At 46.7% G+C, this 46036-nt stretch carries 47 protein-coding genes; 12 read left to right on the forward strand and 35 right to left on the reverse strand.

All coding sequences use genetic code 11. The features are described from left to right. The 30 genes from IID12_00935 to IID12_01080 all read right to left on the reverse strand — a co-directional run. The coding region (locus IID12_00935) for an FAD-binding oxidoreductase (protein ID MCH8287657.1) at window positions 1-1342 on the reverse strand (1342 nt) is incomplete at its 3' end. Continuing rightward, on the reverse strand, window positions 1339-2544 hold the full coding sequence (locus IID12_00940; GenBank protein ID MCH8287658.1) for a molybdopterin molybdotransferase MoeA: 1206 nt from the start codon (window positions 2542-2544) through the stop codon (window positions 1339-1341). The genes IID12_00940 and IID12_00935, both read right to left, overlap by 4 nt. Continuing rightward, window positions 2544-3050 carry a molybdenum cofactor biosynthesis protein MoaB gene (locus tag IID12_00945; GenBank protein MCH8287659.1) on the reverse strand — a complete coding sequence of 169 codons (507 nt, stop codon included), beginning with the start codon at window positions 3048-3050 and terminating at the stop codon, window positions 2544-2546. The genes IID12_00940 and IID12_00945 overlap by 1 nt, the downstream gene beginning before the upstream one ends. A 397-nt stretch (window positions 3051-3447) precedes the next feature. Continuing rightward, a complete protein-coding gene (gene cobO, locus IID12_00950; protein MCH8287660.1) occupies window positions 3448-3999 on the reverse strand; it encodes a cob(I)yrinic acid a,c-diamide adenosyltransferase in 552 nt (183 codons plus the stop codon). Between the two features lie 6 nt (window positions 4000-4005). Beyond that, window positions 4006-5451, reverse strand: a complete 1446-nt coding sequence (locus IID12_00955; protein MCH8287661.1) for an NADH-quinone oxidoreductase subunit N — start codon at window positions 5449-5451, stop codon at window positions 4006-4008. Between the two features lie 4 nt (window positions 5452-5455). Then, window positions 5456-6031 (reverse strand): hypothetical protein, encoded by a 576-nt coding sequence (locus tag IID12_00960; GenBank protein MCH8287662.1) that lies wholly within the window; start codon window positions 6029-6031, stop codon window positions 5456-5458. An 11-nt stretch (window positions 6032-6042) separates the two neighbouring features. Continuing rightward, window positions 6043-7422 carry a sodium:proton antiporter gene (locus IID12_00965; protein ID MCH8287663.1) on the reverse strand — a complete coding sequence of 460 codons (1380 nt, stop codon included), beginning with the start codon at window positions 7420-7422 and terminating at the stop codon, window positions 6043-6045. Between the two features lie 79 nt (window positions 7423-7501). Continuing rightward, window positions 7502-9046, reverse strand: a complete 1545-nt coding sequence (locus tag IID12_00970; protein ID MCH8287664.1) for an NADH-quinone oxidoreductase subunit M — start codon at window positions 9044-9046, stop codon at window positions 7502-7504. Between the two features lie 3 nt (window positions 9047-9049). Continuing rightward, window positions 9050-10960, reverse strand: coding sequence for an NADH-quinone oxidoreductase subunit L (nuoL, locus tag IID12_00975; GenBank protein ID MCH8287665.1), 1911 nt, complete (start codon window positions 10958-10960; stop codon window positions 9050-9052). Between the two features lie 5 nt (window positions 10961-10965). Beyond that, window positions 10966-11268 carry an NADH-quinone oxidoreductase subunit NuoK gene (nuoK, locus tag IID12_00980; GenBank protein ID MCH8287666.1) on the reverse strand — a complete coding sequence of 101 codons (303 nt, stop codon included), beginning with the start codon at window positions 11266-11268 and terminating at the stop codon, window positions 10966-10968. After that, window positions 11268-11771 (reverse strand): NADH-quinone oxidoreductase subunit J, encoded by a 504-nt coding sequence (locus IID12_00985; protein ID MCH8287667.1) that lies wholly within the window; start codon window positions 11769-11771, stop codon window positions 11268-11270. Before IID12_00985 ends, nuoK (IID12_00980) begins: the two co-directional genes overlap by 1 nt. Before the next feature lie 18 nt (window positions 11772-11789). Next, the gene (nuoH, locus tag IID12_00990; protein ID MCH8287668.1) at window positions 11790-12815 is read right to left on the reverse strand and encodes an NADH-quinone oxidoreductase subunit NuoH; all 1026 of its coding nucleotides are present in this window, start codon (window positions 12813-12815) and stop codon (window positions 11790-11792) included. Further along, the gene (locus IID12_00995) at window positions 12806-14446 is read right to left on the reverse strand and encodes a molybdopterin-dependent oxidoreductase (GenBank protein ID MCH8287669.1); all 1641 of its coding nucleotides are present in this window, start codon (window positions 14444-14446) and stop codon (window positions 12806-12808) included. Before IID12_00995 ends, nuoH (IID12_00990) begins: the two co-directional genes overlap by 10 nt. Before the next feature lie 12 nt (window positions 14447-14458). Further along, window positions 14459-15754 (reverse strand): NADH-quinone oxidoreductase subunit NuoF, encoded by a 1296-nt coding sequence (gene nuoF, locus IID12_01000; protein MCH8287670.1) that lies wholly within the window; start codon window positions 15752-15754, stop codon window positions 14459-14461. Continuing rightward, on the reverse strand, window positions 15751-16224 hold the full coding sequence (nuoE, locus tag IID12_01005) for an NADH-quinone oxidoreductase subunit NuoE (protein MCH8287671.1): 474 nt from the start codon (window positions 16222-16224) through the stop codon (window positions 15751-15753). Before nuoE ends, nuoF begins: the two co-directional genes overlap by 4 nt. After that, window positions 16224-17423, reverse strand: coding sequence for an NADH-quinone oxidoreductase subunit D (locus IID12_01010; GenBank protein ID MCH8287672.1), 1200 nt, complete (start codon window positions 17421-17423; stop codon window positions 16224-16226). The genes nuoE and IID12_01010 overlap by 1 nt, the downstream gene beginning before the upstream one ends. Then, on the reverse strand, window positions 17424-17948 hold the full coding sequence (locus IID12_01015; protein ID MCH8287673.1) for an NADH-quinone oxidoreductase subunit C: 525 nt from the start codon (window positions 17946-17948) through the stop codon (window positions 17424-17426). A 1-nt stretch (window position 17949) separates the two neighbouring features. After that, entirely contained in the window at window positions 17950-18315 is a 366-nt protein-coding gene (gene ndhC, locus IID12_01020; protein MCH8287674.1) for an NADH-quinone oxidoreductase subunit A, read from the reverse strand. Further along, window positions 18315-18767 carry an acyl-CoA thioesterase gene (locus IID12_01025; protein MCH8287675.1) on the reverse strand — a complete coding sequence of 151 codons (453 nt, stop codon included), beginning with the start codon at window positions 18765-18767 and terminating at the stop codon, window positions 18315-18317. The genes ndhC and IID12_01025 overlap by 1 nt, the downstream gene beginning before the upstream one ends. Before the next feature lie 218 nt (window positions 18768-18985). Further along, window positions 18986-20473: an NADH-quinone oxidoreductase subunit N gene (locus tag IID12_01030; protein ID MCH8287676.1), complete on the reverse strand. Its 1488-nt coding sequence runs from the start codon at window positions 20471-20473 to the stop codon at window positions 18986-18988. Between the two features lie 15 nt (window positions 20474-20488). Beyond that, a complete protein-coding gene (locus tag IID12_01035; protein ID MCH8287677.1) occupies window positions 20489-21991 on the reverse strand; it encodes an NADH-quinone oxidoreductase subunit M in 1503 nt (500 codons plus the stop codon). 18 nt (window positions 21992-22009) lie between these two features. Further along, a complete protein-coding gene (nuoL, locus tag IID12_01040; protein MCH8287678.1) occupies window positions 22010-24049 on the reverse strand; it encodes an NADH-quinone oxidoreductase subunit L in 2040 nt (679 codons plus the stop codon). Then, the gene (gene nuoK, locus IID12_01045) at window positions 24050-24361 is read right to left on the reverse strand and encodes an NADH-quinone oxidoreductase subunit NuoK (GenBank protein ID MCH8287679.1); all 312 of its coding nucleotides are present in this window, start codon (window positions 24359-24361) and stop codon (window positions 24050-24052) included. Beyond that, a complete protein-coding gene (locus tag IID12_01050) occupies window positions 24358-24852 on the reverse strand; it encodes an NADH-quinone oxidoreductase subunit J (protein ID MCH8287680.1) in 495 nt (164 codons plus the stop codon). The genes nuoK (IID12_01045) and IID12_01050 overlap by 4 nt, the downstream gene beginning before the upstream one ends. A gap of 9 nt (window positions 24853-24861) precedes the next feature. Next, window positions 24862-25446, reverse strand: a complete 585-nt coding sequence (locus tag IID12_01055) for an NADH-quinone oxidoreductase subunit I (protein MCH8287681.1) — start codon at window positions 25444-25446, stop codon at window positions 24862-24864. Further along, the gene (gene nuoH / locus IID12_01060; protein ID MCH8287682.1) at window positions 25443-26480 is read right to left on the reverse strand and encodes an NADH-quinone oxidoreductase subunit NuoH; all 1038 of its coding nucleotides are present in this window, start codon (window positions 26478-26480) and stop codon (window positions 25443-25445) included. Before nuoH (IID12_01060) ends, IID12_01055 begins: the two co-directional genes overlap by 4 nt. Window positions 26481-26502: 22 nt before the next feature. Beyond that, window positions 26503-27624, reverse strand: coding sequence for an NADH-quinone oxidoreductase subunit D (locus tag IID12_01065; protein MCH8287683.1), 1122 nt, complete (start codon window positions 27622-27624; stop codon window positions 26503-26505). A gap of 3 nt (window positions 27625-27627) precedes the next feature. After that, complete coding sequence (locus IID12_01070; GenBank protein ID MCH8287684.1) at window positions 27628-28119, reverse strand: NADH-quinone oxidoreductase subunit C; 492 nt, start codon at window positions 28117-28119, stop codon at window positions 27628-27630. A gap of 1 nt (window position 28120) precedes the next feature. Further along, on the reverse strand, window positions 28121-28612 hold the full coding sequence (locus IID12_01075) for an NADH-quinone oxidoreductase subunit B (protein ID MCH8287685.1): 492 nt from the start codon (window positions 28610-28612) through the stop codon (window positions 28121-28123). A gap of 18 nt (window positions 28613-28630) precedes the next feature. Further along, window positions 28631-29086: an NADH-quinone oxidoreductase subunit A gene (locus IID12_01080; GenBank protein MCH8287686.1), complete on the reverse strand. Its 456-nt coding sequence runs from the start codon at window positions 29084-29086 to the stop codon at window positions 28631-28633. Window positions 29087-29278: 192 nt separating this feature from the next. Here IID12_01080 and IID12_01085 point away from each other — a divergent pair, with 192 nt between their 5' ends. After that, the gene (locus tag IID12_01085) at window positions 29279-30190 is read left to right on the forward strand and encodes a proline dehydrogenase family protein (protein MCH8287687.1); all 912 of its coding nucleotides are present in this window, start codon (window positions 29279-29281) and stop codon (window positions 30188-30190) included. On the opposite strand, the gene IID12_01090 is transcribed toward IID12_01085, so the two are convergent. After that, window positions 30187-31287, reverse strand: coding sequence for a protein DA1 (locus IID12_01090; GenBank protein MCH8287688.1), 1101 nt, complete (start codon window positions 31285-31287; stop codon window positions 30187-30189). The two genes, IID12_01085 and IID12_01090, sit on opposite strands and share 4 nt — an antisense overlap. A 282-nt stretch (window positions 31288-31569) precedes the next feature. On the opposite strand from IID12_01090, the gene IID12_01095 reads away from it, so the two are divergent. The 9 genes from IID12_01095 to IID12_01135 all read left to right on the forward strand — a co-directional run bounded on the left by IID12_01095 (window position 31570) and on the right by IID12_01135 (window position 39083). Further along, window positions 31570-32502: an ABC transporter ATP-binding protein gene (locus IID12_01095; GenBank protein MCH8287689.1), complete on the forward strand. Its 933-nt coding sequence runs from the start codon at window positions 31570-31572 to the stop codon at window positions 32500-32502. A gap of 146 nt (window positions 32503-32648) precedes the next feature. Further along, window positions 32649-33254 carry an ABC transporter permease gene (locus tag IID12_01100; protein MCH8287690.1) on the forward strand — a complete coding sequence of 202 codons (606 nt, stop codon included), beginning with the start codon at window positions 32649-32651 and terminating at the stop codon, window positions 33252-33254. A gap of 26 nt (window positions 33255-33280) precedes the next feature. Next, window positions 33281-34012 (forward strand): SDR family oxidoreductase, encoded by a 732-nt coding sequence (locus IID12_01105; protein MCH8287691.1) that lies wholly within the window; start codon window positions 33281-33283, stop codon window positions 34010-34012. After that, window positions 34009-34563: a DNA-3-methyladenine glycosylase gene (locus IID12_01110; protein MCH8287692.1), complete on the forward strand. Its 555-nt coding sequence runs from the start codon at window positions 34009-34011 to the stop codon at window positions 34561-34563. Before IID12_01105 ends, IID12_01110 begins: the two co-directional genes overlap by 4 nt. A gap of 2 nt (window positions 34564-34565) precedes the next feature. Beyond that, a complete protein-coding gene (locus IID12_01115; GenBank protein ID MCH8287693.1) occupies window positions 34566-34754 on the forward strand; it encodes a hypothetical protein in 189 nt (62 codons plus the stop codon). Window positions 34755-35058: 304 nt separating this feature from the next. Then, on the forward strand, window positions 35059-36393 hold the full coding sequence (locus tag IID12_01120; protein MCH8287694.1) for a citrate (Si)-synthase, eukaryotic: 1335 nt from the start codon (window positions 35059-35061) through the stop codon (window positions 36391-36393). A gap of 167 nt (window positions 36394-36560) precedes the next feature. Continuing rightward, window positions 36561-37292 (forward strand): DNA alkylation repair protein, encoded by a 732-nt coding sequence (locus IID12_01125; GenBank protein MCH8287695.1) that lies wholly within the window; start codon window positions 36561-36563, stop codon window positions 37290-37292. Continuing rightward, window positions 37285-37602: a hypothetical protein gene (locus tag IID12_01130; GenBank protein ID MCH8287696.1), complete on the forward strand. Its 318-nt coding sequence runs from the start codon at window positions 37285-37287 to the stop codon at window positions 37600-37602. Before IID12_01125 ends, IID12_01130 begins: the two co-directional genes overlap by 8 nt. Window positions 37603-37652: 50 nt before the next feature. Continuing rightward, window positions 37653-39083 (forward strand): sodium:solute symporter family protein, encoded by a 1431-nt coding sequence (locus IID12_01135; protein MCH8287697.1) that lies wholly within the window; start codon window positions 37653-37655, stop codon window positions 39081-39083. 2 nt (window positions 39084-39085) lie between these two features. On the opposite strand, the gene IID12_01140 is transcribed toward IID12_01135, so the two are convergent. The 3 genes from IID12_01140 to IID12_01150 form a co-directional block, all read right to left on the reverse strand. Then, the gene (locus IID12_01140) at window positions 39086-39571 is read right to left on the reverse strand and encodes a flavin reductase (GenBank protein ID MCH8287698.1); all 486 of its coding nucleotides are present in this window, start codon (window positions 39569-39571) and stop codon (window positions 39086-39088) included. A gap of 163 nt (window positions 39572-39734) precedes the next feature. Beyond that, the gene (locus IID12_01145; protein ID MCH8287699.1) at window positions 39735-40250 is read right to left on the reverse strand and encodes a CBS domain-containing protein; all 516 of its coding nucleotides are present in this window, start codon (window positions 40248-40250) and stop codon (window positions 39735-39737) included. A gap of 28 nt (window positions 40251-40278) precedes the next feature. Continuing rightward, window positions 40279-40758 carry a CBS domain-containing protein gene (locus IID12_01150; GenBank protein ID MCH8287700.1) on the reverse strand — a complete coding sequence of 160 codons (480 nt, stop codon included), beginning with the start codon at window positions 40756-40758 and terminating at the stop codon, window positions 40279-40281. Between the two features lie 446 nt (window positions 40759-41204). Here IID12_01150 and typA point away from each other — a divergent pair, with 446 nt between their 5' ends. Together typA and IID12_01160 are read left to right on the forward strand one after the other, a co-directional pair. Next, complete coding sequence (gene typA, locus IID12_01155; protein ID MCH8287701.1) at window positions 41205-43007, forward strand: translational GTPase TypA; 1803 nt, start codon at window positions 41205-41207, stop codon at window positions 43005-43007. 331 nt (window positions 43008-43338) lie between these two features. Further along, entirely contained in the window at window positions 43339-45108 is a 1770-nt protein-coding gene (locus IID12_01160; protein ID MCH8287702.1) for a hypothetical protein, read from the forward strand. 231 nt (window positions 45109-45339) lie between these two features. Here the strand turns inward: IID12_01160 and IID12_01165 are convergent, their stop codons facing one another. Then, window positions 45340-45882: a hypothetical protein gene (locus IID12_01165; protein ID MCH8287703.1), complete on the reverse strand. Its 543-nt coding sequence runs from the start codon at window positions 45880-45882 to the stop codon at window positions 45340-45342. Window positions 45883-46036 lie beyond the last annotated feature (154 nt).

The following is a 46036-nucleotide window of genomic DNA, read 5'->3' on the forward strand; positions in this document are numbered from 1 at the left end:
CGTCAGCCTTATCTCTTAAATCGAGCATCGGACGGATATGAAGATTCCCATTGCCCGCATGACCGAACGCCGTGCCGGCGACTCCTTCCGATTGGAATATCTCCGTTATCTTCTTCAGATAATCACCTACCTGAGAGTAATGCACCGTGCCGTCTTCAACGAAAGGAACCGGTTTTTGGCTGCCCTTGATCTTGTTCAGAATTCCCACCGCCGCTTTCCGCATCGACCAGAGTCGCTCCATTTCCTGACTTTCAACCGAAGGTTTTACCGATAATGCAGGCTTTCCTCTGCCGGAAACAACCGACTCCGCATCGTCAAGTTGAGTACGGACTTCCTCATCGGATTCGCCGAAAAACTCAGCGAATAGAATAAATTTTGCCTCCGGGTGAATTATGTCCGCTAATTGGGGATTTGCTTTTAGCGAAAGCTCTACGAGCTTGTCGTCTATCATGTCGAGTGCGGCGGGTGACTGTTCCATGAGTCTGTTCACAGACTCTCCGGCATCTTCAAGAGTAGAGCATGACACAAGCGCAAAACCCTTAAAATCGGGCAGCCGAGTCAGCTTTAATTTCGCTTCTGTGATCATTCCGAGCGTCCCCTCCGAACCGACTATCAGTTTACTCAGATCGATGCTTCCGTCTTTTAATACTTCATAAACGTTATAACCGGAGGAGTTCTTATTCACGTTGGGCGCTGAGGAATTTATCAGGTCTTTACTATCATTAAGGAGAGTATAAACTTCTTTAAAATATTTTGAATCCGGTTCGTCCAATCCGGCGAGCTCTGCAACATTAGTCTCAGTCGAATTAATCACATTCCCTCCCGCGGTGACCACCTTAAGCGACTCAATCCAATCCTTTGTTGCTCCGTAAGTCAAGGTATGCGGACCTGCGGCGTTCGTTCCCAGCATACCACCGATAGAACAGAAGTCGCCGCTTGAGGGATCAGGCGCAAAATGAAGATTCCTTTCACGCAGCGCCTTATTCAGATTTCCGTAGATAAGTCCGGGTTGGACGGTAGCCACATCTCCATCAATGCTCAAAATTCTATTCATATACTTGGTAAAGTCGAGTATGATACCTGTCCCGAGCGCGGCACCTGCGAGACCTGAACCCGCTCCCCGCGCGGTTATCGGTACTCCGGTCTGAGCTGAATAAGAAGCCACCTTACGCACATCTTCCTCGTTGCGTGGAATCACTATAACTAACGGAGTTAGCTCATAGATGCACGCCGCGGTACTGTAGAGCTGCCGGGAAATGTCGCTCGATAAGACGTCGCCTTCGACTATAGAGCGCAGGTCGCTGGCTACCTTCTCGTTTTCCGTGAATGCCGCCCGGCTCAAAGGAGCGTTACCTTTACTTTCTCCCCCTGCCTTATTTCTGTTATGCCGTGCGGCAATTCGACGTAACCGTCGGCTTTTGACATGCTCGTTATTACCGACGAACTTTTGAAGACCGGAATAGCAGTTCCCTTGTCAATCCTGACAGTTACGATTTGATGTAACTCTTTTTTGGAGATCAGTGTTTCGCCTAACTCCGCTTCGATAGTGGTGCTGTGCAGTTCTCCGTCAATTCGCGATATCTTCCTTAACATGGGCGCTAAGATTACAGCCGCGACAGTCAGACACGACGTAGGATAGCCGGGCATTCCGAGTATCAGTTTTCCGTTTACTCTTCCAAGAAGAGTCGGTTTTCCCGGCTTTACCGTGATGCCGTGAAATATAACTTCGCCTAAATTACGAACCGCATCCACTATCAGGTCTCTTTCACCGACGCTTGACCCGCCGGTGAATGCGATAATATCGGCATCGGAAGAGTTGATAGAGTTCTCGATGCTCTCGACGCTGTCCCGGACGATCGGCAGCTTCACTGCCTCTCCACCCCCTTTGTCCACAATCGCGGAAAGAGTATAAGAATTTGTATCGTAAACCTGTCCTTCTCCCAACTCCTTCCCCACTTCAGCAATTTCGTCACCGCTTACGGCTATCGCCACTTTCGGTTTCCGGTAGCATTCGAGAGTCCCGATCCCAATCGAAGCCGCAGCGCCAAGATGAGCGCTGTGCAAGATTACGCCTTCGTTTAAAACAACTTCTCCTTCTTTTATATCCTCTCCGGCAAGCCCGAGTGATGCGCCCCGTTCGACCGGTTTATTCAAGATTATTGAGCCTGCCTGTTCTTCCACTACCTCGAACGGAATAACCGCATCTGCTCCCTCGGGTAGCATTCCACCTGTGGCGATCTTCACAGATTCCCCTGTGGTCACTACGATTTTCGAGGTATCACCCGCAAAAATTTCTCCTGTGATCCGTAACGACACTTTCAATTCTTCGGAGGCAGCCGATGTATCATCTGAGTTGAGGGCGTATCCGTCCATAGCGGCTCGCGTGTATCCCGGTACGTTCATAGGAGATGTCACTTCCTTTGCAAGAATCCTTCCGAGTGCGCTTTCAAGATCAACTTCTTCAGTTTTTTCAGTAGGTATAGAGGACTCCAAAGCGAGATCCAACGCTTTATGAAAGGGCATCAGGCTTTTAAACTCGCGCATCAGCGGGTCACTTCCCAGACGAGATGTCCGAGGTCGGGGAGGATCAGTTTTTCCATGCCGAGCTTTACCGCATTCAGCGATCCGGGAAGACAAAAAATAAGCGTATTCCCGACGACCCCTCCAGCCGCCCGGCTGAGCATCGCCCGGGAGCCGATCTCTTCATAGCTCAGACTCCTGAACAGTTCCCCGAACCCCTCCATCGTCTTGTCCATCAACGGCTTCAGCGTCTGGATCGTGTTGTCACGGGAAGCTATTCCCGTGCCTCCGGTAGTGATGATCAAATGTAATTCTCCGGTACCCGCGAATTCCGATACGAGTTTTTTTATCTCCTCAGCCTCGTCTCTGATTATCCGCCGCTCCTGCACTTTATGTCCCGCCGCATTGAGCGCCTCAGCTATGAACTTACCCCCGTCGTCCGTTTCTTCGGTTCGCGTATCCGATATTGTTAAAACAGCACAGTTTAGTGATTCGGGACCCTTCTGTTCGTGATGCTTATAGGCAGTCATGAGAGTGTAATATACTGGATATCCCATAAAAACGGCAATTGATTTTGTAACAGGTAGATAGCAATTATCAATAAGTTGAGAGGTTGTATGCAAACCGTTAAAACGGTTGTATGGATGTGTTTTACGAATTGCTATCCCCCGATTAAAATCGGGGGTTCATGATACCCTAAGACTAATAATCTCAACATCTTATTAACCCCTTGATTGATCGAGGGGATGCAGATGAGTCACACTTAAGAAAACTGTTTCAACAGTTTTTTTATTGGGAATCCATTTTCGCACAGCCATAAATGGCTGGGTTATTAGGATGGAAAATTTAGTTGGCGTCAGCTATCACCTATATTCGCTTGTTTTTTGGGGGGAAGTGAAATATAATCTTCATAGTGCTGTACATTCCTTAGTAATCAAACCCCTTTTGGGCGAGGGTTCCCGATTGGTAAGGATGTTTAATTTCTTTCATCTCCGTTACCAGGTCGCAAATTTCTATCAGCTCATCGGGCGCGCCCCTGCCCGTAACTATCAGATGCAGCCAAGGCGGTCTCTGCTTTAATAACTCGATAGCGTCATCTACCGCTATCAGTCCGGTCTGAATCGCAACGTTGAACTCATCGAGTATTACCATATCGAAGTCGTTTGAGGTTATTTTCTTGCGTGAAAATTCAAGCGCCTCCGCTGCCGCATTCTTATGTTCCTCTTCCGGTAGTTTATCGTCCACTATTTTGTAAAAACCTAATCCCTTACGGTGAAATTCAACCTTCGGTTCGAGCTGTTTTATTCCTTCCATCTCTCCGTATTTCCATGAACCTTTAACAAATTGAATGACGCAGATTTTCCAACCGTATCCGACGGCACGCAGTATCGTACCGAAAGCCGCTGTGGTTTTTCCCTTTCCCTCACCGGTATAGCAGGCTAAGATTCCATTACGTTTATCTCTATCAGGCGCTTTCATCATAGATCAAAAGAGGGTTGTAACCGCATTCTTCGCTATTTCTATGAACCGACCCGGGATAACGCCGAGATAGACTAACCCTAAAGCGCAAATTCCCAATGCAGCCCGAACACTGAAACTTACAACCACCGGTTCAACATCTCTCTCCCCTTCTTTCATATACATATGTATTATGACCCTCAGATAGTAATAAACGGAAGCGAGGCTGTTAAGTACGGCGATGATAATCAGCCAGATAAAACCTTCATTCACGGCAGAGTAGAACAGATAAAATTTACCGGTAAACCCGGCTGTCAGCGGGAATCCCGCGAGTGCGAACATGAAGAGAGCCATAGTCAGAGCGATTACAGGATTCCTTTTCGCCATCCCGGAGTAATCTTCGAACTCCAGCCGGGTTTCCCCTTTTCCCTCAATGAGTTGTACTACGGTGAAAGCGCCGATATTCATAAAAAGATAACCCAGCAGATAAAACAACGTTCCTCCGGTTGCCGAAACCGAAGCTGCGGTGATTCCCACCATTATGTAACCGGCGTGCGCTATCGAAGAGTAGGCGAGCATCCGCTTCAGGTTATTTTGTTGCATCGCCAGCACGTTTCCAACTGTCATTGTTAACACGGTCAAAATCCAGAACAGCGGGGTCCAGTCTATTTCGTCAAGCGGAAATCCATATATCACTATTCGGAGCATCGCCGCAAACGCCGCTGCTTTTGTCGTTGTTGCCATAAATCCCGTTACAGGAGTGGGCGCGCCCTGATATACGTCAGGCGACCACATATGAAACGGAACGATCGCCACTTTAAATCCGATGCCCACGAGTAGAAGACTCATACCGACCAATAAAAATGGAAGACCTGAAGGTGAACCCGCTGCTCTTATTTCAATCAGATTCGTTGTCCCGTACGATCCGTATATGAAGGCAATTCCGTAAAGCAGAAATCCCGATGAGAACGCGCCGAGCAGAAGGTACTTGAGCGCCGCTTCGTTCGAGAAGAGCCGTTCCCTGAAAAAACCCACAAGAATATATAATGAGATCGAAAGAAGCTCCAATCCGAGAAAGATGATGATCAAATCAACTCCCTTCGCCATAAAGAGCATTCCCACCGAAGCAAACAGGAGAAGTGAATAATATTCTCCCCTGTGCCACTCCCTGTTGACTAAATATTCTTTCCCCAGAACGACCGTCAGTGCGCCTCCGATCAATACAGTCCCCGCGATGAATTGACTGAACAAATCTGATCGTACCATTCCCCCGAAACCATCTGAAGCTCCACCTCCCATGCTTATCACTAAATAAAATGCGAGCGCAAAAAAGGCGAACGCCGTCCATTGGTGGATAGCCTTGCGTTCTTTAAGGTAGATCTCCATGAACAGCATCAGTATACCTCCCACGGCGAGCACTATCTCGGGAAGGATAACTTCAAAATCGGACGGATTCAGCTGAAATTCAATCAAGGACCTATTCCCATCCCAACTCTATCTTTCCGAGGTCAACCAGCGGCTCATTACCGCATCTCGTGTACAGCTCGAGAATATTGAGAAGATCACCGCTTGCACTGCCTTTTGCATGAATGACATAATCATGCTCGGGAGCATACGCTTCCGCTCCCTTCGCTTCAGGATGCAATATCTCTTTCGGTTTGTAATCGTCGGAGAGAACAACTCCCTCCGGAAGGTTTTCGAATATCGCCTTCAGCATATTACCGTAATTTTCGGCGTAAGCGCTGTATTTAAACTTAAATGAAGCTGAGGTCACACTCCTCCTGGACACGATCTTCAGACGAAGTTTCTCACTCTCTTTGTCCAAAACCCCCTCAAGTAAACTCAGAGCTGTCTCATCCAAAATAACATGGGTATGCGTAGTAGGCGTGTCGAAGAACACTTTTACTTTCTCAGCAAAAGTACTTTTACTGATATTTTGCTCGTTATTGAACAGGATGCGCGAACCTGATTTCGCTCCTATTAATAACCCCCTGACAAACCCTTTTACAAAATTTTCATGTCCCTCAATTATCAACTCGGTGAGTTTTGACATCTTACCTCCTCCTAAAAAAATATCAGTGATACAAGAATAAAAATAGGCATTAAAATCAAAATCGAATATTTAAACATATAACCGAAAAAACTCGGCATCGGGATGCCTGATTCTTCTGCGATAGACCTGACCATAAAATTGGGAGCGTTTCCTATATAGCTGAGTGCGCCCATAAATACGGCTCCTGTCGATATCGCCTTGAGATAGATTTCCTTTTCTGCTATCAGTAGCCCGACGGCGGTGGCTTCCGGTATTCCCGCAAAAAAGTTTCCGAGCGCCGTATTGAAAAACGTCAGATATGTGGGAGCGTTGTCAAGGAAACTCGACAATATTCCCGTCACCCAGAAGAAATCCCGCGGCGTCTTTACCGATTCTATCAGCCAGGCGAGATTGCCGTTTGCACCCGCTTTCAATATCAAAAGAGCCGGGATTATAGTCATAAATATCCCGGCGAACAGGTAAGCCACTTCCTTGATCGGAAACCAACTGAACTCATTATCTCCGCGAATCTTAGCGGAAGTAAACTTTATTGAGAGTAAGCCCATCAGAACGATCATACCGTCTCTCAACAGGTTCTGCGCTTCCAAGTGCACTCCACTGACGGTGAAAGACGTACCTTTCCACAACCCGCTTTGAAGTACGGCGAGTATTATTCCGCCTAAGAATAAAAAGTTTATCAGCCCTTCGACTCGCAGCGGCTCGGGGGAAGTCGATACCTCTTCCGGTTTTTTCTCCTTCTTGTAGTAGTATGAGTCGAACAGATAAAATATCAGAAGCAGGATCACGACCACAAACATCATATGCGGTAATAATTTAAGCGTCCAGAAAAACGGTACTGAGTGAAGGAATCCCAAAAACAACGGCGGATCGCCGAGCGGAGTCAGTGAACCTCCGACGTTGCTGACGAGAAAGATAAAAAAGATCACGAGATGCACCTGGTGTTTTCTCCAGCTGTTCGCCCGAAGCAAAGGTCGGATTAGAAGCATAGATGCTCCGGTTGTTCCGATCCATGACGCTATCAGAGTACCGACTATCAGGATGACGGTGTTTACCGCCGGTGAACCCTGAAGCTTCCCGCGAATGAGTATGCCTCCTGATGCGACGTATAACCCCCACAGCAAGATTATAAACGGTATATAATCTATCAGATAAATGTGAGATATTTCGTAGAGCGCATCTCCTTCGTAGACGTAAAGGAACGGAACGGCAAAAAGGAACGCCCACATCGCGGCAATCTTCGGAAAATGTTCATGCCAGAAGTGGGGAACGAGAAGCGGAAATAGCGCAATTGAAAGCAGGATACCTACAAAGGGAATCATGCTCCAGAGCGGAAGTGAACTTCCCAGTTCGGCGTGCTCTCCCCCGCTTGATGCAAAAGATAAAACCGGCATGAACAGGATAATTAAAACGACGGTGGGCACATATCTATTAAAAAAATTATTTATCAAATCCTTCACCATATTTTTTAAATTAATTTCTCTCGGGGCTGACCGGAGTTACGTCAGGTGAGATCTCCAAATTATTCCCGTTACCATTTTTCTGGACGATGCTCAACAACCTTGTTACAGAGGGTTCGATTCTCTCAAGGACGGGTTTTGGATAGACTCCGAGAATGACAATCAGCACTATCATTGGAACTATCACCCATTTCTCCCTCGAGCTAAGATCCGATAACGTCGAGTTCTTTTCGCTCGTCACCTTTCCGAACATAACCCGCTGATACATCCATAATAGATAAACGGCAGCCAGTATCACACCTGTAGCGGCAAACACCGTGAAAAAAATGCTATATTTGAATGCCCCAACCAATATCAGAAATTCTCCTACAAACCCGTTCAATCCGGGAAGTCCGAGACTGCTTAGAACCACAATTAAAAATGCAGCGGCGTAAAACGGCATCACTTTCGCCATTCCGCCATAGTCGGAGATCAGACGGGAGTGCCGCCGCTCATAAATAAATCCTACGAGGATAAAAAGCGCTCCGGTGCTCAATCCGTGATTGATCATATGCAATATCGCCCCCTGAACTCCCTGCTGGTTCAGGACAAATATCCCCAGAACGACGAATCCCATGTGCGACACGCTCGAATACGCAACGAGCTTCTTCATGTCCGGCTGGACCATAGCGACCAGCGCCCCGTATATTATGCCGCCGAAAACCGCTAATGTCAGGATGTAGGGTACCATATCTATCGTCGCATCCGGAAACAGAGGAAGACAAAATCTCAGCAGTCCGTATCCTCCCATCTTCAGAAGTACACCCGCAAGTATTACGCTCGCGGCTGTCGGCGCTTCAACGTGGGCATCCGGCAGCCATGTATGAAACGGGAAGAGCGGCACCTTAATGGCGAACGATAAAGCAAAGGCGAGGAAGAGCCAGAACTGGAGATTATACGGAATGTCCAATTGGTACAACATCAGGAGGTCGGTAGTCGGCTTGCCGAGTTGGTCGCCGCTTATATGATATAATACAAATATCCCCACGAGCATTAGCAGGCTGCCGAACATAGTGTAAATTATGAACTTAACAGCCGCATATATTCTATTTTCGCCTCCCCAGATGCCGATGAGGAAATACATCGGTATCAGCATCACCTCCCAAAAAACGTAAAAAAGAAATAAATCCAGTGATACAAACACACCGATAATACCTATTTCAAGGGTGAGCATGCTTATTAAAAAACCCTTAAGACTCTGTGTGATCGAGTTCCATGAAGAAAGAAGCGCTATAGGAGTGAGCAGAGTGGTTATCATTATCAGAAACAAGCTTATCCCATCGATACCTACTTTGTAGGATATGCCCCATGCCGGAATCCACGCCGTCTGTTCAACAAACTGCATTCCGGACGGACCTATCTCGAATCGGAAAAACATGACTATGGAGGCAATTAGCGTGGCGACCGAAAACAGCATCGCTGTAACTTTCAGAAGCGTATTATCGTTCTTGGGAAGCGCTAAGAGGATAATTACGCCTGCAAAGGGTATCAGAAGATGTAATGAGAGTAAACCGGTCATCCCCTACCTTAATATGAAGTAACCTATCATTAGTAGCCCGCCTATAAATATTGACAGCGCATAGTTCTGAACGAGCCCCGATTGAGTTTTCCTTAGATACCTGCCGCCGATAATCAGTAATTTGCCTGACGAGTTAACTAACCCGTCAATCACGATCACGTCAAAGCTTCTCCAGAGCCACCGAGCAACTTTTACGGTTGTGCGCACGAACAGAAAATCGTACAGCTCATCCACGTAATACTTATTATTCAGCAATTTGTAGATACGCTGGAATTTACCCGCCAACTTCCGGGGAAGCTCCGGGCTTTTTACGTAAAAGATGTAGGCTATAGTTATTCCCGCAACAGCGATCAGCACCGAGACCGCCATGAGGATATACTCTTCCATCGTGCTGTGTGCGACACCGCCTGCCGACGGCAGCTGAGCGAGATTCGCCTCCAAAAAATGGTGAAGTTTGTTACTGCCACCGAGCAGAGCGGGCACACCGATGTAACCGCCCGCAACCGATAACAGCGCTAAGATCATGAGAGGGATGGTCATGACACCCGGAGATTCATGCGGGTGCGTTCCCTCTTTCCATCTCGACTCGCCGAAAAATGTAAGGAATATCAACCGGAAGATATAAAACGCCGTCAACCCCGCAGCCGCAGCGCCGATTATCCAGAGCCAGAAGCCGCCGGCAGGGGAGCTGTACGCCTGCCACAATATCTCGTCCTTGCTGAAAAAACCGGACAACCCGGGAATTCCCGAAAGGGCGAGCGCTCCTGCTAAAAAAGTGATGTACGTTTTCGGAATCTCCTTCCTCAATCCGCCCATATGGTTCATGTTCTGTTCGTTCGAGAGAGCATGCATGACGGAGCCGGCGGCGAGAAACATCAGACCCTTGAAAAAAGCATGAGTAAGCAGATGGAACATTCCCGCAGTGAACGCGCCCACTCCTAATGCTAAAAACATGTAGCCGAGCTGGCTGATAGTTGAATACGCAAGAACCTTTTTTATGTCATTTTGCGTGAGAGCGATGGAAGCGGCATAGATTGCGGTGAGCGCGCCGACAACGGCGATCAGAGTCATTGACGCCGGAGCTAATACATAGAGAAAACTACTGCGCGCCACCATGTAAACGCCGGCAGTAACCATCGTTGCTGCATGAATGAGCGCGCTCACCGGAGTCGGACCTGCCATAGCGTCGGGCAGCCAGACGTACAACGGTATCTGCGCTGATTTACCCACCGCACCCATGAACAACAAAAGCGTTATCGCAGTGATAACCCCGTCGCCTGTCTCATAACCCCCCAGCTGAGAAAAGATCTCGCTGAACGTGAAACTACCGAAGGTGGTGAACAGAAGCAGAATTCCTATCAGAAAACCGAAATCCCCTATCCTGTTGACGATGAACGCCTTTTTCCCGGCGCTTGCGTTCGCCTCATCCTCATACCAGAATCCTATCAACAAATATGAACAGAGACCCACACCCTCCCATCCGAGAAACATCAAGACGTAATTATCCGCTAAAACAAGGTTGAGCATCATGAACGTAAAGAGGTTCATATACGCAAAAAATCTCGCAAAACCCTTGTCGCCGCTCATGTATCCGATAGAATATACGTGAATGAGAAATGCCACTCCGGTGACCATAACCGCCATTAATAGAGAAAGCGAATCTATCTGATAGCTGAAGCTCAATTGCAAATCACCAACGGGAATCCATGTGAAGAGCAGGGCATGAAACTCCGCGCCCTCCTGGTGTAGATTCAAGTACTTGACGAGTAAAACGACCGAAGTGACGAATGATAAGAATATAACGGCTGAGCCCACAATCCCGACTCCTCTAACTCCCAATCGCTTTCCGTATAAGCCGTTCAGCAGGAACCCGATAAGCGGGAACAGAGGTATCCACCACACTAAATCAGTGATTGTCTCTACCATTTCAGTAAATTCATCTCGTCGATATTTATCGATTCCTTGTTCCTGTACACCGCTACTATTATCGCCAATCCGACGGCTACTTCGGCGGCTGCGAGCGTCATAACGAAGAAAACGATCAACTGTCCGTCGACGTTATTCAGATATCTCGAAAATGCTATCAGCGTCAAATTAACAGCGTTGAGCATCAACTCGATCGACATGAATACCACTATAACATTTCTTCTCACAAGCACACCGACCACGCCGATAGAAAACAGGAGCGCACCCAACACTAACGAATATTCTAACGGTATCATCAGCGTAAAGTCCTTTTAGCCAAAAGCACGGCTCCGACAAGCGCTACAAGCAGCAGTAGTGACGCTATCTCGAACGGCAGCAAATAGTCTGTGAACAACGATAAACCGATACTTTTCGTCCCTCCAAGCTCTCCGACGCTTTCAGCGCCGTTTTGAAAGAAACTCACCGAGTCGGAAATGAGCGTAGCCATCATCCCGGCAAAGGTCATCGACAGAAACGAGATCAGTAATATTCGGGGATTGGAAATTGATAGAAACTTCGCCTCGCGTTCGAGGTTCAACAGCATGATGACGAATAAGAACAGAACCATTATGGCTCCTGCATAAACTATGATCTGTACAACGGCGAGGAAGTATGCTTCGAGCAGCAGGAAAATTCCTGCGAGACAAAAGAGCGTAACAACAAGAAAAAGAGCGCTGTAAATAGGATTCCGGCTGATTACTACCATCAGCGCCGAAGCTACCGCCAGAAAAGCCAATATGAAGAACAACGTCGTTGTCATGCTCTTCTCTCCCTCAACTCAGCGCACATACGTAATCCATGCGGCTGTCAGAATCAGATTTAACAGGGCTAACGGCAAAAGGACCTTCCATCCGAGATGCATTAACTGGTCGTAACGAAAACGCGGAAGCGTCCAGCGCACCCATAAATATAGAAAAAGGAAGAACGCTGTCTTAAACGCAAAGGAGAGGACGGAAATAAACGCTCCGAGTCCGCCTAATGCAGCCTCATCTACGAACGGTACGTCCCATCCGCCGAAAAAGAGCGTAACTATCAAAGCGGACGCCGTAATTACGTTCGAGTATTCACCCATCATAAACATCGAATATTTAAAACCGCTGTACTCGGTGTGATAACCCGCAACAAGCTCCTGTTCGGCCTCAGCCAAATCAAAAGGCAGCCGGTTTGTCTCGGCAAAGATCGCCGTGATGAAAACAATGAACGCTAACGGCTGTTTGACAATGTTCCACATTCCGAGCTGGGAGTCAACGATATCATTCAATCGAAGTGAACCCGTAATCAGGATTATGCCTATTACCGAAAGACCGAGAGCTATCTCATAGGAAATCATCTGCGCTGAAGAACGCAGTCCCCCGAGGAGTGAATACTTGTTGTTGGAACTCCATCCCCCTAAAACTACCCCGTAGACACCTATGGAAGTAATGGCAAAGATCAACAATATTCCGATGTTAATATCCACAACCTGGAATTTTATATGTCTTCCGAACGCCTCTATGCCCGTGCCGAACGGAATCACCGAGAAGGTCATCAATGCGGGTGCGAGCACCATCGCCGGAGCCAGAGTGTGTATCAGACTATCGGCTCTGGCGGGTGTGATATCTTCCTTTAACAAAGTCTTGATTCCGTCCGCTATCGGCTGCAAAAGTCCGAATGGACCAACCCTGTTCGGTCCGTGCCGTTCCTGTATAAATCCCGCTACCTTCCTCTCGGCAAGGATAAGATAAGCGATGGTAAGCATAAGCGCTCCGATTACGATAACAATTTTGACCAGAATTATCGTTACATCCAACAGCATCAGGCTAATACCTTTTTATTCTCTTCTTCTTCGAAATCAAGATTTATACCGGCTGAGCCTACAGCTTCAGTAGAGCACCCTTCATATCCCGGAATGCTTGAAGCAATTTCAGTTGTAATTTCATCAACATTTTCAAACTCGATCCCTTCACAACCTATAGAGTTCGCAAATTCCAATATCACTTTCCAATCCTCTCTCGTTCCAACAGGCGGTACGACCGCCTGATTTATTTTCTGCACTCTCCTCCGGTCGTTTGTCATCGTTCCGCTCTTTTCGTAGTGCATCGTACCGGGCAGAACAAGGTCAGCAAGCTTTGCCGCATCGGAAAGGTAAGTTGACTGGACGATGACGAAGTCGGCGTTGTTCAATATTTCAAGCATACTTTCGTTCATCACGTCGTATAATCCGCCTTGAAGCATATAAATGATCGAAACTCTTCCGTTTGATAGATCGCCCGGAGTCATGGTATTATCTACGCGCAGCATATCTATCGCTCCGGTTCTATTCGGAGTCTTGTCAGGTGAGATTCTGAACCCGCTTTTAAATATGATCGGATCTCCCTCCATCTCAGCCGGATATAAGCCTATATTCGAAGCGGGAACCGACATGCTCTCGACAATTTTTCGCAGGAGATAATTCTCTTCGTTCGTGCAGTATGGAGAACCGATCAATGCGAACTCACTTGCGTTAAACCCTTCTTTTGAGATGACGTTCTCCCGTATAACTTCAAAAGCTTCAGTCCAGGAAATCGGATCAAAACCGTTTTCCCCCTTCAGCAGCGGGGATTGCAGCCGTTCTACTTTTTCTGCGGCATGATAACCGAGCCTCCCGTCATCACACATCCAATAATCGTTCACATCTTTATTGTAACGGGGTTTTATCCGTTGAATCTCATTGTTTGAAACTCCTATCTCCACGTTGCAGCCGACCGAACAATCCATGCAAACAGTGTCGTGTTCTTTCAAATTCCAGACTCGTGTCTTATGAAGAAAATCGTTGCTTACCAGACTGCCGACAGGGCAGATATCGGCCGTATTCCCCGACAGCTTGTTATCTATCGGTTGGCCGTCGCGAACGTCTATGATGGAGCTGTAACCTCTGTTCCGCACAATCAGCTGCGGGTCACCGACAATTTCGTCACAAAATCGAATACACCTCGAACAGAGAACGCATCGGTTGGGATAAATCCATATTTCGTCTCCAAGCCGCTTCTTCGGATTCACCCTCTTTTCTTCTTTAAAGCGGCTGTGGGCGTTGCCATGCAGATAAGAGTAGTCCTGAAGATAACATTCACCCGCCTGATCGCATACGGGACAGTCTAAAGGGTGGTTCAAAAGAAGAAGTTCGAGCACCCTGCTACGGGCGTCCTTGACCTCTTCGGATTCACTGTTGACCACCATATCGTAACTTCCATCCACTTTTCTCTCTTCGGGAAGCTCGTTTATTGTAACGTTACAGGATATTTGAAGTCCCGGCATCCCCTCTACTTCCACGCAGCACATCCGGCAGTTGCCTGCGATGGAGAGACTCGGATGATAACAATAATGCGGTATATCAAAACCCTCGTCCAACGCCACCTGAAGCAATCTCGCTCCGTTCTCTACTTCGATCTCTTTATCGTTCAGTTTAATCAGTGGCATTTCAAGCCGAACCTAATTCGCGACAATGTCGCTTTTCTCATTTTCCTGCACCATCGATTTTTTATTCTCCACGTAGTAATCGAATTCTTCACGGAATTTATCAATATAACTTTTAACCGGCGCTACCGCAGCGTCTCCAAAGGGGCAGATAGTTTTTCTTTCGATGCTTTTACAGATGTCGAGTAGAAGGTCTATGTCGCGCCTGCCTCCCTTTCCATTCGTAATTCTACCGAGAATCATCGTCATCCACGGCACACCTTCCCGGCACGGAGTACATTGGCCGCATGACTCATGAGCGTAAAACCTCGAGAGGTTATAACACGCATCAACCATATCGGTCTGCTCGTCCATAACTATAATTCCCGCCGAACCGAGCATACTCCCTGCTGCTGCGACTGAATCGAAATCCATGGCTATATCTATCTCGTCGGCTTTAAGCACCGAAGTCGAAGAACCGCCCGGAATGACAGCCTTCAGTTTCCTGTTGTGCAGGACTCCGCCCGCATGCTCGAATATCAGTTCTTTTAAGGGCGTTCCCATGGGAAGCTCGAACACTCCCGGATTTCGGACATGCCCTGAAACACAGTATAATTTTGGTCCTGAACTCATCTCGGTACCGATAGATTTGAACCAATCAGCGCCCCGGGAGATAATATGCGGAACACAGCAGAGCGTCTCAACGTTGTTTACGATTGTCGGCGAATTTAGATAACCCGCGACCGCCGGAAACGGAGGTTTAATACGGGGGTAACCGCGTTTACCTTCTAAGGATGTCAGCAGTGCCGTCTCTTCGCCGCAGATATACGCGCCGGCTCCCCGCGTAATAATAATATCGAGGTCGTAGCCGCTCGAAAGAATATTTTTCCCGAGGAATCCTTTTTCTTTCATCTCCTCTATCGCTTCGTTGAGAATCAGCGTTTGAGCGGCAAACTCGCCCCGGATGTATATAAACGCCGTATTCGCTCCGATGGCGTAAGATGCGATGGCGATCCCCTCGAGCATCATATGCGGATCGTTATCAAGAATAAGCCTGTCTTTGAAAGTACCCGGTTCCGATTCATCGGCATTGCACACGAGATATTTCAGCTTATCGGTCTCTTTGGGAACGAAGCCCCACTTTACACCTGCCGGGAATCCGGCGCCGCCCCTTCCCCTTAAGCCGGAATTTTTCACTATGTCTGTCACTTCATCGGGGGAAAGGTCGTTCAATACTGTTTTGAGCGCTTCATATCCGCCCGAAGCAATGTACGCGCTTATTCTATGAGAATTCTCAACCGCTATATTTCTCGTGAGGATCTTTTCCATCAATCGAACCTGCCGAGAATTTTATCGATCTTTTGGTTATCGAGATTTTCATGGTACTCATCATTTACCTGCATCATGGGCGCAGTGTCACACGACGCCAAACATTCCGCCTTGAGAAGTGTGAATCTGTTATCTTTTGTGGATTCCCCCACTTCGACATCGAGTTTACTCTTAAGGTAATCGAGTATGCCGGCTGAACCTCTCAACGCGCACGGCAGCGTATGGCAAACCCATATGACGTTCCTTCCCACCGGTTCCTTGAAGTACATCGTGTAAAAACTTGCAGTGTCCTCGAGCTGCTGAACGGGGATTTCCATCTCTCTCGAGAGCGATTCGAGAGCTTCATGAGAGATATAACCAAACTCCTTTTGCGTCAGATGCAAGGCGTTCATCACAGCGGAATTCTTGTCCGGGTAAGAATCGACAAGCTTCTTGAGTTCGGCTTTGGACTCTTCTGAAAATTCAGTCGGCATTATCTGTCGAGTTCCCCTGCTATTATGTTCAGAGAGCCGAGGTTAGCGACGGTATCGGAAAACATTGCTCCGGTCATTATTTTTTTGAATATTGTATAGTTAATGAACGATGGCGGTCTTACCCGCACTCGGTATGGCTCTCTCCCGCCGTTTGAAACGATAAAAAATCCTAACTCTCCGCTCGGTGATTCCGTCCCCAAGTAAACTTCGCCGACAGGAGGAAGTATCCCCCGGTTTTCCATAGTTACTTCAAAATGATGTATCAGTCCCTCAATCGTAGTGTAAACTTCGTCTTTCCCCGGCAGAGTGATTTTGGAATCGGGGTCTATGTTTACATCACCGCCGGGAAGGTTTTTTAACACCTGCTCGCATATTTTAATCGACTGCCGGAGCTCCTCCATCCGGACCAAATACCGGTCAAACGCATCTCCGTTCTCCCCTATCGGCACTTCAAATTCGAACTCCTCATACGAAGAGTATGGAATGTCCTTTCTCAAGTCATATTTCACGCCGGAAGCACGGGCTATCGGACCCGTAAGACTGTATTTGGTGACGTCTTCCTTCGAAATTACGCCGACGTCATAGGTTCTGTCCTGGAAGATCCGGTTATGATTGAGAAGCTTTTCGATCTCGTCGATGGTTTTGGGGAATTGCCTCATCCACTTCAAGACCGCATCAGGAAAATCTTCAGGAAGGTCAGCCATTAGTCCGCCCACACGCGTATAACTCGTGGTCAGGCGCGCGCCCGTTGCCCACTCAAAAAGGTCATAAAGTTTCTCCCTTTCCCTGAACCCGTACAGAAAAACAGTCAGGGCTCCGAGGTCCATAGCAGCCGTTCCGATAGCGAGGAGATGGTCGGCGATTCTTGAAAGTTCCGCCATCAGTACACGGATATACTGCCCGCGTTTAGGGATTTCTATCCCGAAAAGCTTTTCCGCAGCAAGGGAAAATGCGATATTGTTCGACAACGGTGAAAGATAGTTCATTCTGTCGGTAACCGTAACAAACTGATTATAGGACATGTGTTCGGCGAGTTTTTCGAATCCGGTATGCAGGAATCCGATATGCGGTTCCACGCTGACAACCTTCTCTCCGTCTAATTCCATCACCAGTTGGAGTGTACCGTGTGTAGCGGGGTGCTGAGGTCCGAAACTGAGCTGCAGCGTTTCGCTCGGTAGCTCCTTCTCTACCCTAATCACTCAGTAACGCTCTCTTTCACGCTTTACAATCTTGAACGAGTCTCTCTCGCCTCTCCCCTTCAACGGGTAATCCTTCCTGAGCGGGTGTCCCTCATAATCATCGGGCATCAAAATTCGCCGCAGGTTCGGGTGACCCTTGAATTTCACTCCAAACAGGTCCCAGACTTCCCTTTCGAGCCATTCCGCACAACTCCATATGCCGGCGACCGAATCAATTATCACATCATCATCAAGAAACGCTTTAACGATCAACATGTTCATATTTTCAAGGTTTCTTAAGACGTATACAACCGCAAATCTGGCTGCCGCTTCCATCTGAAGGTAATCTACTGCCGTGAGATCGGTTAAAAATTCGAATTTCAATTCCGGATCGGTGCGGCAGAAATTCAGTATCTCTATGATATTGCCGCTTCTTACGCTGACCGCGTCTTTGTTTATGGGGTTCTCGTCTTCAATTACCTCTCCGGGAAACTTCGCTTTGATTCTATCGAATATATCATTCTTGCTGTAGGGCTTATCAGGCATTTCAATCCCACTCAAGAGCGCCCATCTTCCACACATAAATCAATCCTACTAAAAGAATGCCGAGAAAGGTAACCATTTCGATGAAGATAAAATCCCCGAACTCGAGGAGATCTTTAAACACTATTGCCCACGGATACATGAAGATTAACTCTATGTCAAAAATTATGAATATGATGGCTATAATAAAATATTTTATGGAAAACCTCAGGCGCGCAGATGATTCAGGAGCTATGCCCGATTCGTAAGGTTCTAAGTCTACTTCGGAACGGCGTTTCGGCTGCAGTAACTTCGACAAAAAGAGCATGGAAGCTACTAACACGAAAACTATGATCATGAGAAAAAGTAACGGTAAATATTCCGATAACATTAGTTTTTTTTCTTATTCTCCTCTTTTGAGAGAGTCTCCATCCTGTAAGCTCTTCTTGATTCCGCCGCCTTAAAGCGTTCTTTTTCCTCTTCGGTCTCAGGCACAATTGTAGGAACTTCAGTGGGTTTGCCCTGTTTGTCGAGCGCAACGAAAGTCAGGTATGCCGAACTTGTATGGAACCGCTCTCCGGTAAGAGGATTTTCGGATTCTACACGAACGCCGATCTCCATAGACGTCCTGTGAGTATAATTAACAGAGGCTTTGAGAAGGATCATGTGTCCTACCTTGATTGGATACCTGAAATCGAGAGAATCTACTGATACTGTGACTACCGGTTTACGACAGAGTCGCATAGCGCTCATAGAAGCTGCTATGTCGATGAGATGCATGACCTTTCCGCCGAGCATATTTCCGAGAGGATTTGCATCATTGGGGAGAACTATCTCCGCCATCTGCACATGTGAATCAGAAACTTTTTTTTCGCTCACTCTCTTGCCCCGACTTAAAAAAACAGACTCCCGGCAGCTAATTAACCCCCCCTTGAAAACAACCTAATTCCTCCGTTCAAGAGGCGAAAATATAGGTAAAATTCAAAGTAATTTCAAAGGTTATTTTACGTGGGAAAGATAAAGTATCCGCCCGGAATCCGCTATTATGTCAGGGCTCTATATCAGTGTCCCAGAAGGAGCTTTAGCGAGGCTTGAGTAAAGTCGGAAAGCGGCGCCCAGTAAACGCCTAATAAAAGTACAGGAACGGCAAGAAACCCGACAACTACCAAAGGAGTCTTTGAGAGAGGTTTCTCAGCCTCAGACGGTTCGCCGCGCATGAAGAGCGCACGGAGCACCCTAGCATAATAATACAGCGACACCACACTGTTCAAGGCACCTACGATAGCGAGCCAATAGTAAGCCGAACCTCCCTTAAGAAGGGCGGCGAACAGATAGAATTTTCCGATGAAACCGATAGTCGGCGGTATCCCGGCAAGGGAAAGCAGGAATATGCCCATGCATACCGACAGATAGGGAGCTTTAAAAACGAGACCGTTATATTCGTCTATCTCCTCCGTACCGAACCGGTCGGCAATGTTTAGAACGACAAAAAACGCTCCGAGATTCATGAGATAGTAAGCCGCAAGATAAAACATCATGGCGAACAGTCCGTCCTGAGTGAGAACAACAATACCCATCAGAACGTAGCCGGCATGAGCGATACTCGAATAAGCGAGAAGCCGTTTTACGTTGTTCTGCTGCAAAGCGACTAAGTTTCCAAGTGTCATCGTAATAGCCGAGATCCACATCATTATCTGCGGCCAGTTGAGCTGCTCGATCGCGTACCAATTCGACATGTTCACATTGTTCTCAGAAACGAATGCTGTGTTGAAGAATCGGATCAAGAGAGCGAAACCGGCAGCTTTAGGACCGACAGAGAGAAACGCAGTAAATGCGGTCGGTGACCCTTCGTACACGTCCGGAGCCCAGAAATGGAACGGCACCGACGCTATCTTATACCCGAATCCGGCGAGGATCATCAGGAAGGAAATAAGCACCGTCAGATTGCCCGCTTCACCCTGCGACAAAACCTCCCCTATGCCCGATATGTCCAGCGTGCCGGTGAGTCCGTATAATAACGAAAAACCGTACAGCATGATCCCCGAGGTGACGCCGCCGTAGATCACATACTTCAACGCAGCCTCGCTTGACCGTCTCGATTCTTTGAGATATCCCGCAACTACGTATGAGGTAACACTGACCAGTTCGAGCGCTAAATACGCCGTCAGGAGATTTGTGGCGGACGCCATCAAAAACATCCCAAGAGTAATCGTCAATATCAACGCGTTGAACTCGCCGTGGGATCTTCCTTTCATTTCTAATGACGAGGAGGAGATCAGCAGAACAAAAAAGGCTGTAATTACAAATAAAAATTTAAAATAAAACGAAAACGGATCGAGCGCGAGCATACCGGAAAAAAGACTCGTCGGCACATTAGAGTAGGAAGATATCAGCGCTATCATGGTAATGACAAGCCCGACTCCGGCTACAAATACAGTGTAGACCGATTCATCCTTCTTGAGAAACAGGTCATAGATGATGAGGACCAATATCGTTGTTGTCAACGTCAGCTCGGGAATAAAGAGATTGAGGCTGCTGATATTATCCATTATACAACAAATTCCCTATTGAGCCGCCATTGTTGCGCCCGACTTCACCATCTCTATAATACCGTTCATCGTTTCGGACATCATCCCGAGAATAGGCATCGGATAAAAACCGAGAATGATGACTATAATCGCCAACGGTACGAGCGTGAACAGCTCCCTGCCGTTGATCTCCGACAATCCCGCCCATTTCTCGTTCAGCTTGCCCAGGAATATCTTCTGGTACGCCCACAAGAAATATGCGGCATTCAGGACTATGCCCGTCAGGGCAAGACCTGTTATCCACCGGAAGGTGGTCGTATTATGCTCTGCGCCGAACCCTCCGATAAGAGTGAGCGCTTCGCTGATAAACCCGGAAAAACCGGGTAGTCCGAGTCCCGCAAAAAACGCTAATGCAACAATTCCCGCGTATATCGGCATCCTGACCGCCAATCCCCCGAATCCATCAATATCGCGTATGTGCGTCCTGTCGTATATCACTCCGACCAGAAGGAACAACATTGCGGTAATCGTTCCATGATTGAACATTTGAAGCACTGCTCCGTTCATTCCGGCGGTGGTCAGAGCTGCCATTCCGATAAGGCAGAAACCCATGTGGCTTATACTCGAATACGCCACCAGCTTCTTGAGATCCGTCTGAGCCAAGGCGCAAAGAGCTCCGTAGACGATGTTTATAAGACCCAGCACCGCGAGAGGCACAGCGAACCAGAGGGTGGCGTCAGAAAGTATCGGATAATTTATTCTCAGCAGGCCGTATATCCCCATCTTCAACAGGACACCTGCAAGAATAACGCTGACTGCGGTCGGCGCTTCGACATGAGCGTCCGGCAGCCAGGTGTGGAACGGGAAGATAGGCACCTTTATGGCAAACCCTATGAACAGCGCTAAAAACACCCATATTTGGAAGTTGTAGTCATACGTAGTTTGCATCAGCTTGAGCATGTTGAACGTGTGCTGACCGTCATAAAAATAGAGCGCAAGCATGGCAAGGAGTATTAATACACTGCCGAGCAACGTGTACAGGAAGAACTTAATCGCTGCGTACTCTCTGCGGGGACCGCCCCAGACACCGATCAGGAAATACATCGGAAGAAGCATTACTTCCCAGAAGATAAAGAATAAGAAAAAGTCTATGGAGACAAAGACACCTATCATACCCGCGTCAAGAAGCAAAAAGAGAGCAAAATATCCCTTCACAGCCTTTTCGATATTCCATGAGGCAAATATGCAGATAAAGGAAAGCAACGCAGTCAGCATGATCATCGGCGCACTCAATCCGTCCACTCCCATATAATATTCGATGTTAAAAGCGGGAATCCAACTGTAGTGTTCGACGAACTGCATCGCCGAGGTAGTCCTGTCGAATATCAGGAAGAGCTGGACAGCAAGCCAGAGCTGTATGCCCGTAGTTACAGCTGCAATGACCTTTATAATGTAACTTTTATCCCGCGGTATAAGTAAAATCACCACCATCCCGAGAACCGGAATAAAGGTTAGCGCTGAAAGTAAATAACTTTGCATATTATGAATAAGCCTCCATTAGCTGAAAATTGCCTGAATTACGAAAAATACCATTATGCCGAGCACTGCAAACGCCACGTAGTTCTCTACCCTCCCTGTTTGCAGTTTTCTGAGGCGGGAACCCAAAAAGGCGGTTACTGACCCCGTGCCGTTTACTGCCCCGTCCACTATATTATCGTCAAACCACCTGCTTAATTTTGAAATCCACACCGTTACCGACGCGGTTCCATTGACTGCCCCGTCTATGATAGTGTCATCAAACTTTGCGCTCCCCTTCGCAAGCCCTAAAACTCCCCGTATGATCGTTGCGCCGTAAAATTCATCAAAATAGTATTTATTCCGTAGCAGTTTGAAAAGCGACGCCATCGAACTTGAGACTTTCTTCGCCGACAGACTCTTCTTATAATAGAACAGGTATGCGAGTAAGATTCCGCTGCCGGCAACAAAGATCGAAAGCCACATCGCAATGGTATGGGCTGTTTCTTCAGAAGCAGCGTGTCCGGCTGCTTCACCCCCCGCCCCCATAAGCGCCGGTAGTAATATCTCGGGTTTTTGAACGAGATGATTAAACCATCCGGCGTATTCCCCGATTCCGGGCAGGAACTCGAATCCTCTCCACTGATCGATTGTGATAAACACCGTCAATGCGGCAAGTATGACCATGGGAAGGGTCATAAATCCGGGCGATTCATGAACTTGAGCGTAAATTTTCTCATCACGGGGTTTACCGTAAAATGTTATGAATAACGCTCTGAACATATAAAATGCCGTCATACCCGCCGTTACTAAAGCAAGGATAAAGAGAATAATGTGCGCCGGATTCGCAAGACCGAATTCGAGAGCTGCGGCGAGAATAGCGTCTTTGCTGAAAAACCCTGAAAACCCGGGTACTCCCGATATCGCAAGGGTCGCTATCAAAAATGTCCAGAAGGTGATCGGCATCTTCTTCCTGAGCCCGCCCATCTTAAACATGTCATTTGTATGCACAGCGTGGATGACGCTTCCCGCTCCGAGAAAAAGCAAAGCCTTGAAAAAAGCGTGAGTTGTCAGGTGCCAGAGTCCGGCAGCATATCCGCCCACACCCAGCGCCATTATCATATACCCGAGCTGGGAGACCGTTGAGTAAGCAAGAACTCTCTTTATGTCCTTTCTTACAATGGCGATAGTCGCGGTGAGAAACGCTGTAATTGCTCCAACATACGCGATGAACAGAAGGGCTCCGGGAGAAAACAGAGGGTAGATCCTGCCTATCATATATACACCCGCCGCAACCATTGTAGCGGCGTGTATCAGGGCGCTGACCGGCGTAGGACCTTCCATAGCGTCGGGAAGCCAAATATGAAGGGGTACTTGCGCCGACTTTCCTATTGCACCGGCAAACAAGGCGATTCCCGCTGCCGTGAGTAAACTCCCGCTTATGTCGCCCGCCTTCACTCCTTCGAATATATCTGAATAATTAAAAGACCCCACCGCCGAGAAGAATAGTAGTATCCCGAGGAAAAATCCGATGTCTCCTATCCGGTTGGTGAGAAATGCTTTTTTGCCTGCATTTGAAGCTGAATCTTTCTCGAACCAGAAGCCTATCAATAGATATGAGCTGATTCCGACAAGTTCCCACCCTATGTAAAGTCCGAACAGATTGTTCGAAATTACGATTATCAACATCGAGAATGAAAAAAGAGAAAGATAGGCAAAATATCTGTTATATCTCGGGTCGCCTGCCATGTACGATATCGAATAGATGTGTATAAGGCTGCTCACAAGTGTCACGACGAGTAACATCATCACCGTGAGATTGTCCACTAACACCCCGAGCTCTATCACAAACCCGCCTAAGTCTATCCATGTCCACCTCCATTCTACGCTGAAATTCGGATCATAGCGCACGAACATCATATACGCAAAGAGTGAAAGCGCGAAAGAAAATGAAACAAGAATAGCAGCTACTGAAACCCAATCGCCCTTTCTCGGGAGCCTTTTCCCGATTAAGATATTGATCCCGAAGGCTAATAACGGCAGAAAGAGTAGAATCAACGAATATATAATGACCGTATTCATCTAATTCTTTAAGGAGCTGGCTTCATCGACGTTAATAGTTTTGAAATTGTTATAAATGTTCAGGACTATAGCGAGCGCCACCGCAGCTTCCGCAGCAGCCATGATGATGATGAACAGTGCAAAAATTTGTCCGTCCATCGAGAATATACCGTATCGGGCGAACGCGACGAAGTTGATGTTGGCGGCATTCAGAATGAGCTCGATCCCGAGCAGAACCGCTATCGCGTTCCTTCTCGTCGTGACCGCAAATATCCCGAATGAAAAGAGCAGCGCCGAGACCACCAGATAATGATATAGACCCACCGGGATCATGATTCTTCTCTCCTCGCTATAAAAACCGCTCCTATCAGAGCGGCAAGAAGAAGAATCGAGGCAGTCTCAAAAGGAATTAGATATTTTGTCATGAGCAGTTTACCTAACTCGGGGACTGTTTCTTTTACACCGGGATTCGACGCTGAATTCCAGCTGTCCTCGCTGAAGATTACTAACATCAACAGCAGGAAAACGAATCCCGCTAACAGCGCCCCGGGCAAACGTGGAAGGTTTGACTGCGTAATTTCCATACTCGTCTTCCTCGCTGTCAGCATGACGCCGAACAACACTAATATCAGTACTCCGCCGACGTATATCAGTATTTGCGTTGCCGCTATGAAATCCGCCATGAGCAATCCGTACAATCCGGCTACGCCGAGAAATGTGAAAAGCAGCGAGAACGCCGAATAGATCAGGTTTTTGGAATATATTACTATCCAACCGGCGATCAGTGTCATTCCCGCGAACAGATAGAATACAAAAGTTTCCATTAGGGAATATTATTCCGTCGCGTCATTTTCGCCGTCGGCGCTCTTGGATGGTTTGTCTTTACCCGCGATTGCCTTTCTTGCGGCGAGCTCTTTATCTTTCTGGATCTTCAGTTTTTCGGATTCCTCATATCGGACGCGCGCCTCGTCAGGAGTAATATTTCCGAAATGATAATTGAGATTGCTCCTGTCGTACTCTGCAAATTCATAATCTGATATCCAGTAAATGCACTCAGTCGGACAGGGGAACACGCATAGACCGCAGTAACAGCATTCCGCCATATCAATGTCGAACATCGGAAACACGAAAGTTTTCTTCTTCTCGAATTTTTCCGTCAATCCGAGATCCTCACCCGGTCTTGCCTTGATCGTTTCTATGTGTATGCAGTCCACAGGGCACACCTTGTCGCACAGATAGCATCCTATACAGTCCTCGATATCCACGTAAAGCCTGTTGCGTGAGCGGTCGAACATTTCCATCTTCTCTTTTGGATACTGCAGTGTAATCGAACGGACGAAAAGATGGCTGAATGTTACCTTCATGCCAATTAAAACCGTACTGACAGCGCTATAAATGTTTTTGAAATATTGTATCATGAAGAAAATCCTACCCATAAACCGGCACCCACCATGTTGAGGAACGATAATGGCACAAGCACTTTCCAGCATACATACATAAGCTGATCCACCCTTAGTCGCGGCAGCGTCCATCTAAACCATATCATAACCAACACAAATGAAAACGCTTTTAGAGACATCACAAGGAGACCTATCCCCGGTGTACTCACGGCTCCTGTTACCCAATGCCAGCCTCCGAGGAATAATGTGGAGGCGATGACTCCGATGGCAAACATGTGGGCGTACTCGGCAAGAAAGAAGAAAGAAAAACGCATACCGGAGTACTCAACGTGAAAACCTGCCACCAATTCCGATTCCGCCTCGGGAATGTCGAAGGGAACTCTGTTTGACTCCGCCGTACCCGCAATAAACAACACAAAGAACGCTATGAAATTAAACGGCGGATTTTTCCATATCATCCAGTTTAGAATACCGCCGTCCTGAGCCATCACGATGTCCCTCATACTCAACGAACCTACGCTCATCACGACAACTAAAATAGATAATCCTATCGGAATTTCGTAACTCACGAGTTGCGCCACCGACCTCATTGAACCGAATAACGCCCATTTGTTATTTGAGCCCCAGCCCGCCATCAGGATTCCGATCACTCCTACCGAGGAGACGGCGAGAATGTAAAATATTCCTATGTTGAGTTCGCTTCCGATGATCTTGTCGGAGAAGGGAAGCGCGGCGAACACAGAAAATGCAGCTAAGAATACTATATAAGGGGCAAGCTTGAATAAACGACGGTCGGCTAACGCCGGAATAATATCCTCTTTCAGCAGCAGCTTAACTGAATCCGCAACGGTCTGAAGCCAGCCGTGCCATCCGCCCACTTCCATCGGACCAAGCCTGTCCTGCATATGCGCCGCCACCTTCCGTTCGAACCAGATCACAACAAGAGCATAGACAGCGATCCCCGTGAAAACCAATGCGCCGTAAACGAACATAATCGGGGGCAGAACCAACCAGGAAGGCAATTCGGATAAAACCGGGATCAGGTCAGTCATAAGATTTACGAAATATTCCATACTATCTGTCTATCTCACCGAGCACGATATCTAAACTCCCGAGCAGCGCGACAAGGTCTGATATCAACAGTCCTTCTCCTACATCTGAAATTGCACTCAAATTACTGAAAGCCGGAGAACGCATCTTGAGCCGGTGAGGAATATCCGTACCGTCACTGACGATATAAAAACCCAATTCCCCTCTCGGATTTTCAGAGCGGAAATATACCGAACCCTCTTTCGTCTTTGCTCTCTTCGGAACTGCCGACTTGACGTTTTCGTCAGACGGGAGACTCTCAAGCGCTTGCTTGACTATTTTAGCCGATTCCGCCATCTCCAGCACTCTGACGTAATATCTCGCCCACGAATCACCGATAACCCCGACCCGGCCGTCGCCGACTATTACATCCCAATCGAATCTGTCATATATGGAATACGGCTCGTCACGGCGGAGGTCCCAATCGATCCCGGAAGCTCTCAGATTAGGTCCGGTCAAACCCCAATCGATAGCCACGTCCGGCGGGATTATAGCTACTTCGGCGGTTCTCTCAATAAATATCTTATTAAATGATAAGAGTTCGTCGTATTCGATGAGTTTGGGCATGAAATAATCTATGAAATCGAAAGTTTTCTCTACAAACCCGTCAGGCAGGTCGTGCGCTACTCCTCCTATCCATAAATAGTTGTATAGGAGCCTCGCTCCGCTCGTCATCTCGAATAGATCGAGAATCCTTTCTCTATCGCGAAATGTAAATAAAAATGGAGTAAATGCGCCGATGTCCATGCCGAACGTTCCGAGCGCCACTAAGTGACTGGCGATCCGGTTTAGTTCCGACATGATAACCCGAATGTACTCCACGCGTTCGGGCAGTTCGATGTCAAGCAGTTTTTCCACCGCCATGACATAACCGTGCTCGTTGTTCATGGCAGCCAGGTAATCACACCTGTCCACATAGGGAATGATCTGATGGTAATCCAAACTTTCGCAGTGTTTCTCAAAGCAGCGGTGGAGATATCCGATATGCGGAACGATTTTCCTGACTATCTCTCCGTCTGTTGTGATCTCCAACCTCAGCACTCCGTGGGTCGCGGGGTGCTGCGGACCCATATTTACAACCATCTCCTCTGTCTTTAAATCAGGCATTTCTTATTCGTAACCTTCTTTTACTTTCCGGATGGTCCAGCCGCGATACTTCTCGGCGTCTACGTGGTCTTTTCTGAGCGGGAAACCTTCCCAATCGTCAGGAAGCAATATCCGTTTCAGGTTGGGGTGACCCTCGAAATGAATCCCATAAAGGTCAAATACTTCCCTTTCATGCCAGTCAGCACCTATCCAAATAGAAACGACCGAAGGAAGCGCAGGTTTCTCTCTGGGGAGTTCGACCTTGAGAGTTACTTTGTGGTTATAGTGCAGCGAGTGAAGATGATACACGATTTCCATCTTTTCTTCAAAATCAACGCCGGAAAGACACATCAAGGAAGTGAACTTGAGTTTTTTATCAGACTTCAAAAAGGAGCAAATCTCCAGTAGGGAGCTTGCTTCAATCGTTGCCGATGGGTCGAATCCTTCAATATCTATGGATTTCACTCCATCAGGAAAGTTTGACTCTAACGTTTTGAATACTTCCCCGACCTCCATTTCAGGCAGCTTGAGTCGTGGCGATAGATTCGCGTCTTATCTTTTCCTGAAGCTTGATGAAACCTTCAAGCAAAGACTCCGGTCTCGGAGGACAGCCGGGAACGTAAACGTCCACAGGAACGACCTGATCTACTCCTTTCATAACGTGATAACCATGCTTCCAATAAGGACCTCCCGATGTGGCACAACAACCCATAGCGATCACATATTTCGGGTCGGGCATCTGTTCGTAAAGCCGTTTGATCCTGCTTGCCATTTTGAATGTTACCGTCCCGGCGACTATCATCAAATCGGACTGTCGCGGAGAGGGTCTCGGCAGAACCCCCAATCTGTCCTGGTCATAACGCGAAGCCGCCGTCGCCATCATTTCTATCGCACAACAGGCGATTCCGAACGTGATAGGCCAAAGCGATGACAACCTCGCCCAGTTCATAAATTTGTCCGCACTCGTGATTATGACGTTATCGCGAAACTTATTTTCGATGATACTCAATTATCTGTTCCTTTCAGATTATTCGACAGCTTCCAATTTCCGTGATTTTCTCACTGCCGGTTTTTTGAATCTCGGGATATCCGAGGTGTCGAAGTCGGAAGTGTACTTCGGATTCGGCAGGACCCAGCTCAGGTCACCCTTTACCCACGCATACGCATACCCCACAAGCAGAATACCTATAAAGATCATCATTTCTACGAACGTAAACATTCCCATCTCCTTAAAGACGGTCGCCCACGGATACAGGAATACAATTTCAACCTCGAATATCAAAAAAATCAGCGCCACAACGTAAAATCGGATATTGAACTGTATCCACGGATTCCCTATAGGTTCCTCTCCGCATTCATATGTGGTCAGTTTTTCTTCTGTAGGATTATCCCGCCGGACTGCTTTTGCCAAGAGAAGAGTGAAACCTATGATCAACAAAGAAGTGATCATAAACATCAAAACACTACCTAAATCCCAAAGCATATTTTATAAATTCCCCTGCCTAAATTCAGGCGGTTAACTTATTACCAACTCGAAACAGTGTCAAGGTATTTCATTTACACAACGGCAGGAATTATTGCCGATCGGGCATCACAAATTCACTTGTCATTCCCGAAGGTAATCAATATTTTATCCTGTGCAAATGTATCCGAACTCTTCAAATCCGGCTTAAGTATGAGCGTTATTAATATTGCAATAGCTAACATGCTTCCCTTCATTCCAAAACCGGTGGTAGGCTATTTTGCAAAGAGGTACATCGCGGGCGATAAGTTAGAAGATGCCATCCGCGTGATTTCCGAATTGAACGATGAGGGATTCATGTGTACCGTCAACATCCTCGGAGAAAATATTAAAAAGATAGAAAGCGCCGTAAATTATCTCCAGAGATACAAAGAAATCTTAAACGAGCTGACCGAGAAAAAACTCGACTCGAATATCTCGATTAAAATGACGCAGATGGGCATGGGTTTGGACGATAAGGTCTGCCTGAAGCAGATGGACGAAATCATTCAGCTCTCTAAAAAAGAAAATAATTTCGTTCGTATAGATATGGAAGAATCTATTTATACGAGCAAAACCCTTGAAATTCACTCCAAGCTGGCTAAAAAACATAATAATGTCGGAATAGTTATTCAGGCTTACCTCCGTCGAAGCGAATCGGACGTCTCTGAACTTCTGAAAATTAAAGCCGGTGTGAGGCTTTGTAAGGGTATTTACGTCGAGCCGAGAGAGATCGCATTCAAGGACAGAGAAAATATCAGGCTGAATTATACCCGACTGCTTAAGATGTTGCTCAGGGGAGGTCGTTACGTCGGAATTGCAACTCATGACGAACGGCTCGTTTACGAAGCTTACGACATTATCAATGAAATGGGGCTCGGCAAAGAAGAGTATGAATTTCAAATGATCTACGGCGTGAACAAGGAGATGGGGAAGAAGATATTAGCGGACGGACACCGGTTGAGAATTTACGTGCCTTACGGTGAAGAATGGCTCGCATATTCCATCCGCAGATTAAAAGAAAACCCGGATATAGCCGGGCATATAATAAAAAATATCCTCTCTTTCAATAACCGCGGCTCTTAATAACCTGCCGGCATTCGCCGGTTATCAGGTAGATATCCCAGCCATCCCTGCGTCCCGACGGATCCCACTAAATTCTTAATGCGTCTGAAACCGTCACCGTAAATCGGGTCTCTGTCTTTGTTCATGTTCTCGATGAGGTACTTCGCTCTGTCGGCTCTTCTGTTTTTCAAAACGAGATAGGATGCGTAGTTTGCGCTTCCCTCGCTCATCGCTTTGTCCATCTCATAAGGTGTGTTAAGATAAAGCCAGACGTGCATGAGCTCATGCGCAGCGGTCGAGATAAAGTTAATTTCCGGCATTCCTTTGAGCATATAAATATCGAATCTCTTGTTGATGACTCTTCCATTCAACGTTTCAAATCTATGATATGTAAATCCTGTTTGCTCCTCTATGACCCGGTTTTCGTTCGAGAGCTGTGCGATGTAATTCCTGTCCACAAGATACAGCCCGATCTCGTCCCATTGAATATCTATCCCGTATAGCCTCAACTCCTTTTTAATCCCATCAAACAGGTGTTTCGCTACATTGAAATCACTGATAGCTGTCGCCTTGCATATCCCGCATATATTTCTGCCGTCATTATATCTAATCCCGCCTCTTGTTGCGGCATCCGAGATATACCGCCCGCAGTAATCACACTTGATGGCGTGTCCCTCATGATATTTGTGATAGCTCTCGCCCCAGAACGTTTTCGTATATTCGCCGGTAATTGCAAGACCGCAGTAACTGCACTTCAGAGCCACATGCTGCCGGTAATGGTCTTTGTGATATTTTTTTCCGTCCGCTTCGACATATTCGCCGGTAATAGGCTGACCGCAATATGCGCACTTCGGAGCAATATACTGCATGTAATGATCCGGATGATAATAGTTACCGTTGTCTTTGTAAAACTGAGAGTTTCCGATAGCTAAGCCGCATGAAGCGCATAGAAAATGCTCCGGGTGGAACGCCTTTCCGTCCACCATCACATAACTGCCCGACCTGATCGGATTTCCGCACTGCACACAAGTCAAAGTTTGAGCGTATAGTGCGATAGAAGACGAAACAAAAAAACTCAGGAAGAGCGCCGCTAATATTATGAATCTCAGATTGGTCATATGATTATCTTGTTGACTTAATATATGCTGACAAAGTGAGAAATAAAAGTCATGACAACTACATATGGCAAATCAGTTCATATTGACGAGTGAAACTATTTAATGTGGCAGTCAGGGCTTGCCCTGACGCCAATCCCGATTTATCGGTGCGGTCGGGGCAAGCCCCAACTCGCACAATTATTGATAGTGAAACTATATTATCAATCTAATTGTTTGATCTTAACTATTGAAATTCAGCCGTATGCTCTTTAATATCTTCCTTCAAATGTGAAAGGGAAATAATTGTCAGAGAACGCTCTCGAGATACGGAACCTTAAAAAAGATTACGATTCAAAGCCTGCACTCAAGGGGATTGACCTCACTATAAAAAAGGGTGAGTTTTACGGATTTCTCGGACCGAACGGCGCCGGAAAGACGACCACAATCAACATCATCACCGGACTGACGAATAAAACCTCCGGAAGCGTCAGCGTTTTCGGGAAAGACGTCGTAAAGGATTACCGCGAAGCCCGAAGGCTGGTCGGGCTTTCTCCGCAGGAGCCTAACCTCGATTTTTTCTTCCCGGCCGAAACCGTCCTGAATTTGCAGGGTGGTTACTTCGGAATGAAATCGCATGAAAGGAAAGCGAGGACTGAAGAGCTGTTAGAATATTTCGACCTTGTAGATCACAGGAAGCTGCCCTTCCGAAAACTCAGCGGCGGTCTTAAGCGGCGGTTACTGATAGCACGGGCAATGATGCACAAACCGAAATTCTTGATACTCGATGAACCGACAGCGGGAGTTGACGTGGAACTCAGAAGGAAGATATGGAACTCGATGAAAGAATTGAGGAATAACGGTACTACGATTCTACTAACGACTCATTACATAGAAGAAGCGGAAGCATTATGCGACAAGATCGCAATTATAAATCATGGAGAGATCATCCGCGACGGGGATAAGAATGATTTGATGGATGAAATCCATTATCAGGTGATAGAAGTAACCCCTTCATCGCCTGTCGAAGAGATACCTGAAGTGTTAAAGGAGTATGAATGCAGGAAAACAAAGAGCAGAACGTTGGTGTTCTGTCTGGACAAGAAGAAACAATCGATGTCGGGATTACTGAAAGCATTAGCCGACTCGAACATAGAGATCGAAGACCTGAAGACGGAGTCGGGAAGGTTGGAGGACCTTTTTCTCAGACTGACGGGGAGTACAGCAGCAGCCGGCTGATAGGATTTTGGACTCTCCTCAAGCGGGAGATAATCCGTTTTCTGAGCCTGCCGAATCAGACGCTGGTTCCCCCTTTTATCTCGGCGCTTCTTTACATCGCCATATTCGGCTATTCGATCGGCTCGAGGATAAGTTCCGTTGAGGGAGTGACTTACCTCCAATATATATTCCCGGGGCTTATGATGATGGGAGTCATCAACTCAGCTTATATGAACACTTCCTCCTCATTGTTCATGTCAAAATTCCAGGGAAACATAGCCGACATTCTCACCTCACCTCTCTCCTATTTCGAGATGGTCACCGCTATGGTTTTAGGCGGAATGATAAGAGGGTTGATAGTCGGCGTGATTACTATGCTCACGGGCTTAATGTTAATGGATATAAACATTGAGAATTATTTTTTGGTCGGATTCTTTATGCTCTTTGTAAGCACTATCTTCGCTCAACTCGGATTGATAACCGGGCTTATCGCAGAGAAATTCGAGCATCTCGGAATTTTTCAGACGTATATGATAACACCCCTTGTTTACCTCGGAGGTGTCTTTTATTCTACCAGCATGCTGCCTCCATTCTGGGCAAAAGCATCTCTTTTCAATCCGATTCTTTATATGGTAAACGGATTGAGGTACGGGATGCTCGGAATAGGAGACATTAACCTCAATACGGCGATGATTACCGTTGTAGTTTCAAGCATCGTACTCGGCGCAATAAATTTGTACATGTTTAAGATCGGGTACAAGCTCCGCACATAAGTAAGAGTCAATGAGGTAAATTCGATTTGGAACTAAAAGGAAAAACGGTTCTCATAACCGGCACTAAGAGAGTCGGCCAGGTAGTCGCGAAGAATCTCGCTAAAAGCGGAGCGAACATTGCAGCTCACTATAACACGTCTTTGGAGGCGGCTGAGTCACTCGTTGAGGGACTCCGCTCAGATGGCGCTAATGCTATTTCGGTAAAAGCGGATATTTCACAATCGTCTGAAGTAAATAATATGGTAGAAAAGGTTGTTGAGGAATTTGGCTCTCTCGACGTGCTTGTAACGATGGCATCGTATTTCAAACCTATCCCTTACGATGAGATCTCCGAAGAGGATTGGGAATTACAGATGTCGATCGATCTCAAAGGCACGTGGCTCTGCGTCAAAGCCGCCTCAAAGGTTATGCTGAAACAAGGTGGAGGAAAAATAATCACATTCGGCGATTGGGCTGCTAAACGCCCGTATAAGAATTTCCTCCCTTATTTTGTGGCAAAAGGGGGCATTATGACGATGACGAAAGTCCTCGCCGTTGAGCTGGCTCCCACTATACAGGTTAACTGCATCTTGCCCGGTCCTGTCCTGCTGCCCGACGGCTACTCGGAAGAAAAAACCAAAAAAATAGCCGACGCTACGCTCGTTAAACGTATCGGTTCTCCCGATGATATAGCGGCGACCGTAAAATTTCTCATTGAGGGCTCAGATTTCATCACCGGTGCCCTCATTCCCGTCGAAGGGGGGCGGCTGCTTGCATGACGGAGTTGACCGGTGATTTTTTTGCCCCTGATACGCTTGAAGTTGCCCGTAATCTCTTAGGCGTCGAGATAGCTTTAAACGGCTGCCGCGGTATCATAGTCGAGACGGAGGCGTATAAAACCGATGACGCATCACATTTCAAAACCCGCCGGACCAAGGGCAAGGCTCTTGCGGAGAGCTACGGGACGGTTTACATATACCTCAACTACGGTATGTATCACCTTCTGAATTTCACAACCGAAAAAGACGGTATAGGGGCGGTACTGATAAGAGCTATTCAACCGACCGAAGGGCTTGATATGATGAAACAAAGGCGGAAAACAGATAACATTCTGAACCTCACCAACGGGCCGGGAAAGCTCTGTCAAGCGTTTGATATCGGGCCTGAGCTGAACGAAGAGCCGGTGGGAAAATCGATCGGTCTCTACGGAAGAGAGCATGAGCCCGATATAGGAACGAGCAACCGAATAGGCATAAGTCGCGCCACAAACCTCAAATGGCGGTTTTTTATTAAAGGTAACAAGTTTGTCAGCAAGCATAAGGTAAAATAATAATGAGAGCAAAACTCGGCATTGAACTTGAAAAGGAGGAATTGGAAGAGCTTGAATCTATCATGCACAAGTGTGCAAGCGACGAAGATGAGGTCACTGTCAGACTCTCCTCCGATAAGCGCAAATTAGCGCGGTACATCATGCGGGTTATAGAAGAACAGAAAATCTATTGGGAGGACGAGGGATACTGACAGAACATTCAGCCGCACTTTTCTTCTCAATCTTCTTTGTATAATCAATCCGGATCATCTGTCCGATAATCAAATAGCAATTTAATTCTATTTTGTATCCCCATTTACTTGATTTAAAACGGACATTATGTTAGATTGTAATCAGTAGGAGGCAAGTTTTTCGGGGAAAATGATTAAAGACGTATAATCGCAATCTACACGCAAAAAGATGTCAAAAGGTTTATTTATATTCGGGATACGGGAGAAACTGGAAGTAACCGCTACTTTTCTCCGCTATTCAATACGGTTGCAGCTGGAGGAGTGAATGTCAACCTTAAAAGAAAAATTATTCGCTAAAATTGAACCCAAACGAACTGAGGTCACAGAACTCCTCAGGGAGTTCGGAGATCAGAAAATCGCCGACGTTACTATATCGCAGGCGTACGGAGGAATGAGAGGGCTTAAATGTATGGTCTGGGAACCTTCAGCGCTTGATCCCGATGAGGGAATCAGATTTCGCGGCTGCACGATCCAAAATTTACGTGAAAGACTCCCGAGAGCCCCCGATGGAGAAGAACCGCTTCCTGAAGGACTTTTCTATTTACTCCTTTTGGGCGAGATCCCGTCTCAAGAAGAAGCCCGCGAGGTTTACAAAGAATGGATGAATCGAAGGGAAGTCCCGCAGCATGTCTTTGACGTCATAGACGGATTGCCGAAACATACTCATCCGATGACTCAATTTTCCGTGGGGATTCTTGCCCTTCAGACAGAATCCGTATTCTCTAAGCGTTATCACGATGGATTGCATAAAGAAGATTACTGGGACGCTCAATATGAAGATTCTATGAACCTGCTCGGCAAGCTTCCTACAATTGCAGCTTATATCTATCGCCGGACGTTCAAGGACGGCGTCAGAATACATGCGGACGAAAATCTCGACTGGGCAGCCAACTACGCTCATATGATGGGCATCGAATCACCGGAATATATGGAACTGATGAGGCTATATCTCACAATCCACGCCGATCATGAGGGAGGTAACGCCTCGGCGCATGCGGCGCATTTAGTAGGCTCTACCCTGTCGGACGCTTATTACAGTCTGTCGGGAGGAATGGACGCTCTTGCGGGTCCTCTCCACGGACTCGCTAACCAGGAAGTTCTTATCTGGATACAGCATTTACAGGAAAAACTCGGCGGCGGCGTTCCTTCCAAAGAGCAATTGGCAGATTACGTCTGGGAAACTTTGAACGACGGCCGGGTAATTCCGGGGTACGGGCACGCCGTATTAAGAAAAACGGATCCGCGATATACGGCACAACGTGAATTCGCCCAGCGACATATGCCCGATGATGAACTGTTCCGGATAGTCAGTTTGCTGTATGAAGTAGTACCGGACATACTTAGAGAACAGGGGAAGGCTAAGAATCCCTGGCCCAACGTCGATGCCCACTCGGGATGCTTGCAGTGGTTTTACGGTGTGAAAGAATATGATTATTACACCGTTATGTTCGGAGTCTCGAGGGCGTTAGGTGTACTCGCATCCTCGATATGGTCGCGGGCGCTGGGATTGCCCCTCGAGCGACCGAAAAGCGTCACGACAGACTGGATAAAACAACACCTGCCCACAAACGGTACAGGGAAGAAAGCCGAGACTGCCTGACCCTTTTTACAACTATCCAGTTCTTTTTAGGTGCGCACTTCTCCATTTCGGTTATCTGCATCTAAGGAAAATCCTTCTTTTACTTGCATCTCTGAATCTGTCATTTAAAATTAACCGACCGACAATGCGACATTTAGATTCATGCTGAGAAAGCCTATTATTAAACGATGATATCCGAAAGCGAGATCAAAACGATTATCGGGTCGATTCGAACTGAGTTCAAATCACTTGCCGATCCATCGTACGCCAAGGGTGCCCGCAAAATTATCAGTGATGAAGACCGCGTGATAGGCGTCAGGGTGCCTGCAATAAAATCTGTCGCCAGAGAGTTCTTGAAAGAAAAAGGGAAGAAGATTGAATTGGATGATCTTCTCACGCTTGCGGATGAATGCTTCAAAACCGAAGGCAGGGAAGAGCAGTTGTTTGCCGTCTTCGTACTCTCCAAGCATTTAAAAAAAATGGACAGGGATTCATGGCAATTAATTGATAACTGGGTTGACTACATCTCGAATTCGGAGACCTGCGATCAACTCGCTACGCAATTTGCCGGGAAAATTCTACTCTCCAATATTGACCTCATAACCGACCTGAAAAAATGGGCGGGACAAACAAACGTATGGAGACGAAGATTTGCCGCCGCAGCTACCGTAGCATTGAATCGCGGCGGGCATTCCAATCCCGCGGCGACGTTCGAGGTATTGCGACCGCTTGTATCCGATAACAACGACATGGTAAGAAAAGCCGTCGCATGGGCGATCCGCGAAGCCTCCAAGGCGGACGAGGAATCCGCTTTTAGATTCTTAATGGACGTCAAAGAAACGGCTGTGCCTCATGTAATAAAATACGGAAGCGAAAAACTCAGTCGCGAACACAGAGAATTATTAGGAATAAATGAATAAATACCAAATAACCGGAATTCAGAGTTATTCGGGAATCGGTGACATACTATCCGCCATATCCGACGGCAGCAAGACTCTCGGTCTGACGCCTGCTATTGCCAGCGAAGTCAAGCAGCCCGTCGGCGGTCTGATATGGCTTTTGAGGAAAGGCGAAAACAGCGGTCATTTAGAAGTTCTCTACGATCCCGGTGCGAATGAGATAATCGTAACGCCGGTTTCCAAGACGGATAAAGATTGGGTTCATTCGCATGCTTTGTTGGTTGCGGAATATCTTTCCGACCGGTTAGGAGGACATTTAGCTGGTCAGTGACATCTTCTATAATTTTCGCTCAACCGTAAAATTCAGGGAGACTTGTTAATATGATTTATTTTTGGGTATCGTTTTCGTATCTAATGATCCTAATCGCTGTCGGTGCGATTCGCAGCCGCAGTGTTAAAGATCAAGCGGATTTTATGGTGGCGGGTAGAAAGCTCGGTACATTTGTATTGGTAGGAACGCTGGTGGCAACGTGGATCGGCACCGGCAGTATATTCGGTAATGCGGAGAAAACTTACGAAATAGGCATCGTTGCGTTGATCCTGCCTCTCTCCGGCATTCTCGGTATAGTGGTTTTGTACTTCATAGCGGGAAGAGTCAGAAAATTTGAACAGTTTACGGTACAGGACATTTTAGAAGTCAGATATAATAAATGGGCGCGTCTTTTCGGCACTGTGACCGTAGTGACCGCCTACACGACAATTGTCTCCTATCAATTCCGGGCTGGAGGCGCGGTAATAAATATCATCAATCCGGCTATAGATACATCCGTCGGAGTGATCATATCCGCCGTGTTCGTCATCCTCTACACAGGGCTTGCTGGGATGTTTTCAGTGGCGTACACAGACCTCGTGAACGGTATTCTCATCCTGGTGGGAATTATCCTCGCGGTACCGTTTCTCATGGTTGAGGCAGGGGGAATTGAAAGTATGATGCAAACACTCCCGCCAAGTCACTTTCAATTTTCAGGGGTACTCAACGGATGGGAGATAGTAGGTCTTCTTCTTCCCGCTTTTTTGCTGATGTTGGGTGACGCGAATATGTATCAGCGATTCTTTTCCGCAAAGGATGAAAAAACGGCAAAACGAGCAGTGATATATATGCTGATTGGAGTTGCCGTCGCTGAAATGATGATTATCCTCGCTGCATGGTACGCAAGCAGTCTGAACTGGGGAATTGAGAATCCGGGTCGGATAATCGTTTACGCCGCGGTTAATAACCTGCCGGTTATCCTCGGAACTATCATTATCGCCACTATAATTGCAATAATAGTCTCCACAGCCGATTCTTACCTTCTTGTTCCCGCAACCAGCTTAGTCAGGGACATTTACCAACGGTTCATCGAGCCTGAAGCATCACCCAAGAAGATAGTATTTCTCTCCAGAGTAGTGGTAGTCGCGCTGGGCATTATTGCCTACCTGCTGTCAACGTTAGACGATAAGTTTTTGGCCGTCGCTCTGTACGCATATACGATTTACGGCGCGGGGATCACCCCCGCATTGCTTGCGGCTTTCTTTTGGAGGAGAGCCACAACCGCAGGCGGAATCTCATCGATAGTGGTCGGTACATTTGTTACCATAATCTGGAAAAATCTCGATATGGGAAGCTCGGTACCCGCTTCCCTCGGTATAGCGGGAGTACAGATAGATGCGGTTATCCCGGCTATTACACTCTCGGTATTAACGCTGATCATGGTTAGTCTTCTTACAGAGAAGCCGCCCGAGGAAAAGTGGCGGCCATTTGCCGCTGATTAGTTCTATCCTGACAGTTTATAGTAATCGTGCAGGGTCAGTAATTCTCCGTCGGAAAGTATCAAGCCGTCAAACGGGTTGCCCACGAGAAGTACACTGTTTTCGAGCTCAAACGAGCTGCTGTATTCGCAGTTCATGTACCCGATCGAGTTTTTCAAATAGGGGATTCCGTCATCTGTTCTTTCCATTTCTAAACTGTCTATAACTTTGAGCCTCTTCTCCTCTGTGAGCGCACATAAGGTTGCTTCCTCTAAATTTTCTTTCCCGAGAATGGAGATAGTAAATCGGTTCTTCTTGCGGATAAGAGAATATACGGGGCGGTCCTTTTCGATATTTATAACGATTCCTCCCAGGGTAAAAGAAGTCTGCATCACCCAACTGCACGTTATCATATCAAACTCTTCTTCGAACGCCGCCCCCAAAACGTATAGCCCGTAATTGAATTTTTTGAATAAAAGTTTCAGGACTTCATTGCTTTTTTCATCAGCCAATTAAGTTAGCGTTCCTCAAATTTTTGCGACAATTATTTTCCGGCTTTTTAGAAAATCAGTGATCTCTGATATATATGCTCGATCTCGGGCTAACTGACTGATGTCATCTCATTCGGAGTTGTCGCAAGTGTGCGATTTCTTTATATCACGTTGAAATGACTAATTATACTCTTTCTAAGGTATGCATTGCCAGATACTTCAACATTCCGCGGACCGATATAAACCCTATCGGTTCATCGTCCTTAATTACGGGAACGTGACGAATACTGTTAACTGACATCCTGTTCAAGGCAAATGCAATCGAATCGGATTCCCCGAGCGATTGGGGGTCTTTTGTCATGACCGCGGAGATCTTCACCGAATCCAATTTCAATTTCTTTACGACCACTCGCTTCAGAAGATCTCTTTCCGTGAATATCCCTTTTAATTTGCCGTCATCTACGATCAGCACGCTGCCGTGCCTTTTCCGCCGCATCAAATCAACAGCTTCCCGGACTGTCGAATCGGGACTCACTGTCAGCGGTTCGGGCGGATCCAGTGCCATTATAGTGTCGGTAAGAACCTTGGCTCCCAAGCCCTTGTCCGGGGTTATCATCCCGGCATCACGAAGGTCAATTCCGCAATTGGCGCAGTAGTCTTCGCCGGGGAAATTATCTGTAGCGCAGTGTGGGCACTTCATATTTCTAATAACCGGGGATTGATCCCGCTTATCCTCCTTCTGCGGTTAACATACTCTGGTCTGGAGATGGAGGAAGGTTATATACTTGTTCCGGCAGAAACTCGACGACAAAATCGACTATCATCCTCGCCGTCAAGATTCCCATGCATTTACCCTCGCTGTCCATGATCGGCAGATGTCTATAGCCACTCGAACTCATCTCCTCGACAGCGTCAGCGATTTTATTGTCTACGCTTAAAGTAACCGGCTCAGACGCCATGAATTCTTTGACAGGTTTTGATTCATCGATATCCGATTCCTCTAATTTCATGAGAATATCCCGTTCGGTAAATATACCCGTCAGGTCATCCCCATCGGTAACAAGAACGCAACCGTATCCGTTTTTGTCCATTTTGTCCACCGCTTCGGAGACGGAAGAGTCGATATCGACGCTCACCGGCGGTTCGAGATCTAAATGCCCGAGAGATAAATTCTTTAACGCATCAGTTATTTTATCGTCAGTCGTCATCTTGTTTGGCTTTCCCCTGAAAGGCTTATATCAGCTTCTTAAAAGGGTGTTTCAGAAGTATAATTTAAGCTTTCAGCGGAAATATTCAACAAGTAAATTTAAATTCTTTCAAAGGGGATTTAATCTTCAATCAGTGGGTGTTATGACTCTCCTATCTATTTTATCAACACCAACTTCCTTGTCTATACGAATGTAGGGGACGCAGATCTGCGTCCCCTACCGTGTTCGACACAATTTATTTCAGCAGAACCAGCTTTTCAGTCGCCCGGAAGTGACGTTCGGGGAGTACCGGGAACTCCTTCTGAAACATGGCAGCTGATACATCTAAAGGGGCAAAGTCAGTCCGATAATATTCATTGACTTTGTAACCGATTTAGGTTAATCACACACGATTTGAAAGCGGCCACCGCCGTTGGCGGGGCAGGGGAATAGTTAAACAGGCAGGGATTTTGGATTTAGATAGCATACGGAACATAGCGATAATTGCGCATGTTGACCATGGCAAAACCACTCTGACCGACGCTCTTATGAGACAGACGAATATGTCCGACGAGAATGCGACGATGGACACTGATGTCCTTGAACTGGAGCGTGGCATCACAATTTATTCTAAGAATACTTCAGTTTATTATAAGAACACTAAAATTAATATTGTTGATACACCCGGTCACGCTGATTTCGGTTCGGAGGTGGAGCGGGTGCTGCGATCTATAGATTCCGTGGTTCTCGTAGTTGACGCTCAGGAAGGACCGATGCCCCAGACAAAGTTCGTGCTGAAGAAATCTCTCGAACTTGGACTCAAACCCATCGTCGTTATAAACAAAATTGACAAACCGGCGGCTCGCCCGGATGAAGTGCATGAACTGATTTTCGAACTGTTTTTAGACCTCGGAGCAAACGACGAGCAACTCGACTTTGCGACTGTCTATTCAAATGCAAGAGAAGGGACAGCAAAACTCAAATTAGACGATGAGGGAACAGACCTTATGCCTCTTTTGGACACTGTTTTAGAGAAGGTTCAGCCGGCGTCAGACGAAGCCGCACAAAACAAACCGCTGCTGATCCAGACTTTCAATCTTGGATACGATAATTACCTCGGGCGGTTGGCTGTCGGAAGAATATACGAAGGCAGAATTAACCGCTCGGATGAAGTGATAATCAAATCTGCGAACGGCGAGTTTAGAACCGGATTGATAAATAAGTTGTTCACTTTTGAAGGCGTCAACAGGAAAGAAGTAGACTCGGCGAGCGCGGGCGATATCGTCATGATAGCCGGACTTGCAGACATATATATCGGCGAAACTATATGCGAGAACGAAACACAGGAAGCCCTTCCCGCAATTGATATTGACGAGCCGACTATCTCACTGAATTTTTTGGTGAACAACTCACCCTTTGCGGGTCGCGATGGAAAGTACGTCACTAACAGGCAGCTGCGGGAACGGCTTGAAAAAGAGTTGGAGATAAACGTCGGATTAAAAATTGATTTTTCATCCACTCATCATTACCGGGTATTAGGACGCGGTGATATGCATATCGCTATCCTCTTGGAAAATTTACGAAGAGAGGATTTTGAACTTCAGATTTCCCAACCGCACGTTATCATCAAGGAAGAAAACGGTGAAAAGCTTGAACCGTTTGAAGAGGTAACTGTAATTGTGCCGGAGGAGCTCACCGGAGTCGTGATAGAAAAGCTCTCAAGACGTAAAGGAAACTTGATAGAGATGAAGCCGGAACAGGAAGGTGTTAATCTGATTTTTGAAATACCTTCCCGCGGTCTTCTCGGCTACAAGAACAGTTTCATTGTGGACACAAGGGGACAAGGAATTCTATACAGCAGGGTTATCGGGTTCCGTTCACACGTAGGTGAGATAAAGAAGCGGCACGTCGGCTCAATGATATCCAAGTCTACGGGGAAAGCTCTCGGGTTCTCGCTGTTTAATCTTCAAAACCGGGGCGCGCTCTATATAAGGGCAAACACAGATGTCTATGAAGGTATGATAATCGGTAACACATCAAAGGGAGACGACCTCACGGTGAATCCCATCAAAGGCAAGCAGCTGACCAATATGCGCGCATCAGGAGCCGACGAAGCGATCCGCCTTACGACGCCGATAGAGCTGACTCTCGAAAACGGGATGAGCATTATGAGCGATGACGAATATTTAGAAATTACTCCCAAATCCGTTCGGCTCCGGAAACAACACCTCTCCGAAAACGAGAGAGTCAAAGCCGCGAGAAGGAAGTAAGTTACTTTGAGTCGCTGTACTTCGCGGAATCAGTTACCGAATAGAGATCATATTCGTGTCCCAATTTGCCCCGGCTTGTCCCGTAATACCGATTCATCGAATGTACTATTGATAACACCGAACCGAAATTTGGGGATAAGGTCACGTCTCTCCTTAAAGATCCTTTGCGGAAATAAACTTGCCGTAGGAATATAATATTATTATCTTAATTAAGCTTTATTTTAATATCCGTTATTTGATATTTTAATACGGGCGCTTAAACATAAAGGAGAGCAGTGACTGAAAGGAGCATCCGATAAACAATTCAGCGCATAAATTCCACATCCCGGTAATGGGTACCGGATTTACCATAGATACACCTATAAGGATCGCCAAGCTCGGCATCTCATCCGTTATTTCTATTATTGACGATATGCTCATTGAACAAATGAGAAAATTCCACGCAGAACGTGTCGGAGAATCTTATGAGGAGATTCCCCGCAAGAGCAAAGACTCACGCTTGCGTAGAATAAGGAAATATCTGAACCTTGTTGACCGTATTGTTAAAAAAGAGATGGACTCTCTCCGCAAATCTCCTTTTGAACCGGGCAGCGATATTACGCGCTATTTCGGAATGCTCCCGGACTCACCACTGAAGGACGAATATCTCAAGATGCTTGATGAAGAAGACCCGAAAATCAGAGAGCAGATGCAGGATGAACTTCGCGAGAAGGCTGTTCCGGGAAGCATCGACGTCAATATAATGACCAAAATTGACAGAAACGGAGCCAAGGGAAACGAAGATCTTCCTATCGGGCAAAGCGATGCGCTTCTTGCTCTTAGAGCTTTTGCCGAGAGCACATTGAACTCTTCCGTAATCTTTTCTGCGGGTCTTAACCTGAGATTGTACGCATACATAGCCAATTTCGCTGACTTCTTTCCGAACAAACTCGGAGAGATAAAAAAGCGCATAATATTAAAAGTAAGTGATTTCAGATCTGGCGCCATACAAGGAAAATACCTTGCCAAAAAGGGACTTTGGGTCTCCGAATTCAGAATCGAATCCGGACTCAATTGCGGCGGACACGCATTCGCCACAAAAGGCAATCTGATGGGTCCCATATTAGAAGAGTTTAGAGAACAGAGAGACGCTCTTAAAGAAAAGTTATTTGATATTTACACCAAAGCGCTTAACAAAATCGGTAAAATTGTGCCGTCCTCACCTCCGGAGGTCAGTCTGACCGTTCAGGGCGGAATCGGTACGAATGAAGAGAGGAAATTTCTACATAAACGTTACAAGGTTGACGCGACAGGCTGGGCAACGCCTTTCCTTCTCGTTTCAGAAGTAACCAACTTAGATGAGGACCACAGAGATCGGCTCGCAAAGGCTGGAAAAGATGATGTTCATTTAAGCGATGCATCACCTTTGGGTCTGCCGTTCTGGGTGCTGAAAAATTCGGCAGCCGTGGAAGAAGTAAATAGACTCGTTTCAATCGGCAAGCCCGGAAGCGCCTGTCCGAAAGGCTTTCTTATTTCCAACTCAGAATTCACCGATCATCATATTTGTGCTTCTTCGAGAAATTTTGTGAAAAGAAAACTTCCAACTCTCGGGTCGAATGGATATGCCGAAAACGTAGTTGCAGTACAACGAGAACATGTTCTTGCGAAAGCATGTCTCTGCCGTGACTTAGCGGTACCCGCTACCCAAAAACTCAATGTCAAAAGGGATGGAAGGACACTTATCTGCTGCGGACCCGGAATTACCAGTTTCTCTAAAAAGACAACGCTTGAAGAAATGGTTGATCACATTTACGGCAGAATATCGCTTCTCACAGACTCCGACAGACCACATATGTTCATCAAAGAACTCAAACTCTATGTCGAATACATTAGAAAAGAAGTCGAGCAATATAAACTGGAACTCTCAATTAGAACGCCGAAATATTTCCGCGAATTCAAGAAAAACATAAAAGACGGGATTGAGTATTACAGTACCCTCGTGGAAGATTTTATAGACGAACAACGGGAACAATTTCTAACAGAACTCGATAGTCTCAGCAAGGAACTCGACACCATTCTGACTGATAAATTACTTGAACTTCAACCTGTCCCCACCATATAAGCCTGGCTTCTAATAGTATTTATTACCCCTAAGTTTTGTCCGATTCTCATAAAGGTTCGTTTATCGAACGGTTCGCCCCGTGCCTCGAAAGCTAATTGTCAAAAACGCTCGTTTTCATGAGTTTTTGGACTGCGAAATGCTGTGTCATAAGTGGGGTTTATGAGACAGATTTAAGAACTTTAGGCTTGTGTTAACTTTTGGGGGCAAGGTCATTATCCTCTTTTAAAATTCTTAGAAAAAAACATGCAATTCTGCAACTAATCTATCTTGGTTTAGCTGCCGGTTCTGAGGTATGAACCGATTGACGTTGTAGAAAATTGAAAATTGTATGTGTTGAACAGGAAAAATTTCCCATCCAAACCTTATTCGCTCCTGACCATCTCTACTTAACTCAATATCTGAGTTTCTATCGAAAAGATTATAAGATATCTTAAAATTGTGACCTCTAATTAAAAGGAAATTCAGTTCAGCAAGATACGCGTATTGCTTGATTGAAAACACATTTAACTGGTCAACTTCCCCAAGTAGAGTGAATCTACCTGCGTGAAAACCTACAAAAGATCCCAATATTTTGCTATTAGACGTCTCAGTAGATTTTTGCCATGAGATTCCAATTCGCCAATATTCCTTTACCAATGAGGCTACACCGGAGAATTGATTCAGTGTAATCGCTGAAATTACTGATAAATCTCCGGGTTCAAATCCCATTTCCAGTGCCATCAAAGTGGCATACTCTTCCTTATCATCACGGAGAACCTGTGCGGCACTCTTCATCAGCTTTGCCCTCTCAGCAAAGCTTGCTGCTCCTCCATCTGAGGAAATCTTCGTGTGCTTGCTCTATGATGCCCTTGACCTCTTCTGACGTAAACTCCTCATACTGTCTGATAGTTTCTCCTGTTGCAGGATTAACAGCTTCAATTGACATTAC

The organism is Candidatus Neomarinimicrobiota bacterium (genome assembly GCA_022567655.1).
Classification (GTDB): domain Bacteria; phylum Fidelibacterota; class SORT01; order SORT01; family SORT01; genus JADFGO01.

Coding starts and splice junctions, on each gene's coding strand:
- nuoK (MCH8287679.1), bottom strand. CDS start 24,361: ATGATCCCGGTGGGTCTATATCATTATCTGGTGGTCTCGGCGCTGCTC.
- IID12_01110 (MCH8287692.1), top strand. CDS start 34,009: ATGACGGAGTTGACCGGTGATTTTTTTGCCCCTGATACGCTTGAAGTT.
- IID12_00945 (MCH8287659.1), bottom strand. CDS start 3,050: ATGACTGCCTATAAGCATCACGAACAGAAGGGTCCCGAATCACTAAAC.
- IID12_00960 (MCH8287662.1), bottom strand. CDS start 6,031: ATGTCAAAACTCACCGAGTTGATAATTGAGGGACATGAAAATTTTGTA.
- IID12_00995 (MCH8287669.1), bottom strand. CDS start 14,446: ATGCCACTGATTAAACTGAACGATAAAGAGATCGAAGTAGAGAACGGA.
- IID12_01090 (MCH8287688.1), bottom strand. CDS start 31,287: ATGACCAATCTGAGATTCATAATATTAGCGGCGCTCTTCCTGAGTTTT.
- ndhC (MCH8287674.1), bottom strand. CDS start 18,315: ATGTTATCGGAATATTTACCGTTACTTTTTCTCATGATCATAGTTTTC.
- cobO (MCH8287660.1), bottom strand. CDS start 3,999: ATGAAAGCGCCTGATAGAGATAAACGTAATGGAATCTTAGCCTGCTAT.
- IID12_00965 (MCH8287663.1), bottom strand. CDS start 7,422: ATGCCGGTTTTATCTTTTGCATCAAGCGGGGGAGAGCACGCCGAACTG.
- IID12_01025 (MCH8287675.1), bottom strand. CDS start 18,767: ATGGCGGAGATAGTTCTCCCCAATGATGCAAATCCTCTCGGAAATATG.
- IID12_01130 (MCH8287696.1), top strand. CDS start 37,285: ATGAATAAATACCAAATAACCGGAATTCAGAGTTATTCGGGAATCGGT.
- nuoE (MCH8287671.1), bottom strand. CDS start 16,224: ATGCCGACTGAATTTTCAGAAGAGTCCAAAGCCGAACTCAAGAAGCTT.
- IID12_01115 (MCH8287693.1), top strand. CDS start 34,566: ATGAGAGCAAAACTCGGCATTGAACTTGAAAAGGAGGAATTGGAAGAG.
- IID12_01135 (MCH8287697.1), top strand. CDS start 37,653: ATGATTTATTTTTGGGTATCGTTTTCGTATCTAATGATCCTAATCGCT.
- nuoK (MCH8287666.1), bottom strand. CDS start 11,268: ATGATACCGTTAGAATATTCGTTAGTGTTGGGTGCGCTCCTGTTTTCT.
- IID12_01050 (MCH8287680.1), bottom strand. CDS start 24,852: ATGGAAACTTTTGTATTCTATCTGTTCGCGGGAATGACACTGATCGCC.
- IID12_01035 (MCH8287677.1), bottom strand. CDS start 21,991: ATGCAAAGTTATTTACTTTCAGCGCTAACCTTTATTCCGGTTCTCGGG.
- IID12_01120 (MCH8287694.1), top strand. CDS start 35,059: ATGTCAACCTTAAAAGAAAAATTATTCGCTAAAATTGAACCCAAACGA.
- IID12_01080 (MCH8287686.1), bottom strand. CDS start 29,086: ATGCTTTGGGATTTAGGTAGTGTTTTGATGTTTATGATCACTTCTTTG.
- nuoL (MCH8287678.1), bottom strand. CDS start 24,049: ATGAATACGGTCATTATATATTCGTTGATTCTACTCTTTCTGCCGTTA.
- IID12_01085 (MCH8287687.1), top strand. CDS start 29,279: ATGAGCGTTATTAATATTGCAATAGCTAACATGCTTCCCTTCATTCCA.
- IID12_01065 (MCH8287683.1), bottom strand. CDS start 27,624: ATGCCTGATTTAAAGACAGAGGAGATGGTTGTAAATATGGGTCCGCAG.
- IID12_00985 (MCH8287667.1), bottom strand. CDS start 11,771: ATGACAACGACGTTGTTCTTCATATTGGCTTTTCTGGCGGTAGCTTCG.
- IID12_01055 (MCH8287681.1), bottom strand. CDS start 25,446: ATGATACAATATTTCAAAAACATTTATAGCGCTGTCAGTACGGTTTTA.
- IID12_01030 (MCH8287676.1), bottom strand. CDS start 20,473: ATGGATAATATCAGCAGCCTCAATCTCTTTATTCCCGAGCTGACGTTG.
- IID12_01160 (MCH8287702.1), top strand. CDS start 43,339: ATGGGTACCGGATTTACCATAGATACACCTATAAGGATCGCCAAGCTC.
- IID12_01015 (MCH8287673.1), bottom strand. CDS start 17,948: ATGCCTGATAAGCCCTACAGCAAGAATGATATATTCGATAGAATCAAA.
- IID12_01145 (MCH8287699.1), bottom strand. CDS start 40,250: ATGAAGTGCCCACACTGCGCTACAGATAATTTCCCCGGCGAAGACTAC.
- nuoH (MCH8287682.1), bottom strand. CDS start 26,480: ATGACTGACCTGATCCCGGTTTTATCCGAATTGCCTTCCTGGTTGGTT.
- IID12_01125 (MCH8287695.1), top strand. CDS start 36,561: ATGATATCCGAAAGCGAGATCAAAACGATTATCGGGTCGATTCGAACT.
- IID12_00970 (MCH8287664.1), bottom strand. CDS start 9,046: ATGACCGGTTTACTCTCATTACATCTTCTGATACCCTTTGCAGGCGTA.
- IID12_01150 (MCH8287700.1), bottom strand. CDS start 40,758: ATGACGACTGACGATAAAATAACTGATGCGTTAAAGAATTTATCTCTC.
- IID12_01165 (MCH8287703.1), bottom strand. CDS start 45,882: ATGAAGAGTGCCGCACAGGTTCTCCGTGATGATAAGGAAGAGTATGCC.
- IID12_01070 (MCH8287684.1), bottom strand. CDS start 28,119: ATGGAGGTCGGGGAAGTATTCAAAACGTTAGAGTCAAACTTTCCTGAT.
- IID12_00940 (MCH8287658.1), bottom strand. CDS start 2,544: ATGCGCGAGTTTAAAAGCCTGATGCCCTTTCATAAAGCGTTGGATCTC.